Here is a 56,401-nt window from a genome sequence, read left to right as displayed (position 1 = left end):
CCAAGGCCAAATCCAAGGTCGCCCGCAAATCATCCACGGCGGCCTCCAAGGCACAGCCTGCATCTCGCAAACCGGCAGCCGCCAAGTCGTCCTCCGTGGCCAAGAAGCCCGCGCGGCGCGCGGCGTGAACCGGGGGTGGTCGTGAAGGATGCGCTCGCCCCGTACCGCAGCAAACGGAACTTCGACCTCACGCCTGAGCCGGCTGATGGCGGTGCGCCGGGCAAGGACACTGCTTTGCAGTTTGTGGTCCAAAAGCACTGGGCCAGTCGCTTGCACTACGACTTCCGGCTCGAGCTGGGCGGCACCATGAAAAGCTGGGCCGTGCCCAAAGGCCCTAGCTACGACCCCGCTGACAAGCGCATGGCCATACAGGTGGAAGACCATCCCCTGGCGTACAACGACTTCGAAGGCCAGATCCCGCCCGGACAGTACGGCGCAGGCCGGGTGATCATCTGGGACCGGGGGCTGTGGGAACCTGTGGGAGATCCTGACAAAGGCTACCGTAGCGGCAAGCTTAAATTTCGCCTGCATGGTCACAAGCTGCAGGGGCACTGGACGCTGGTGCGCATGCACGGGCGCGGCGATGAGCGGCAGCCCCCGTGGCTGCTGATCAAGGAGCGCGACGGGCAGGAGCGGCCGGCCGCAGAGTTCAGCGTGGTGGACGAAATGCCGGACAGCGTGGCCAGCATGGCAGCGCCCGAGGCGGCTCTGGACCGTGCAGATGCAGCCCCGTCTGCGCCGCGTCGCAAGGCTGCGGCACGGGCCGCGCAGCGCGGCAAGGCTGTTGCGCTCCCGGACAAGCTGTCCCCGCAGCTTGCCACCCTGGTGTCCGAGCCACCCGCAGATGCAGACAACTGGATCTGGGAACTGAAATTCGATGGCTACCGCCTGCTGGCGCGGGTGGAGGACGGCGCGGTGCGCCTGATCACCCGCAACGACAACGACTGGACCCACAGGATGCCGCAGTTGGCCCAAAGCATCGGCAAGCTCCCGCTCACCTCGGGGTGGATAGACGGCGAGGTTCTGGCGCTTGATGCGCACGGCATCCCGGACTTCCAGGCCCTGCAAAACGCATTCGACGGCGAGGCGACGGCGGGCCTGGTGTTCTATGCGTTCGACCTGCCGTTTGCGGAAGGGCAGGACTTGCGGGCGCTGCCGGTGGTAGAGCGCCGCGAACGCCTGCGCGCACTTGTCGACAGCGATGGCGCGACGGACACCGTCCGCTTCAGCGAAGCCTTTGAGGCAGCTCCGCCTGACTTGGTCTCATCGGCCTGCCAACTGGGGTTTGAAGGGGTGATCGGCAAGCGCAAGAGCAGCCCCTACGTTCCGCGCCGCAGCGCCGACTGGATCAAGCTCAAGTGCTCCCATCGCCAGGAGTTCGTGATCGGCGGCTACACCGACCCACAGGGCTCGCGGGCAGGGTTTGGATCCTTGCTGCTGGGCGTACACGACGAAAGCGGTGCACTGCGTTATGCGGGCAATGTGGGAACGGGGTTCAGCGACAAGCTGCTCAAGGACCTGCATGCGCACCTTGCGCAACTGAAGGTGGCCCAAAGTCCTTTCGACAACCCGAGCGCCATCGATAAAAAGGCGCACTGGGTGGCCCCCGAACTGATGGCCGAAGTGGCATTTGCCGAATGGACGAAGGAGGGACGCATCCGCCATTCCGTATTCAAAGGGCTGCGCAGCGACAAGCCGCCACAGGACATCCACATGGAAACTGCCAAGCGTCCGCCCGCCAAGAAGTCGGCGGCCACGTGCAAAAAGACTCCCAGCGCCCCGGCCAATGTGAGCGGTCTCCGGGTCTCGCACGGCGAGCGGGTCATCGACCCGTCCACCGGCATCACCAAGCTCGACCTGGTGCGCTACTACGCCACCGTGGCGCCGCTCATGCTGCCGCACTTGCAGGGCCGACCGGTGTCTCTGGTGCGCGCGCCCGAAGGGGTGCAGGGCGAGCTGTTCTTCCAGAAGCACTGGGAAGCAGGCCGTGTCAAAGGCGTGGTGCAGCTGCCCCAGGCGCTGTACCCCGAGCACCCTCCGCTGCTGGAAGTGGCCAGTTCCGAGGGCTTGCTCGCCGCCGCGCAAATGAACACCGCCGAGTTCCACACGTGGAACGCCCGCAAGGACCGCATCGACCGTCCGGACCGCATCACCTTTGACCTGGACCCGGGTGAAGGCGTGGCGTGGGCGCACGTGCAGGAGGCCGCCACGCTGGTGCGCCTGATGCTGACGGAGCTGGGGCTGCCTGCCTTCCTCAAGACCAGCGGGGGCAAGGGCCTGCACGTGGTGGTTCCCATGAAGCGCCTGCACGACTGGGACACCGTGAAGAGCTTCAGCCAGGCCGTGGTGCAGCACCTGGCGCTCACCATTCCCCAGCGTTTTGTGGCCAAGAGCGGGCCCCGCAACCGGGTGGGCAAGATTTTTGCGGACTACTTGCGCAACGGCTTTGGCGCGACCACTGCCAGCGCCTGGACGGCGCGCGCACGGCCGGGCATGGGGGTGTCGGTGCCGGTGGCCTGGCACGAGCTGGACAAGATCACCAGCGGCGCCCACTGGACGGTGCAGACCGTGGGCCGCCGGCTGCGCACGGGCAACGGGCCCTGGCATGGATACGACGAGGCGGCCGTGTCCTTGTCTGCCGCCATCAAGGCGCTGGGCCGGCTGGGCTGACAACCCCTCATTCGGCCAGGCATGAAGGCAGCGCCAAGGACCTACAGGAACTGAGCGCGCACGCCCACCATCATGCGGCGTCCGGCGGCGGGCTCGAAGAAACGGCCATTTCCATCGTTCACGATCAGCGTGCCCGCATAGTGGCGGTTGAACACGTTGTCCAGGCGCGCCCACAACTGCCACCGGGTGGCCGATGACTCCGCCGCTTGTGCGCCGCCCACGCGGTAGGCGGCGTTCAGGCCCCACACCGCAAACCCGGCGGCCTGTTCGCTGTTGAGGTCGTTGGCAAACACGGCGCTGGACATGTTCGCCGTGGCGCCCACCTGCCAGCGGGCTGTGGGTGCATAGTCCAGCGCCAACTGCGCGGCATGCCGTGCCGTGCCGGGCAGCCGGTTTCCAGCGGCAATGGCGGTTCCGCCTGCGCCGGTGAAGGCGTTACCGAAATGGGCGTCCAGGTAGGTGTAGCTGGCGCGTGGCGACCAGGGCCCCAGGGTGGCTCGCCAGGCCAGTTCCAACCCGCGCCGCCGCACGTTGTCCACGTTCTGGAACACCGAGCGGCCGTTGACGGTGGCCACCGGCACGATCTCGCCGCGGCTGCGCGTGTCGAACCAGGCCATATCCAACTCGTGCGTTCCGGCGCGCCACTTGGCGCCCAGCTCCCACTGCCTGCTGCGCGCGGCGGCCAGTCCGTAGTTGGGCCCCGCGTTGTCGATGCCGTACGCCATCTCAGCCAGGGTGGGCGTTTCAAAGCCGCGGCCGATGTTGGCGTACAGGTTGAGCTGATCGGTTGCACTCCACACCAGGCCAGCCGTAGGGCTTGTATGCCGCCAGGTGCGGCTGCCGCTGTCGTCCGGGTTGCTGGGCGTCACATAGCGGTCGTCGATGCCCACACGCACCTGGCTGCTGCGCACACCCGCGATGGCGCGCCAGCGGGGCGTGAGCCACGCATCCACCTGCGCGAAGGCATCGGTGTTGGTGGCCCGGTCGCGTTCGTCGCGCCGCAACGCGCCGCTGGTGCCCGCGTTGTTCACAAACCCCTGGCGGTGCTCAGCCAGCCGGTGGGTCTCCAGGCCCGCCGTCAACGTCACGGGCAGGCCGGAGGCGCGGCGCACGGTGCGGGTCCACGTGGCTGCGGCGCCGTAGTAGTCGCGGTCCAGGTCCACAACGCCGCCTGCACTGTTTGCCGCATCACCGCTGAAGCTGAGGTACTGAGTCAGTTGCCGTGTTCCGCCATAGGCGCGCAGCTGCAAAGCGTCGGTGTCGTTGAGTTGGTGGTCCAGTACCAGGCCCAGCTGGTTTTGACCCACAGACTTGCGGGTGCCAAACACCGAAGTCGCCGCAACGGCCTGGCGCGGGTTGGCCGCAAACTGGGCGCGGGTTAAGCCCAGCGGGTCCAGCGCCAGCTGCTGGTCATACAGGTTGAGCAAGCCTGTGACGCGGGTACGGCTGCCGGGCTGCGCCACCACCTTGGCGTTGAGGTGGGTGCGCCGCGCAGCGCTGTGGTCGCGCCAGCCGTCGGTTTCAAAATGCGAGACCCCCAGCAGCCCGCCAAGCTGCTCGTCGCCAAAATCAAATGACGCCTCTGCCAGCCGCTGCCCGAAAGAGCCCAGGCCGAGGCCCACCTGCGCGCCGCCTCCGGGCCGCGGATTGCGCGTGGTGACCTGCACCACGCCGCCCGCAGCATTGCCATACAGCTGCGCCAACGGGCCGCGCAACACATCCACCTGCGAGGCTGTCTGCAGATGGGCGGTGGCGGCCTGGCCCTGGCCGTCGGGCATGGACGCGGGAATGCCGTCCACCAGGATGCGCACGCCGCGCACGCCAAACGTGGACCGCGCGCCAAATCCGCGCACGGCGATCTGCAGGTCCTGCGCGTAGTTGCCGCGGTCGGTAGCCACCACACCGGCCTGGCCGGTCAGCAGCTCTGACAGATGCACCAGCGGGGTGGTGGCAGTGAAGCTGTCCACCGCAACGCTGCTGTGGCTGGCGGCGCTGTCAAACCGCTGCTGGGCCTGCGCGCTGTCCACCACCTCCACGGTGGCAAGCGCCGGGTCCTGTGGCGAGGGTGAGTTCTGCTGCGCGTGGGCAACGAGCGCGGTGGTTGCGGCTAGAAGGGCGGCCGGGCGTGCCCATTGCCAGCGGGGCCCGGGTGGGTATGCGGCGTTCACAGCAGCGCGATACTTACTGTGGGCGGCCTACGCGCCAGATGAAGTTGCCCACATCGTCGGCCACCAGCAGGGCGCCTTTGCCATCCAGTGCGACGCCCACGGGCCGGCCGTAGGCCTTGCCGTCCTTGCTGAGAAAGCCGGTGAGAAACGGCACCGGCGCGCCCGAAGGGCGGCCGTCTGCAAAGGGCACGTACACCACGTTGTAGCCTGTCAGATCCTTGCGATTCCACGAACCGTGCTGGCCGATGAAGGCGCCGCTCGCGTACTCGGCCGACATGCGGTTATCCGAAAAGGCGAGCCCCAAAGGCGCCACGTGCGCGCCCAGGCCGTAGTCCGGCGCAATGGCCTTGGCCACCATGTCGGGATTGGGGGGCTTCACGCGCGTGTCCACGTTTTGGCCGAAGTAACTCCACGGCCAGCCGTAGAACGCTCCGTCCTTCACCGAGGTGAGGTAGTCCGGCACCAGATCGTTGCCCAGTTCGTCGCGCTCGTTCACCACGGTCCACAGCGTTTTGGTCTGGGGCTCCCAGCCCAGCCCGTTGGGGTTGCGCAGCCCGGTGGCAAACAGGCGCTTGTTGCCTGTGGCCAAGTCCACTTCCCAGATGGCGGCGCGGCCTTCTTCGGACTCCATGCCGTTGTCGCCTATGTTGCTGTTGGAGCCCACCGTGGCGTAGAGCCTGCTGCCGTCTGCGTTGGCGATGATGTTCTTGGTCCAGTGGTGGTTGGCGCCAGCGGGCAGGTCCGTCACCTTGGTGGGCGCGGCGGTGATGGAGGTCTGGCCGGCTTCATAGGGCACTTTGACAATGCCATCTGCATTGGCGATGTAGAGCTGGTTGCCCACCAGGGCCATGCCGAAGGGCGAAAAAAGGTCTTTCATGAACACCGCACGCGTCTCGGCCACGCCGTCGCCATCGGCATCGCGCAGCAAGGTGATACGGTTGGCGCTGGGCGTGCCCGCGCCAGCGCGCTTCATCACCATACCCATGGCCTTGCCGCGCAGGCCTTCGGCGTGCACGTTTTTGGCGCCCTCCGCCGGCGGCGGCTTGTTGGACTCGGCCACCAGCACATCCCCGTTGGGCAGCACATACACCCAGCGCGGGTGGTCCAGTCCGCCCGCAAAGGCCGTTACCTTGAAGCCTGCAGGCGCCTGGGGCTGCACACCCTGGGGCCAGCCTTCGGCCGGCGCAATGTTGACGGTGGGGATGAGGCCGTCCTTGTCGGGCTGGGGCAGCTGCGGGTTGGGGCCTATGCCCACGCCTCCCGCACCTGTGGCGGGCTGCGCGACCGCCACCGTCAGCGGCGCCGCAAGTGCAAGGATCAAACAGGGCGCCCAGCGGGCAGGCGAACGACGGGGGACGGAAGGGTGGTGCGTGTTCATGCGCGCAGTATGGGCAGCGCAGGCGATACCTCATGTAGTCCAAGGCCGCATACCGCCCAGGATGTGTGCAGGTGCGTTACTGCGCGGGCGATGCCGGGGCACTGGCCGCTGCGGCAGGCGGTTCGGCCGCTGCGGGCGCGTTGCCGCCCACGGGCGCGCCCACGCTCTCCCGGCCGGGTGGCGTGGGGGTGTCGCCGCGTTGTGGAGTGACGGTGTCGGTGGTGGGCGAGGCGGGTTGCGTGCTCGGGGCCTGTGCAGGCGCGCTGGCCGCGCGCGGGGTCTGGTTTGTCAAGTCCACCTGCCGGCCCGGGCCGGGCGGACCGGCAAAGTTGAAGGCCAGAACAATGGCCAGCACCAACCCCGCGCCACACACGGCGTAGATGAAAGCGCGGTTGTTCTCGCGACCGGATGTGGGCCGGGGCACGTCGGTGGGCAGGGGGCGGCGGTCGGGTTCGGCCATGAAAGTCTCCTTGGGCAAAACCCTACCGTAGTGCCCTCAGCCAGGGGCCGGGTGTCAGACAGTCGCTTGAGTCGCTGTCGCGCCGGCTCTGCCGGGTCCTCCGCTTCAGTGGGCCAGCATCAAGTCCAGGTTCTGCACGGCCGCGCCCGAGGCGCCCTTGCCCAGGTTGTCGAACACGGCCGTCAGCAACACCTGCCCGTGCCGCGCGTTGGCGTGCACGCCAAGCCGCAACTGGTTGGTGCCGTTGAGCGCCTGGGGGTCGATGCGCTCCAGCGCTTCAGCGTCGCCAGGCGCCAGCACTTCCACATGGGCGGCGCCCGCGTAGTGGCGGGCCAGGCAGGCCTGCAGCGCGGCGCCGGTAGCGTGTGGCGGCAGCTGCCGCAGCATCAGCGGAATGGTCAGCACGATGCCCTGGCGGAACGCGCCATAGGCCGGCACAAAAAACGGCCGTTGCGACAGGCCCGCGTGCAGCGCGATCTCCGGCGTGTGCTTGTGCTCCAGCGCCAGGCCGTACAGCTGAAAGGCGGATGCGGTCGCCGCATGCGGACCCTCGTGCGCTTCCACCTGTGCGCGGCCGCCGCCCGAATAGCCCGACACGGCATGGACCATCACCGCGTGGTCGTGGGGCACCAGCCCTGCCTGCACCAGCGGGCGCAACAGCGCAATCGCGCCCGTGGGGTAGCAGCCCGGGTTGGTCACGCGGCGTGCAGTGGCAATTCGGGCGCTTTGCGCAGCGTCCATCTCGGGCAGGCCATACACCCAACCGGGGTCGGTGCGGTGCGCAGAGCTGGCGTCGATCACGCGCACCGCCGGGTTGGTGATGGCGGCCACGGCATCGCGCGCGGGCGCGTCGGGCAGGCACAGGATGGCAATGTCGCAGTCGTTCAGGGCTTCGGCGCGGCGTGCGGGGTTCTTGCGCTCGGCATCGGGCAAGGTCACAAGCTGCAGATCGGTGCGGCCCCGCAGGCGGCTGTGGATTTGCAGGCCGGTGGTGCCCTGGTCGCCGTCCACAAAAACAAGGGGAAGGTGGCTCATGAGAGAAATGCTCCAAGAGGGGGTGGCAGGCCCGCATCTTCGTTGTGCTTCTAAACTATGAAAAGTTGAATTTCACAAACGTCTCATTCAGAAAAGCTGAATCACATGCGCGAACTCAGTCTGGACCGCCTGCGCACCCTGGTAGCGATTGCCGACCTGGGTTCGTTTGCTGAAGCGGCGCGGGTGCTGCACCTGGCGCCCCCGACCGTGAGCCTGCACGTGGCCGATCTGGAGGCTCAGCTGGGCGCCCCATTGCTGGTGCGCAAGCGCGGCGAGGTGCGGGCCTCCGGCGTGGGCGAGGTGCTGGTGGAACGCGCGCGGCGCCTGCTCGCCGACGCCGACGAAACCCTGGCCGCAGTGCAGCGCCAGGTGCAGGGGCTGGAGGGGCGGGTGCGGCTGGGCGCGTCCACCGGCGCCATTGCGCATTTGTTGCCACGCGCCCTGGAGGAGCTGGGCCACAGCCACCCGGGAATCGACGTGCAGGTGGCCGTGCTGACCACGCAGGAGACTTTGGCGCGGCTGGCCAGCGGTGCGCTGGACGTGGGGCTGGTGGCTGGGTCGGCGGCCGCCCGGGGCGCGGCCCCGCAGGCTGCCGTGCCGGGCGTCACGGTGCAGCCCTGGCGGCGCGACCCGGTGATGGCCTTTGTGCCCGCACGCTGGGCCACGCCGGCGCGTGCCACGCCCCGCTGGCTGGCGCAGCAGCCACTCATCCTCAACGACGAAGGCACCAGCCTGTCGCGCCTGGTCGGCGAATGGTTTGCGCGCGCGGGCGAACATCCCAAGGCCCGCATCCAGCTGAACTACAACGACGCGATCAAGAGCCTGGTGGCCGCTGGCTATGGGGCCACATTGCTGCCGCAGGAAGGTGCCGCGCAGGAGCTGCCGGTCGGCGCGGTGCACGACCCGCGCGTTGCCGTGCTGCCGCTGCGCCCCGCGCTATGGCGTCCGCTGGGCCTGGCCTACCGCAGCGGCCCGGTGGAGCGCGCTACCCAGCTTGTGCTGGACGTGCTGTGGCGGCAAAAGCAGGCCTGACTCCAGTCCTTGGAGTACACAAAATTTGGATGAAAATGCCAGCGAGCGCTTGATAGTAAAGCGCTGGTAGCTATCAATTTAGAAGCATATGGCGCCCGCTGTGGAGGCAGGGATGCAGGCCGTCTTAGGTGACACCACCCGGCGCCAGCGCGCTCAGCACCATGCGCACGATCAGTTCCTCGGCTTTGTCGTAGTCGCGTTCGGTCAGGGCCGGCTTGCCCAGCAGCAGGGCGAACTGGGCCTCCTGCTCCGCATACGCCTGCGTGACGGACCAGATGATGAACATCAGGTGCGTGAAATTCACCTTGGCAATGCGGCCTTCGCGTGCCCAGCGCTCGAAGGTGCGGACCTCGGTCTTGAGCAGCGGGCCCACGCGTTCCGTGATCGCCTGGCCATACCGCGGGGCACCGGCGATCACCTCCTTGGTAAACACTTTGGCGCCCTGGGGACGCACGCGCGAGTATTGCAGCTTAGCGCGGATGTAGCGGCGCAGCGCCTGTTGGGGGTCGTCGCTGTGCGAAAGGTCTTCCATGCCGGCCAGCCACTGGGTGAGTACGTCGTCCAGCACGCGCTGGTACAGCGCTTCCTTGCTGGGGAAGTAGTACAGCAGGTTGTGCCGGCTGATGCCGATGGCCGCAGCGATGTTCTCCAGCGACGCTCCTTCAAAACCAAACTGCGCAAAGTGGTTCTCGGCTTCGGCCAGGATGTTCTGTTCCTTGAGCAGGCGCGATGCGGTGGGGGTGCGTGGGGCGGTATCGTCGGCGGCGGGGGCGCCGGCCGCCGCGGCGGTGCGCTGCTTTCTGGGGCGGCGGGAAGCGGAGGGGGCGTCCTGGGGCAGTCGGGCGTCGGTCATTGCACCATTGTGGAACAAGCGCGGCGCCAAAAACTGGCAAAGGGCTGGCAACCAGCCTTCAAAACTGCCCAACGGCTGGCACGCCGTTTGCTGTAGGGATTTTACCAATTGGTAAATTTTTACGGGTTGGTAAATTGGCCCACAACGCAGGGCACCACGGCACACCAAGCTGCGGGCACCTGCACCCCACAGCGAGGACCACGATGAAACCTCCGAAGTTTGCGGGCACCAGCACATACGCTGGTGCCGCATTGGTTGGCGCCATTGGCCGGCGTTCCAACGCTGCGCGGCGTGCGCTTGCACGCCCCCTGGGCGCCCAGACCCCCACCCTCACCCTCTCGGAGGAAACCTGATGGACACACCCGCAAGCCGTGCCTGCGGCATTCATGCCGCACGCCTGAATCTGGCTGACTACGCCGTCAACTTTGGCGACGCACACCCGCCGCTCACGCGGGCGCAGGCGTTGATCGAGGCCGAGCGCTGCTACTACTGCCACGACGCCCCCTGCGCCACGGCCTGCCCCACGGGCATCGATATCCCGTCGTTCATCCACCGCATTGCGCAGGATAACAACCGGGGCGCCGCCCGCGCCATCCTGGAGGCGAACCCGCTGGGCGGCATGTGCGCTCGGGTGTGCCCCACCGAGGTGCTGTGCGAGCAGGCCTGCGTGCGCAACACCAACGAGGACAAGCCGGTGGAGATCGGCTCGCTGCAGCGCTATGCGACTGACGCATTTTTTGAAAAGCCCGGTGCACCGTTGTTCCAGCGCGCAGCCGCTACCGGCAAACGTGTGGCCGTGGTGGGCGCAGGGCCTGCGGGCCTGGCCTGCGCACATGGCCTGGCCGTGCGCGGGCATGAGGTGGTGCTGTTCGAGGCACGCCCCAAGCTCGGTGGCCTCAACGAATATGGCCTGGCCAGCTACAAGACCACGAACAACTTCGCGCAGAAGGAAGTGGAGTGGCTGCTGTCCATTGGCGGCATCGAGGTGCGTACCGGCCAGCAACTGGGCCGTGACATCACGCTCGACAGCCTGCTGGACGCCTACGACGCCGTGTTCCTGGGACTGGGCCTGCAAGGCGTGAACGCGCTGGGCGTGGCCGAACCCACGGTCACCGGCCTGCGCAATGCGGTGGACTTCATCGCCGAGCTGCGCCAGAGCACCGACCTCTCCACCCTGCCCGTGGGCCGCCGCGTGGTGGTGATCGGCGGCGGCATGACGGCGGTGGACGCCGCCGTGCAGTCGCGCAAGTTGGGCGCGGAAGAAGTGACCATCGTCTACCGCCGGGGCGCTGAGGCCATGTCGGCATCGGCTGTGGAGCAGCAATGGGCGCAGACGAATGGCGTGACCATTCGCCACTGGGCCGCACCGAAAGAGGTGCTGAGCGAAAACGGCGCGGTGAAGGGCGTGCGCTTCGCGGCCACGGCGCCGAGCGGCGGCAAGCTGGTGGAAACCGGCGAGACCTTCACGCTCGATGCCGACATGGTGCTCAAGGCCATCGGCCAGACCTTTGTGGCTGAGCCCGTGGGCGGCCGCATTGCGCTGGAGGGCGGGCGCATCGCCACCGACGCCGAAGGCCAGACCAGCCTGCCGCGTGTGTGGGCCGGTGGCGACTGCCGCGTGGGCGGCCGCGACCTCACGGTGGAGGCGGTGGAGCACGGCAAGGTGGCCGCTGTCTCCATCCACGCCGCACTGATGGCCTGAAGTGGCCTGATCCCCTTCACCCCAGTTTTCACGGGAGCACCCCATGGCAGACATTCGCAGCAATTTTCTGGGCATCCGAAGCCCCAACCCCTTCTGGCTGGCCTCCGCACCACCCACCGACAAAGAGATCAACGTCACCCGCGCCTTCGAAGCGGGCTGGGGCGGCGTGGTGTGGAAGACGCTGGGCGAAGACCCACCGGTGGTCAACGTCAACGGCCCGCGCTACTCCACGCTGATGTCGCAAGACCGCCGCGTGATCGGCCTGAACAACATCGAGCTGATCACCGACCGGCCGCTGCACACCAACCTGGAAGAGATCAAACGCGTCAAACGCAACTGGCCGGACCGGGCCATGATCGTCTCGCTCATGGTGCCCTGCGTGGAAGAGAGCTGGAAGAACATCCTGCCGCTGGTGGAGGACACCGGCGCCGACGGCATCGAGCTGAACTTCGGCTGCCCCCACGGCATGAGCGAGCGTGGCATGGGCGCGGCTGTGGGCCAGGTGCCTGAATACATCCAGATGGTCACGGCCTGGTGCAAGCACTACAGCAAGTTGCCCGTGATCGTGAAGCTCACTCCCAACATCACCGACGTGCGCCACCCGGCGCGTGCGGCCAAGGCGGGCGGGGCCGATGCGGTGTCGCTCATCAACACCATCAACTCCATCATGGGCGTGGACCTGGACCGCATGGTCATGAGCCCGAGCACCGACGGCTGGGGCTCGCACGGCGGCTACTGCGGCCCGGCCGTCAAGCCTATCGCGCTCAACATGGTGGCGGAGATTGCGCGCGACGCGCAGACCGCCGGTCTGCCCATCAGCGGCATTGGCGGTATCACCACCTGGCGCGATGCGGCCGAGTACATCGCGCTGGGCTGCGGCACGGTGCAGGTGTGCACCGCCGCCATGGTCTATGGGTTCAAGATCGTGCAGGACATGTGTGATGGGTTGTCCAACTTCATGGACGAGCACGGCTACGCCACGCTCGACGATTTCAAGGGCCAGGCCGTGCCTACCGTGAAGGACTGGAAGAACCTCAACCTCAACCACATCGAAAAAGCCGTCATCAACCAGGATGCCTGCATCCAGTGCGGCCGCTGCCATGTGGTGTGCGAAGACACCTCGCACCAGGCCATCACGTTCACCAAGGAAGGCGGCGTGCGCAAGTTCGAGATCAACGAGGCCGAGTGCGTGGGCTGCAACCTGTGCGTGTCGATCTGCCCTGTGCCCGAGTGCATCACCATGCGGGCGCTCGCGCCCGGCGAAGTCGATGTGCGCACCGGCAAGACGGTGACGGGCGAATACGCCAACTGGACCACGCACCCCAACAACCCGCAGCGCGTGTCTGCAGCCGCTTGATATGTGCCCCAGCGTGCGTTTGCCACAGACCCCGCAAAGCTTTGCGGCAGCACCCGTTGTGGTGCCGATTTGCAACGCATGCTGCACTGCATCTGGTGCAGTTCTTGCGTGATCTCTAGCATCGCTCGCTTCCTTTGCCCGCCATCGGCCAGCGTGAGGGCGCATCGGCATATGGTGGGTTGTGTGCAACCCCAACGACGTCATTGACAAGAGGAGTACAGGCATGACCAACAGTACTGGCGGCACCGCCCACATGGCGGGGCGTACGCCTGGCGCAGCATCAAACCCGCTCGCCAACGAAGATTTGCTCCCGACCACCCAGGCACAGCGGCACTGGGCCTGGAAAGACTATGCGGCGTTGTGGGTGGGCATGGTGGTGTGCGTGCCCACGTACACCATGGCCAGCTCCATGCTGGACCAGGGCTTCACCTGGCAGATGGCGGTGTGGCTGGTGTTTGTGGCCAACTGCATCGTTCTGGTGCCCATGCTGCTGATCGGCCGCGTAGGGCCCAAGCATGGCATCCCATTCCCGGTGCTGGCGCGTGCTTCGTTCGGTGTCAAGGGCGCCAACCTGCCGGCGGTGCTGCGCGGGCTTGTGGCGTGTGGCTGGTTCTCCATCAATTGCTATTTCGGCGCACTGGCGCTGCATGGGTTTCTCAACATCCTGGGCATGGGCCTGGCGGGGCCGGCGGACGGGCAGACCATCAGCACCTCGCAGTTCATGTGCTTCCTGGCGTTCTGGGCGGTGCACATTTACTTCATCTGGAAGGGCCCCGAGTCCATCCGCAAGCTCGAGGTGATCGCCGCGCCGCTGATGATCATCGCGTCCATCGTGCTGGTGGCGGTGTTGCTGAGCGCAGTGCCGGCCGGCCAACTCTTCAACCTGCCCGCCAAGGTGGTGGAGGGCGGGCCCAAGACCTGGGCCGCGCTGACCGGGCTGGTGGGCTTCTGGGCCACGCTGGCGCTCAATATTCCGGACTTCACGCGGTTTGCCAAGTCGCAAAAGGACCAGGTGGTGGGCCAGGCCCTGGGGCTGCCGATTCCCATGGCGCTGTTTTCCATGGTGGGCGTGATCGGCTTCTCGGCCTCGTCCATCTTGTATGGCAAGGCGCAGTTGTTCCCTGACGGCCTGCTCACGCAGATGGGCAGCCTGGCCGCAGGCGTGGGCCTGCTGGTGATCTTGCTGGCCAACCTGACCACCAACGTCGCAGCCAACCTAGTGTCGCCGTCATATGACTTCAGCCAGGTCGCGCCGTCCAAGATCAGCTTCCGCACCGGCGGGCTGATTGCGGCTTTCATCGGTCTGCTGTTCATGCCCTGGAAGCTGCTGGCGACCTCGGGCGGCTACCTGTTCACCTGGCTGGGCGGCTATGGCACCTTGCTGGGCGCCATTGCGGGCATCTTGCTGGTGGACTACTACCTGGTACGCCGCACCGAGCTGAAGGTGGACGACCTCTACCGCCGGGGCGGTGCCTACGAATACAGCGGCGGCTGGAACATGCACGCCCTCATCGCCTTCGCCCTGGGCGTGCTGCCCTGCCTGCCGGGCTACCTGGCCGTTTCGGGGGTGGTGGACAAGGCCTCGGTGGCGCCCCTGCTGCTCGGTCTGTTCGACTTTGGCTGGTTCTTCAGCTTGGCCGTGGCAGGCACCTATTACTACCTGACTGCGAAAAAGCAGTAACCCCGGGGCACTGCGCCCGGCGTGCAGCCGGGGCAGGGCCCTGGTTGTTTGTTCTTGATCTGCACCCTGAAGGAGACCTCCATGACCCAAGCCCTTGTGATCCGCGGTGGCACCGTGGTCAATGCCGACCGTGAGCAGCGCGCCGACGTGCTGTGTGTGGACGGCCGCATCGTCGCCGTGGGCGAAGGCGCAGCGGCCCAGGCCCCGGCGGGCGCAGAGACGCTGGATGCCAGCGGCCAGTACGTGCTGCCCGGCGGCATCGACCCGCACACGCACATGCAGCTGCCGTTCATGGGCACGGTCACCATGGACGACTTCTTCACCGGCACGGCCGCCGCGCTGGCGGGCGGCACCACGAGCATCATCGACTTCGTGATCCCCGACCCGCAGGAGCCGCTGATGGACGCCTACCGCAAGTGGCGCGGCTGGGCCGAAAAGTCGGCGGCCGACTATTCGTTTCACGTCGCCGTCACCTGGTGGAGCGAGCAGGTGCGCGTCGACATGGGCACGCTGGTGCAGGAAGAGGGCGTGAACAGCTTCAAGCACTTCATGGCCTACAAGAACGCCATCATGTGCGACGACGAAACCCTGGTGAACAGCTTCAAGCGCGCGCTCGAACTCGGGGCCATGCCCACGGTGCACGCCGAAAACGGCGAGCTGGTCTACCTGCTGCAGCAAGAGGTCGCCAAGATGGGCATCACCGGCCCCGAGGGCCACCCGCTGTCGCGCCCGCCCATGGTCGAGGCCGAGGCCGCCAACCGCGCCATCGCCATTGCCGACGTGCTGGGCGTGCCGATCTACGTGGTGCATGTGAGCTGCATGGAGTCGGCCGACGCCATTGCCCGCGCCCGTGCGCGCGGCCAGCGCGTGTACGGCGAGGTGCTGGCGGGCCACCTGCTGGTGGACGACAGCGTGTACCGCGACCCCGATTTTGCCAAGGCCGCCGCCTACGTGATGAGCCCACCCTTCCGCCCCAAGGGCCACCAGGAGGCGCTGTGGCGCGGCCTGCAGTCGGGCCAGCTGCACACCACGGCGACGGACCACTGCACCTTCTGCGCTGCGCAAAAGGCCATGGGCAAGGAGAACTTTGCCAAGATTCCCAACGGCACCGGCGGCGTGGAAGAGCGCATGGCCGCGCTGTGGGATGGCGGTGTGAACACCGGCCGTCTCACACCCAGCGAGTTCGTGGCCATCACCTCGGCCAACGCTGCCAAGCTCTTCAACATCTACCCGCGCAAGGGCTATATCGGAGAAGGCGCCGATGCCGACCTGGTGCTGTGGGACCCGCAAGGCACCAAGACCTTCTCGGCCAAGACCCAGTTCAGCAAGGGCGACTTCAACATCTTTGAAGGCCGCACCGTGCGCGGCATCCCCAGCCACACCGTAAGCCAGGGCCGCGTGGTGTTTGCCAACGGCGACCTGCGGGCCGAGCAGGGCAAGGGCCGCTACATCAAGCGCCCTGCGTTTGGCGCCAACTTCCAGGCCGTGCAGAAACGTGCGCAGGACCTGGCCCCCACGGCGGTTGCCCGCTGAACCGACGGAGAACAACACCATGGACACCAAAGTCAAACCCAACATCGAGAACCTGCGCATCAACGGCCAGCGCCTGTGGGATTCGCTCATGGAGCTGGCGCAGATCGGCGCCACCCCCAAGGGCGGCGTGTGCCGTCTCACCCTGACCGACCTGGACAAACAGGGCCGTGACCTTGTCACCCGCTGGGCGCGCGAAGCGGGCATGACGGTCACCATCGACAAGATCGGCAACGGCTTCATGCGCCGCCCCGGCCGCAACAACAGCCTGCCGCCCATCATGACCGGCAGCCACATCGACACCCAGCCCACGGGCGGCAAGTTCGACGGCAACTACGGCGTGCTGGCGGGCATCGAGGTGGTGCGCACGCTCAACGACCACGGCATCGAGACCGAGGCTCCCATTGAGGTGGCGTTCTGGACCAATGAGGAGGGCAGCCGCTTCGTGCCCGTGATGATGGGCTCGGGCGTGTTCGCCAAGGCCTTCACGCTGGAGCATGCCTACGCCGCCACCGATACCGAAGGCAAGACCGTGAAGGGTGAGCTGGAGCGCATCGGCTACATCGGCGACCAGGAGCCCGGCGACCACCCCATTGGCGCGTACTTCGAGACCCACATCGAGCAAGGCCCGGTGCTGGAAGACAACAACAAGACCATTGGCGTGGTGAGCGGCGTGCTGGGCATCCGCTGGTACGACTGCACCGTGACCGGCATGGAAGCCCACGCCGGCCCCACGCCCATGGCGCTGCGCAAGGACGCCTTGCAGGTGGCCGCGCAGCTCATGCAGGAGGTGGTGGCCTGCGCCCACCGCCACCCGCCACACGGTCGCGGCACCGTGGGCATGGTGCACGTGTTTCCCAACAGCCGCAACGTGATTCCGGGCCAGGTCAAGTTCAGCATTGACCTGCGCAACGCCACCGACGCGCTGTGCGACAGCATGGACAAGGACATCCGGGCAGTGGCTGAAAAGCTCAGTGCCGAGACCGGGTTGCCCATCAAGATCGAGCTGGTGTCCAACTACCCGGCCCAGGTTTTCCACCCCGACTGCGTGGACGCCGTGGGGCGCGCTGCCGCAAAGCTGGGCTACAGCCACATGCCTGCCGTCTCGGGCGCGGGGCACGATGCCGTGTACATGGCCCGGCTGGCGCCAGCGGGCATGGTGTTCATCCCGTGCAAGGACGGGATCAGCCACAACGAGATCGAGGATGCGAAACCCGAGCACATCGAGGCGGGCTGCAACGTGCTGCTGCACGCCATGCTGGAGCGGGCAGGCACTTGAATATCAAAAATCATAGCTGCCAGCGCTTGATGGGTAAGCGCTGGCGGCCATTTTTGGCAAACATTTTCAAGTGAAATAGCGGGCGGGTTGAGACTTTTTCACGGGCTCGGGCGGCGCGTTGCTCATCCGAAACTGTCACAAATCAGTCACAGATCGTGTAACAAGCAAGGGTTTCTACGGACCAGTCGAGTCCTTAGGTGTATCGTTTGGTAACTTTTTTACCCGCACCCCTGAGAGATCCGTTCCATGAAACTCAAGACCCGCATCCTGTGGCTGTGCGCCGCCACGCTGCTTGGGCTCCTCGTGTTGTCTGCCGTGGCGCTGACCACGCTGTACCAATCCATGATGAAGGAGCGCACCGCGCAGCTTTCCAATCTGGTGGTGCTGGCCCACGCGGCCGCGCAAAAGGCGCACGACCAGGAAAAAAGCGGGGCCCTCTCGCGCGAAGACGCCATTAAGGAGGCGACGCGCACCATCGGCGCGTTTGTGGACAAGGACAAGTACTTCTTTGTCCGGGGCTACACCAACGATGTGAACTACGTGCACCCCAACCCCAAGCGCATCGGCATCGTCGATGAAAAGGGCGGCAAGGAAGCCGGCGTGCGCTACCGGGCCGCGCTGCAGGGCGTGACGGTAGGCACCGTGACGGCGCCCGGCACGCGCCCCGGCGCCAAGGAGCCGGTGGACAAGCTCTACGCCATCATCAAGTTCGAGCCCTGGGACTGGATCATCGGGTTTGGCGACTACGTGGACGACATCGAAAGCGCCTTCTGGCGCAATACAGCCATCCTGCTGTCCATCGGTGCGGTGCTGATGCTCGTCGTGGCGCTGATGGCCTGGCAGATGCTGCGCAGCTTGGTGCACCAGCTGGGCGGCGAGCCGCAGTACGCGGCCGAGGTGGTCACCCAGATCGCCGAGGGCAACCTGGCCGTGGACGTGCACACCCTGCCTGGCGACACCACCAGCATCCTGCACGCCATCCGCGCGATGCGCGACAACCTGGCGCGGCTGGTCGCACAGGTGCGCGACAGCACCGACTCCATCACGACCGCATCGTCGGAGATTGCGGCCGGCAACGGCGACCTGTCGGCCCGCACCGAGTCGCAGGCCAGCGCCCTGCAAGAAACCGCTGCCTCCATGGAGCAGCTCACGTCCACCGTGCAGCAGAACGCCGACAACGCCAGGCGTGCCGACGAACTGGCGCGCGCAGCATCCGACATGGCGGTGCGCGGCGGGGACGTGGTGCACCAGGTCGTGGGCACCATGAGCTCCATCGACCAGTCCTCGCGCAAGATCGTGGACATCATCAGCGTGATCGACGGCATCGCCTTCCAGACCAACATCCTCGCGCTGAACGCGGCCGTGGAGGCCGCCCGCGCGGGCGAGCAGGGCCGCGGCTTTGCCGTGGTGGCCAGCGAGGTGCGCAGCCTGGCCCAGCGCTCTGCCTCCGCCGCCAAGGAGATCAAGGGCCTGATCGACGACTCCGTGGCGAAGGTGGGTGTGGGCACGCGGCTGGTGGAGCAGGCAGGCGCGACCATGACCGAGGTGGTGGCCGGCGTGAAGAGCGTGACCACCATGGTTGCCGAGATCAGCGCCGCCACCGCAGAGCAGAGTGCGGGCATTGCGCAGGTCAACCAGGCGGTGTCGCAGATGGACCAGAACACCCAGCAGAACGCCGCCCTGGTGGAAGAAGCGCTGGCCGCCGCGCAGTCGCTCAGCCAGCAGGCCGTGGTGCTGGCGCAGACGGTGGGGCAGTTCCGGGTGCGATGAGCGGGGGGCCTTGCGCGCTGACGGCGCTGAGGGCGCCCCGGTCAAACTGAACTGGACAAGCCGCGCCGCTGTGCGAAGATGTTTGGCGTTTTTTCGCGCTTTCACGCCGCGCGTCGTTGCGGCTTTTTTGTGCTCACCCCCTTCCATGCTGCTGCGACTCTCCCTGTTGATCTTGTTGCGCGCGCAAATGGCTGCAGGCCCCTCAGCGGGGTTTTGGCGCGCATGAGCGTTTCTGCGCCCACACCGGCCGCGCGGCTGCCGGCAGACCGCCAGCCCAGTGCCGCGGCACTGGCCGAGCGCGCCACGCGCTACGCAGCGCTGGAATGGCTGTCGCGCCCCGTCTGGGTGTTCGACATCGACGGGCGCTGCGTGCACTGGGCCAACACCCTGGCGCTGGGCGTGTGGCAGGCCTGCACGCTGGCCGAACTGTGCGGGCGCGACATGGGCAGCGACATGTCCGAAACCGTGGCGCAGCGGTTGGCGCAGTACCAGAGCGATTTCGTGCTGCGCCGTGACGCCAGCTTCAATGAGCAGTGGACCCTCTTCCCCGGCGGCGTTCCCGTGTCGCTGAACGTGCGCTTCAGCGGCCACCGCCTGCCCGATGGCCGCATGAGCATGCTCTGCGAGGCCGAGCCCGTGGGCGCGGTGGCGCCCGAGTCGCTGCGCTCGGTGGAGGCACTGCTGCACACGGCGGTGATGATCACCCTGTATGCACAAAACGGCGAGGCGCTGTACCGCAACCCCGCGGCCCGCGCCGCCGTGCTGAGCCCTGGCGAGCGGCTGCAGGAGCGCATTGCCAACCCCGCAGCCTTCGCCGCGCTGTCGCGCAGCCTGCAGCAGCAAGGTGTGGCCACGCTCACGCTGGCCGTGCGCACGCCCCAGGGCGAACGCTGGCACGAGCTGTCGGCCCGCCGCTGCAACGACGCCGTCACGGGCCAGGAGGCCGTGCTGGTGAGCGAGGCCGACATCAGCGCCATCAAGCACACCGAGGAGCGGGCCAACTACCAGTCGCTGCACGACGGGCTGACCGGCCTGCCCAACCGCGCCCACTTCACCCAGCGGTTTGCGCGTGCTGTGGAAGACGCCCGCGCGCAGTCGATGGAGGCCGCGCTGCTGCTCATCGACCTGGACCAGTTCAAGGATGTGAACGACACGTTGGGCCATGCCGCGGGCGACGAGCTGCTGGTGGCCACGGCGCAGCGCCTGCGGCAGGCGCGCCATGGCACGGAGGTGCTGGCCCGCTGGGGTGGCGACGAGTTTCTGGTGCTCATCACCTCGCCCCGCATCCGCGAAGACCTGGACGCGCTGCACGAGCGCATCTCGGTGGCGCTGGCCGCGCCACTCGCGGTGGCGGGCACGCAGCTGCGGGTGACGTCCAGCATCGGCGTGGCGCTGTACCCGCAGGACGGCGAGACCATCGAGATCCTGCTGCGCAACGCCGACCTGGCGATGTATGCCGCCAAGGAACGCGGGCGCAACACCATGGTGTATTACGACGGCGGCCTGGCCGAGACGGTGCGCAGCCGCACCGAATTGGAAAAGGAGCTGCGTCTGGCGCTGGAGCGCGAAGAGTTCGAGGTGTACTACCAGCCGCGTGTGGACGTGGCCACCAACACCATCCGTGCGGTGGAGGCGCTGGTGCGCTGGAACCACCCGCGCCTGGGCTTGGTCTCGCCGGCCCAGTTCATACCCGCGTGCGAGAGCATGGGCCTGATCGGCGTGCTGGGCCTGCGCGTGCTGTCACAGGCCGCACGCCAGCAGGTGGCCTGGGCGGCGCAGGGCTGGGACCTGGTGGTGTCGGTCAACCTCTCGCCCCGGCAGTTCACATCCGCAGGCCTGCTGCACGACATCACCGGCGTGCTGCGCCAGGCGGGCGTCAACCCCGCACGCATGGAGTTGGAGATCACCGAGTCCATCCTGCTGGGCGAAGACCAGCATGTGCTGGGCGTGCTGCGCGAGCTGTCGGCCCTGGGCCTGACCATTGCGCTGGACGACTTTGGCACGGGCTACTCCAACCTGGCCTACCTGCAGCGATTTCCCATCCACACGCTCAAGATCGACAAGACCTTCATCCAGGACACGGACGCCAACCGCTCGCTGGCCGATCTCATCGTGTCGCTGTCCACACTGATGAAGCTCACCGCCGTGGCCGAGGGCGTTGAAACACAGGAGCAGCTCGACTGGGTGGCGGGCCGCGGCATTGCGCAGTACCAGGGGTATCTCTACGCGCGGCCCATGCCCGTGCAGGCGTTTACCGAATGGCTGCGCTGCCATCCGCCCAGCGCCTGAGGCCCGTCGGCAGGCGCGGCCTACGCGTGCTCAGGCTTGTGTGCGCAAGCCAGTGATCGCAAAAAAGTGATCCAGCATGTGGAAGTGGTCTTCGAAGAATTGTTCTTCCAACCCCGCCAGCTGGTCGATGCGCGTCCACTGCACCAGCGCCGCGTCATCATCGGCCTTCACCGCGGGGAAGGGCGCATCGCCCAGGTCGAAGTAGTGCGCATGGGTGATGGTGCGGCCCCGCTGGCTGCGGTCCGGGTGGTCGAACACGGCCACCGACTGCAGCGCGGCGCGCAGGGTGGCTTCGGGCAGGTTGCAGTGGGTTTCTTCCACCAGCTCGCGCAGGCACGATTGCCACACGGTCTCGCGCTGTTCGATAAAGCCGCCGGGCACGGCCAACTGGCCCTTGCCGGGGGCGTGGGCGCGGCGGATCAGCAGCACCTGGTCCTGGCAGCGCAGCACCGCATCCACGGTCACGAACACGGGCGGGTAGGGCGCGGCGGCCCAGGCCTCGCGGTAGCCGCGCAGCATGCGCCATTCCTGTTGCAGCGCGGGGTAGTGAGGGGTCTGCGCAAATTGCTCCAGCATGGCCAGGGTGCTGGCCGGGATCTCGCCTGCCAGCGGCGCCAGCGCCGTGCCCACCGTGGCGGGCGTGGCGCCAAAGTAGGCGTCGCGGATGGTGGTGGCGTCCATGCTCCCCTGGCGCGGCAGGTCGATCAGCGTCCACGCCGGGAAGGCGCGCAGGTAGCTGCTGGTCGCATCCTTGAAGTGGCCCACCAGTGCGATGCGCGCGCCGGGCGCTGTGTGTTCCGCCACGCCCAGGCGCACGGCCTGCACCCACACGGCCTCGTTGTAGTAGTCGCGCACGGGCAGCACCTGCACGCGGGCGCGGTCGGCCTCGGGCAGGGCGCCTTTCAGCATGGCCTCGCGCTCTTGCCAGGTGAACGGGTTTTTGGGTGACCGCGCCTGCCAGGCCGAGCCCACCACCACAATCACCTGGGGCGCTTGCCGAAGGGCTTCTTGCAGCAGGGCCAGGTGGCCGCTGTGCACAGGCTCAAAGCGGCCGATGAGGAGGGCGGTGTCGTGCATGGGTCTCCTGGATTTTTTTGATGTTTTTGGCCGTTAGCGCTTATCTATAAAGCGCTGACAGCTACGATTTTAGTAGTGATGGATTTCGGTGAATATGGCGTGCGGCATGGTACTGGCGCAGCCCCGCCAGCGGATGCCGCGCAAGGGCCGCCCCGCCGCGCTGGCGTCGTCCCCCTTCCCACGCGCAGCGTGAGAGAAGGGGAATGCCGCGAAGCGGCTCAGGGGGTTGTCACAAATACTTTGCCGCAATCGGCATCTGCCGCCCACTCCCAAACGCCCGCGCCCGCAAGCGCAGGATGGGCGGCGCCTGCCTGCGCTTGTACTCGTTGCGCGCCACCATGGCGTGGATGCGCTGCACCAATGCGGCGCCGGCATCGGTTTCGTGCAGCTGCGCGACGATGGCGTGGGCCTGGGTGTGCTCGGCGGTGGACAGCCGGTCGCCCTCGATCAGTAGCTTGAGGATTTCGTCCAGCACCGGGTAGGGCGGCAGGCTGTCGGTGTCCCGCTGGTCCGGGGCCAGCTCGGCAGACGGTTCTTTGTCGATGATGGCCTGCGGAATCAGCTCGCGCCCAGCGTGTTCATTGACATGGCGGGCCAGCGCGAACACCTCCGTCTTGTACAGGTCGCCGATCAGCCCCAGGCCGCCGTTGGTGTCGCCGTACAGCGTGCAGTAGCCCACCGAGATTTCGCTCTTGTTGCCGGTGGTCAGCAGCAGGTGGCCAAAGGCGTTGGAGTATTCCATCAGCACCGTGCCGCGGATGCGGGCCTGCAGGTTTTCGAGCGGCAAGCCTTTCAGTGGCTGGCCGAAGCTGGCTTCAAACTGCTGCGCGTAGCCCGCCACCAGATCGGCGATGGGGTGCGTGTGCAACTGCACACCCAGGTTCTTGCAAAGCGCCACCGAATCATCCACCGAGCCGCTGCTGGAGTAGCGTGAAGGCATGGTGATGCCCACCACGTTGTCGGGCCCCAGCGCCTGTGCGGCCAGCGCCAGGGTCAGCGCGCTGTCGATGCCGCCCGAGCTTCCCACCACCACCTGCTTGAAGCCGCAGCGGCGCGCGTAGTCCGCCAGGCCCAGGATGATCTGCTGGCGGTAGAACTCCATGGTGGGCAGTCCCTGCGCGGGCACGGGGGCGGGGCGTTCGCCCTCGGCAGTCAAAAAGCGGCCGCCCTCGAACCGCAGCGTGCGCACGTCTTCCGCAAAGCGCGGGGCCTCGAACACGATGCCGGCCTCGGGCTCGGCCGCGAACGAGCCGCCGTCATACACGAGCTGGTCGTGCCCGCCCACCTGGTTGACATACAGAATCGGCAACCCGTGGCGGCGAGACGAGCCGCCGAACATCGCATGCCGCTGCTCGCGTTTGCCGATGTGGCTGGGGCTGGCGTTGATGCTGATGACCAGGTCAGGCGCCGCGTCGCGCATGCGCTCGAACGGGTTGATGGCATAGTCGCCGCCGTGGTCGTTCCAGCCGTCTTCGCACACCAGCAGGCCGACCTGCGCGCTGCCGATGCGCAGCACCTTGGCCACGTCCGGCCCGGGCTCGAAGTGGCGGCGCTCGTCAAAGATGTTGTAGGTGGGCAGGAGCTGTTTGGCATATTGCAGCCGCACGTCACCGCCCTGCAGCACCAGCAGGCTGTTGTGCAGCTTTTTGCCTGGCCCCTGGGTTGGCGTGGGCGCGCCCACCACCCAGTGCAGCGCGGGCAGCTGGGCCGACGCGGTGCGCAGTGCGGCAATGCCTTCGTCCACGCGGCGCAGAAACGCAGGCTCGTCCAGCATGTCGGCGGGGTAGTAGCCGCACAGCGCCATTTCGCTGAAGACGACCAGATCCGACGATTCGCGGGCGGCCTGCTGCGCGGCAGCCACCATGCGGGCCACGTTGCCTTCGATGTCGCCAACGGTGAAGTTGAGCTGGGCGACGGTGATGCGGAGCATGTCTCAATCCTCCTGAAGTTCGATGTCTAAAAATGGCCGTCCCGCGGCGAGGGCGTCCCCCCGTTGGGAAGGCGCGAAGCGACTCAGGCGGGTGTACCAAACACCTGGCGTAAGTAGGCCAGGAAGGTTTCATCGTCGCACAGCGTCTTGCCCGGCGTGTCCGACAGCTTCGCCACCGGCTGCCCGTTGGCGCGCACGAGTTTCATCACGATGTTGAGCGGCGTGTGGTGGGCGCCCATGTCGTTGGTCAGATTCGTGCCGATGCCAAAACCCAGCTGCGTGCGGTCGCCAAAGTGGCGGTACAGCATCAGGGCCCGTTCCAGGTTCAGCCCGTCGGAGAACACCAGCCGCTTGGTGTGGGCGTCAATGCGCAGTCTGGCGTAGTGCGCCAGCGCCTTTTCGCCCCACGCCACGGGGTCGCCCGAGTCGTGCCGTAGGCCGTCGAACAGCTTGGCAAAGTACAGGTCAAAGTCGGCCAAAAAGGCGTCCATGCCCACGGTGTCGGTCAGCGCAATGCCCAGGTCGCCGCGGTATTCCTGCACCCAGTCTTCCAGCGCGGCCTTCTGAAAATCACGCAGCCGCACGCCCAGCGCCTGGTAGGTTTGCAGGTATTCGTGCGCCATGGTGCCGATGGGCACCAGGCCCAGGTCGCGCGCCAGCAGAACGTTGCTGGTGCCCTTGAACCACTGGGGAGCCTCGCGCGCAAAGGTCTGCACCACCTCGCGCTGCCAGGCCCCGCTGTAGCGGCGGCGCAGGCCAAAGTCGAACAGCTCAAACGGGTGGCGCAGGGTAGCCTGCTGCGCCAGGTCCTGCAGTTGCCGGACCTTGGCGGCCAGCCGCTCACGCCCGCTGGCAAGGGCCGCGGCGGGGTCAAAGCGGCGGAAGTACAGCTCGTTGACGATGGCCAGCACAAAGATCTCAAACCCCATCACATGCACCTGCGGCCCCTGGGCCACGATGTGCAGCTGCTCCCCTTCGGCCCAGGCGCGGATGAAGCTGCGCTGGAACTGGAAGATGCGCAGAAAGTCCACGAAGTCGCTCTTGATGTAGCGCAGGCTGCCCACGTAGGCCAGCTCGTCGGGCGTGAAGCGCAGGGTGCACAGGTGGTCCAGCGCGGCGTTCACCTCGGGCAGCAGTTCGGCCAGTGGGTAGGCGGGGGTGTTGCGGCACACAAAGCGGTACTCGCTCTGCGTTTGCGGGTGGCGGTGCAGCAGCGCCTGCCACATGGTGAACTTGTAGAGGTCGGTATCGAGCAGGCTGGTGATGACGGGGGTCATGTGTGTGCTCCTTTATTGATAGCTGTTAGCGCTTGATGGATAAGCGCTAGATTGTTATTTCATCCATGGTTGCCAGCTGTGCGCCGGCTGCACGCATGCCGTCCAGGAAGGCCTGGTGCTGCGCCTCGAACGCGCGCACGGGGCTCATGCCGTCGGTCAGCAGCACGATGCGGCCGGCCTGCCAGCCCGGCACCAGGCGCGGCAGGTGCTCCACGATGTGCTCGGTGGTGGAGCGCACGCAGTGGCTGCTGGCCTCGCCCGCAACCAGCAGCACATCGGCCTGGCCCAGCCGGTGCAGCAGGGCGACGTTGAGGGCAGTGCCGGGGTCCTCGGGGTCGGGCACTTCGGCCTGGATGGCGCTGTAGTGCTCGGTCCAGGGGTTGGTGCCCTTGAACACGTTGTGCACCGCGCGCTGGCGCTGAAGCTGCCAGGCACCGCACGCAGCCAGCACATCGGCATGCACGCCGTGGCCCCAGCTGCCCACTTCGCAGTGCACGGGCCACACCATCAGCGTGTAGCGGCCCTGGGCCTCCAGCGCGTCCAGGTACTGCAGCGTGCGCCGCAGGCCGGCGCTGTCGCGCGGTACGAACGCGCCCGCGCGCACCTGGGCGGCTGTGATGGGCGTGAAGGGGCCCACGTCGGCCCCCGCGCCGGTCCGCCAGAAGCCGGGGTGGGCAATGTCGAAACGCTGGTGCGAATCGAGCGTCACGGTGATCGCATCCAGCTGCGCGCCCTGGCGGCGGATGAACTGCGCCACCCGCTGCAGGTCGGCATGGGCGCCCGCCACGGGCAGGCTGGGCGCGATGGGTTGGCCGGTGAGCGCGTCCGCGGGCTGCCACGCGGCGGGCAGGTCGCAGAAGTCGTTTTGCGGATCGATCACCAGAAGCTGGATGTTGCGGGCCATGGTCTTCTCCTTGGGTTGTGAAGCCAGTGTATGCAGTGTATGGCAGTTAGTACAAAAAATAAACTAACAAAGTTGCAAGCAGGTGTTTCTAAGAGCCTGCGTTTGCGCTCTGGTTGTGTGTTCGTTCACGGTTGTGACAAACTCGACCTCATGAACGCTTCCTCCGCCCCTGCCGTGATCTGCACCGTCGATGTGGTTTTGCTCACTTTGCAGCAGGGCGAGTTGCAGGTGGCGTTGCTCAAGCGCGAGCGGGCGCCCTTTGCCGGCGTGCTGGCCCTGCCGGGGGGCTACATCCACGCGCAGGAAGATGCCGACGCCCAGGCCAGCGCCGCGCGCGTGCTGAGCGAGAAGGCGGGGCTGCAAAGCCCCTACCTGGAACAGCTGGCCACCTTCTCCGGCCCGGCGCGCGACCCGCGCGGCTGGTCGCTGGCCGTGGCCTACTGCGCGCTGGTGCCGCCCGATCTGCTGGTGGGCGCGCGGGCTCTCACGCTGGTGCCCGTGGCCCAATTGCCGCCGCTGCCGTTTGACCACCGCGCCATTGTTGATGCCGCCGTGGCGCGCGTGCGCAGCAAAAGCCAGTATTCGTCGATGCCCGTGCACTTGTGCGCCGAGCCCTTCACGCTGCCGCAGCTGCAGGCCGTGTACGAAGCGGTGCTGGGCGAGCCGGTCAACAAGGTGAGCTTTCGCCGCAAGATGGACGAGCTTGCGCTGCTGGAGCCCGTGCCCGGCGCGCTGCAGACTGGCGGCGCGCACCGGCCCGCGCAGCTGTACCGCGTGCGGGCGCCGTACCGGCGCAGCCTGTCGCTGAGCCCGCGCGGGCTGTAGCGCGAACGCGCCACAGCGGACGCACCGCGCAAAAAAGGTTTGGCCGAAACGGCGGAATCTGGCACAAACGCGGGCATTCAACCGCGGACCGGCGGCATCCCGCCCCCGGCCGAAAGGGAGGTCCATGTCTTTGCGGCTCAAATTCAATCTGGTGCTGGCAGGCGTGCTGCTGCTGGCCGTGCTGGGGGCGGGGCTGTACGTGCACCGCTTCCTGCAGAAATCCGCCATTGAGGAGGTGCAGCACAACTCGCAGATCATGATGCATTCGGCCATGGCGATCCGCGACTACACCACCGAGCTGGTCAAGCCGCATCTGGACGTGACACTGGCTGAAAAGTTCTTGCCGCAGACCGTGCCGGCCTACGCGGCCACCGAGACCCTGCGCCGCCTGCAGAACCGCTTTCCAGGGTACGAGTACAAGGAGGCGGTGCTCAACCCCACCAACCTGCGCGACCGCGCCAACGACTGGGAGGAGCGCATCATCCGCGACTTCCGCGACGGCAAGGTGGACCCCAAGAAGGAGGTGACGGGCGAAGTGGGCGAGGGCATGCACCGCGCCATGTATGTGGCCCGGCCCATCACCATCCGCCAGCCCCAGTGCCTGGCCTGCCACAGCACGCCGCAGGCCGCCCCGCCCACCATGATCAAGGTGTATGGCGACCAGAACGGCTTTGGCTGGCAGATGAACGAGACGGTGGGCATCCAGGTGGTGAAGGTGCCCATGTACTACCCGCTGGAGAAGGCGCGCCAGACCTTCTACAACGTCATGGGTGCGCTGGTGACGAGTTTTGTGCTGCTGTTCGTGGTACTCAATCTGTCGCTGTCGTCGCTGGTGATCGAGCCCATGGCACGTCTCAACAGCAAGCTGGAGGACCTGGCCACCAAGGACTTCCTCACCGATCTGGTCAACCGCCGCCGCTTTTTCGAGCGGCTGGAGACCGAAATGGCAGAAACGCGCATCAAGAAGAGCAGCCTGTCGGTGGTGATGTTCGACATCGACTTCTTCAAGCGCATCAACGACACGTTTGGCCATGACTCGGGCGATGTGGTGCTCAAGAGCACGGCGTTGCGCGTACGGGAGCTGCTGCGTTCATCCGACTGCGCCGCGCGCTTCGGTGGCGAGGAGTTCATCATCCTGCTCAAGGAAACCCCGGTGGACGCCGCCATGGCTATGGCCGAGGCCGTGCGCGCACGCATTGCCAGCGTCCCCTTTGATGCGGTGGGCCATGTGAGCGCCAGTTTTGGCGTGGCCACCTGGGACCACAAGGAAGACAGTCACGCGCTCATCAAGCGCGCCGACACCGCGCTGTACGCCGCCAAGTCCCGCGGCCGCAACTGCGTGGTGCAGGCGGAAGAGTCCGCCGCCTGAGCAAGGCCCTGCGACTAGGTCAAGCCGTGGTGGTCTTGGCCTCTTCGTAGGTCGCAAAGTAGTCCTTGGCCAGCTGCGTCTTCTGCTTCTCGGTCAGCAGCTTGCCCGCCATCTGGAAGAACCGGTGTTCTTCTTCTTTCAGGTGGTGCTCCACCTTTTCCGCCAGCTTCTTGGCCAGCGGCAGCCAAGTGGGCGTGGCCGGGTCGGCGTCGTCCAGTGACTCCACCAGTTCGTCGAGCTGGTGGTGCTCCGAGATGGCATGCCGCGAAAGATCCACGCCCGCGTCGTGTTCCATCAGCGGAATGTAGAAATGCCGCTCTTCAGCCAGTTCGTGCGCCAGCAGCTCGGTCTTGAGTTGCTCGAACAGCGTTTGCCGCTCGGGCGTGTCACCGCTGGTTTCGATGAGCTGGCGGTACAGCTCGCGCTGCCGTTCGTGGCTTTCGCGCAGGGCTTCAAAGATGTTGAGGGCCATGGGGTGTCCTGTTTTGTGGTGCTATGGGAGGCAAGGGACGGTCGCTGCGCAGCGGCCGGTCACCCAGTGAACTACTTGAGCACCTTGCGCGCAGCGCCGACGCCGATGGCGGCCAGCACCACGAACACGATGGCGATGATGAGGAAAATCACAAACAGCACCTTGGCGATGCCTGCGGCACCGGCAGCCACGCCGGTGAATCCCAGCGCACCTGCAACCAGGGAAATCAGGGCAAAAATGATGGCGTACTTCAGCATGATGGTCGCTCCTTGCAGCGTTTGAGAGCAGCCCGGCGGACTGCGTGAGGGGATGCAAGGACGATACGTTCGCGCCCAGCAAACAGCCGTCAGTACACGCGGGATGTGGGTGTAGGAGAGGGCCGCTGGGCGGAACAGTCCACAGCCAAAAAGAAAAGCCGCAACGCTTAGCGTTGCGGCTTTGGCTACTAGGACCTGGTTTGCGGGAGGCTTACAGCCCTGCTGCTGCCCGCAGGGCCACCATCTTGTTGGATTTTTGACCTGCTTTCACATCGCTGCGCGCTATGAGCTTCGTCCACGTACGGAAAACCGCGCGTGTCGCGTAGCGCTACAGCCCTGCTGCCGCACGCAGTGCGGCAGTCTTGTCCTTACCTTGGTCTCCGTTCACATCGCTGACGCGATATGACTACGCCCGAAGACCGGAAACCGCGCTATCGCGCGGCGGGCTTTACAGCCCGGCTGCAGCGCGAAGCGCCGCAGCTTTGTCGGTCTTCTCCCAGCTGAACTCGGGTTCTTCACGGCCGAAATGGCCATAGGCGGCCGTCTTCTCGTAAATCGGGCGCAGCAGGTCCAGCATCTGAATGATGCCCTTGGGGCGCAGGTCGAAATTCGCGCGCACCAGTTGGGCGATCTGGTCGTCGGGGATCACGCCCGTGCCTTCGGTGTAGACCGTGATGTTCATCGGCTGGGCCACGCCAATCGCGTAGGCCACCTGGATCTGGCACTGGCGGGCCAGGCCGGCGGCCACGATGTTCTTGGCCACGTAGCGGGCGGCGTAGGCGGCCGAGCGGTCCACCTTCGTTGGGTCCTTGCCGCTGAACGCGCCGCCGCCGTGGGGGCAGGCACCGCCGTAGGTGTCCACGATGATCTTGCGGCCGGTCAGGCCGCAGTCGCCTTGCGGGCCGCCGATGACGAAGCGGCCGGTGGGGTTGATCAGGTAGCGCGTGTCCTGGATCCACTCCTTGGGCAGCACGGGCTTGATGATCTCTTCAATGATGGCTTCGGTGAACGATGCCTTCATCTTGGTCTGCGTTTCGCTCTGGTCGGGGTGGTGCTGGGTGGAGAGCACCACCGTGTCGATGCTGTGGGGCTTGCCATCCACATAGCGCATCGTCACTTGCGACTTGGCATCAGGGCGCAGGAAGGGCAGGCGGCCGTCCTTGCGCAGCTGGGCCTGGCGCTCAACGAGGCGGTGTGCGTAGTAGATGGGCGCGGGCATCAGCTCGGGCGTTTCGTCGCAGGCGTAGCCGAACATCAGGCCCTGGTCGCCCGCGCCGGTGTTCAGATGGTCGTCGCTCGCGTGGTCCACGCCCTGGGCGATGTCGTTGCTCTGCTTGTCGTAGGCCACGAGCACAGCGCAGCCCTTGTAGTCGATGCCGTAGTCGGTGTTGTCGTAGCCGATGCGCTTGATGGTGTCCCGCGCGACCTGGATGTAGTCCACATGCGCGTTGGTGGTGATTTCGCCCGCCAGCACCACGAGGCCGGTGTTGGTCAGCGTTTCAGCGGCGACGCGGCTGCGGGGGTCTTGCTTGAAGATCGCATCGAGAATCGCGTCCGAGATCTGGTCTGCCACCTTGTCGGGGTGGCCTTCGGAGACGGATTCCGAGGTAAAGAGAAAGTCGTTCGCCATTTGAATAAACTCCTGTGTTCCGGCATTTGAGGCGTTGCCCTCACCCCGAAGGAGCTCTGGCGAACGCTTTAGCAGATTTTTTTTACGTCGCCCTGCAAGTTGCTCATTTAACTCAGCGACCCCCGCATTTTAATGCCACTCGTCTTCCGATTCTTTTCCGCGTTTCCACTGTGGGTGCTGCACTCTCTGGGCGCCGCCATGGGCTGGGTCGCGTTTTGCGCGTCGCCCACCTATCGGCGCCGCTTTCTGGCCAACTCGGCACTGGCCGGTTATTCCTTCGGGCAGGTGCGCGCCGCCGTGGCCCATGCGGGGCGCATGGTGGCCGAACTGCCCCGCTTGTGGATGGGCGCGACCATGCCCTGCGCCCTGACGGGCGAGGACTGTGTGGAGCATGCTTACGCCCAGGGCCGAGGCATTTTGTACCTCACGCCGCACCTTGGCTGCTTCGAGCTGTCGGCCCAGGCCGCTGCCCACCGCTTCAGCGCCGAGCGCGGCCCCATCACCGTGCTGTACCGCCCCGCGCGCCAAGCTTGGTTGGCCAAGGTGATGGAGACAGCACGCAACCGCCCCGGCATGCTGGCCGTGCCGACCACGTTGGCGGGCGTGCGGCAGATGATCAAGGCGCTGCGCCGTGGCGAGGCCGTGGGCTTGCTGCCCGACCAGGTGCCGCCAGAAGGCCAGGGCCAGTGGGCGCCGTTTTTTGGTCGCGATGCCTACACCATGACATTGGCCGCGCGCCTGGCGCAGCAGACGGGCGCAGCCGTGGTGCTGGCCCGCTGCGAGCGGCTCCCGTGGGGCCGGGGCTACGTCACGCACTTCGAACCCCTGCCCGCACCGCTGTCCGCCGACATGGACCAGGCGCTGCTGCAGATCAACCAAGCCATGGAGCACCTCATCCGCCAATGCCCCGAGCAGTACCTGTGGGGCTACGGCCGCTACAAGCAGCCCCGCACCGAGGCGCCCACCGCCGCCGCTGAGGCCAGCGCATGACGGGCCGCCTGGGCGTGTGGTTCATGAGCGTGCTGGCGCGGCTGCCGCTGCCTGTGCTGCGCGGCATGGGCTGGCTGCTGGGGCAGGTGGCCTACGTTCTGGTGGTGCGGCGGCGCAGGGTGGCGCTGCGCAACCTGGCACTGTGTTTTCCCCATTGGCCCGAGGCACGCCGCCGCGCTGTGGCGCGCGCGAGCTTTGTGGCGTTTTGCCAGACCTGGCTGGACCGCAGTTGGCTGTGGGCCGCGCCGCGCGCTGTGGTGGAGCAGCGCGTGAAACTGACCGGCGCCGTGCACGAGCTGGAGGGCGACACGCCCACCATCCTGTTCGCGCCGCACTTCTACGGCATGGACGCAGGCGGCCTGGCGCTGCCGTTGCGCAGTCAGCGGGCGTTCACGTCCATCTTTGCCACCCACCCCGACCCGGCCGTGGATGCATGGTTCATGGCCGGGCGCCAGCGCTTTGGCGATGTCCGGATGCTCAACCGATCGGACGGCGTCAAGCCCATCATCGCCAACCTGCGCAAGGGCGGGCTGCTCTACCTGCTGCCTGACATGGACTATGGGCGCAACGATTCACTGTTCGTGCCGTTCTACGGCGTGACGGCTGCCACCATTCCGTCGCTGTCGCGCTTTGCACGGCTGGGGCGCGCCAAGGTGGTGGGCGTGTATTCGCGCATGACACCCACCGGCTACGTGGCGGAGGTGTCTCCCGCGTGGACCAATTACCCCACCGACGATGTTGAGGCTGACACGGTCCGCATGAACCGCGAACTGCAAGCGGCGATCGACACCATGCCCGAGCAGTACTACTGGGTGCACAAGCGCTTCAAGACGCGGCCGGAAGGCGAGCCCCCCGTGTACTCCTGAACGTCTTCCAGAAATTCTTTCAGCCAAATTGGTCTCTAGCGCTTGATGGGTAAGCGCTAGCAGCTATCACTTGGATAGCAAAAGGCGCCGCAGTTCCATCGCCACGCGCTCCGGGTGTTCGTGTACCACCCAGTGCGTTGCCTGCTCCACCTTCTGCAGCGTCAGCTGTGGAATCCACCCTGGCAAACCGTCCAGAAGCCCTGGCAGCAGGGCCGGGTCGTCCATCGCCCACAGCACCAGCGTGGGCACGGTCACCGTCAGCATCGATTCAGGCAGCGTGATCGCTTGCGCGCCCCGGTCGCCGTCGCGCGGTGGGCGGATGGGGCTGGCGCGGTAGTAGTTGCACGCGCCGGTCAGCCCTTGCTGCCACAGCGCACGGTACTGCGCTCGGACGGGCTCGGTCAGCCAACTCGGAGGCTGGCCCGCGGGGTCATCGAAGAAGGCAAACAAACGCCTGAAGCCGTCTTCGGCCAGCAGCGCCTCGGCGTCCGGGCGGCACAGGAAGTGCATGTACTGGCTGGCGGCCTGCTGCGCGGCGTTCTGCGACAGCTCGCGCACAAACGCGCCGGGGTGGGGCGAGTTGATGATGGCCAGCCGCTTCATCAACTCAGGTTGCTGGTTGGCCAGGTTCCAGGCCACCGCGCCACCCCAGTCGTGCGCCACAAGGCATTCCAGCACGCCGCCCGGGGCCTCGGTCGCAATCAGCGCTGCCAGGTCCTTTACCAAGTGTTTGGCACGATAGGCCTCCACCTCCGCTGGGCTGCTGGACGGACCAAAGCCCCGCAGGTAGGGCGCGATGCAGCGGTAGCCGCCGTTCTCGGGGCGGGAAAAGTGCAGCAGCAGCTCATCCCAGATGAAAGCGCCTTCCGGAAAACCATGGAGAAACAGCAGCACCGGGCGGCCCGCCACGCCACTCACACGGCAGTGCAGGGTGATGCCATGGGCAAGAGAAACGGAGCGGGTGTCGATCATGGCGCTGTCCATTGAGGCTGTCTGAGGAGCTATCGAATTTATAGCTTCCAGCGCTTGATGGATAAGCGCTGGAGCCTATTTGGGCTCTAAATCTTGGGGCGCGGTTTCGGCGGGGGTGTTGGGCTCTGCCGGGGCCGGGGGCGCGGCCACACCCGCAGGGTGCGCCCATTGCCACAGCAGCTGGGCCACTTCGTCCACGCCCTGCTTCTTGAGGGCCGAGAACATCATCACCTCTCCGCCGGCCGCGTTCAGTCGCGTAATCGACAGGACCTTCGCTTGTTCCGAGCGTGTGAGCTTGTCCGCCTTGGTCAGCAGGATGAGGAACTTCAGGCCTTCTTCGACACGTGGGCGCAGCACTTCGAGCAGGGCCTCGTCCAGCTCGGTCAATCCGAGCCGCGGGTCACACAGCAAGACGATGCCGGTGAGCCCGGGGCGGCTGACCAGGTAATTGACCATCACCTGCTGCCAGCGCACCTTCTCGGACCGCGACACCTTGGCGTATCCGTAGCCCGGCAGATCGGCCAGCACCGCATCGGTCACGCCGTGCTTGCCTAGTGAAAACAGGTTGATGTGTTGCGTCCGCCCGGGCCGTTTGGAGGCAAAGGCCAGCTGTTTTTGCTGCGTGAGCGTGTTGATGCAGGTGGACTTACCCGCGTTGGAGCGGCCCACAAAAGCAATCTCGGGCACGTGGATGGGCGGCAGGTGGTGCAGCTGGGCCGCAGTGGTCAGAAAGCGCGCAGTGTGCATCCACCCCATGGCGATCTTGGCGTCGGGTGCGGGCGGAAGGGAGCCAGCAACTGGCGCAGAGGAAGAGGTCGTCATGGGATATTGGGAGGCTTGGGAGCCTCATTGTAGAATCGCGAGGTTTTGCGCACATAAACATACACCCTCGATATGAAGTTGCTCGCCTCTTTGCTGACGGCTGCCGTACTGGCAGCACCTGTTCTTTCGGCCTATGCAGCGGGGGAAGCTCCTGCGGCGCCCCCCAAGGCGGCCAAGCCGGATCTCGTGAAGGGTGAGGCCAGCTATACGGCCGTGTGCGCCGCTTGCCATGGCGCGGATGGCAACTCGGCCATCGCGGCCAACCCCAAGCTCTCGCAGCAGCACCCGGAGTACCTGGTCAAGCAGCTGCAAGAGTTCAAAACCAGCAAGCGCAAGAGCGCCATCATGAAGCCCTTCGCGGAAGCCCTGAGCGACGACGACATGCGCAACATCTCGTACTGGGTCACCTCCAAGGCCGCCAAGCCCGGCTTTGCAAAAGAAAAGGAACTGGTCAGCCTGGGCGAGCGCATCTACCGCGGCGGCATTGCAGACCGCAACATCGCGGCTTGCGCCGGCTGCCACAGTCCCAACGGCGCAGGCATCCCCGCGCAGTACCCCCGCCTGTCGGGCCAGCATGCCGACTACACGGCCGCGCAGCTGGTGATGTTCCGCGACGGCACGCGCGCCAACAGCGCCCAGATGACCCAGGTGGCCGCCAAGCTGAACGACAAGGAAATCAAGGCCGTGTCGGATTACATCGCTGGCCTGCGCTGACTGACCCTCGTCAAACCGTGGCCTGGTTGACCGGGCTGCGTGGAACCTACCGCCAATAACAAACCCAAAACGGGCGGGTCCATCCAAGCGATGGTCCCGCCCTTTTTTCTTTCGGTTCCCCCCGCGTTCCAGACCCTCATTCCACCCCATGTCCGACACCACCCAAGGCCTTCGCATCCAGTCTGGTTCCCAGGCCTGGCGCGCCGCCATCGAACTGCTGTCGTCCATGCGGTTCGCCATCTCGCTGCTGACGGTGATCTGCATCGCATCGGTCATTGGCACGGTGCTCAAGCAGCATGAGCCTGCGGTGAACTATGTCAACCAATTCGGGCCTTTCTGGGCTGAGCTGTTTGGCGCCATCCAGCTCAACGCGGTGTACAGCGCGTGGTGGTTCCTGCTGATCTTGGCGTTTCTTGTCATCAGCACCTCGCTCTGTATTGCCCGCAACACGCCCAAGATCCTGGTGGACCTGAAGGCCTACAAGGAAAACATCCGCGAGCAGAGCCTCAAGGCCTTTCACCACAAGGCCGAAGCGACGCTGCCCGATTCCGCAGAGGCCGAGGCGCGCCGCATCGGCACGCTGCTGGCGGGTGGCGGATGGAAGGTGCGGCTGCAGCAACGCGACACCAGTGCCGGCCCCGGTACGGGCTGGATGGTGGCGGCCAAGGCGGGCGCAGCCAACAAGCTGGGCTATATAGCCGCGCACAGCGCCATCGTGCTGGTGTGCGTGGGCGGCCTGCTCGATGGCGACCTTGTCGTGCGCGCGCAGATGCTGCTGGGCGGCAAGTCGGTATACACAGGCGGCGGGCTGATCGCGGACGTGAAGCCCGAGCACCGCTTGTCCGAGCGCAACCCAACCTTCCGCGGCAACCTGCTGGTGGCTGAGGGCACGCAGTCCAGCACCGCCATCCTGAACCAATCCGACGGGGTATTGCTGCAGGATTTGCCGTTTGCCATCGAGCTCAAGAAGTTCATCGTGGAGCATTACTCCACCGGCATGCCCAAGCTGTTCGCCAGCGAAATCATCATCCACGACAAGGCCACGGGCGAGAAGACGCCCGCGCGCGTCGAGGTGAACCACCCGGCCAGCTATAAGGGCATCGAGATCTACCAGTCGAGCTTTGACGATGGCGGCTCGCTTCTCAAGCTGCGGGCCGTGCCCATGGTGGCGGGCGCCAGAGGATTTGATGTGGAAGGCGTCGTGGGCAATTCCACTCAGCTGGTCAACAACGGCGGCGGTGCTGGGGCCGACACGCTTACGCTGGAGTTCACCGCGCTGCGCACCATCAACGTCGAGAACTTTGCGGATGCAGGTGCCAGCGGGTCGGACGTCGATGTGCGCAAGGTGGATCTGCGCGAGTCGCTGGAGTCTCGACTGGGCGCGGCCAACAAGACAGTGACCAAGAAGGAACTGCGCAACGTGGGCCCCAGCGTGACCTACAAGCTGCGCGACGCGGCGGGCCAAGCACGCGAGTTCCACAACTACATGCTGCCCGTGGACACGGGCGACGGCGTGGCTGTGTTCCTGCTGGGCGTGCGCGAAACCCCGTCCGAGCCTTTCCGCTATCTGCGCATACCGGCCGACGAACAGGGCGGTATGGACGGATTTCTGCGCATGAAGGCCGCGTTGGCCGATGCGCCGACGCGCGAAGAAGCCGTGCGGCGGTATGTGGCCCAGGCCATCGACAGCTCGCGGCCCGACCTGGCCGACCAGCTGTACCAGTCCGCGCTGCGCGCTCTCTCGTTGTTTGCGGGCCAGGGCATGGTGGATGGCAAGCCCACGGGCGGCTTGCAGGCGGTGTCCGACTTCATGGAGGCCAACGTGCCCGAGGCCGAGCGCGCGCGTGCGGGCGAGGTGCTGGTGCGCATCCTCAACGGGACCTTGTTCGAGGTCGCGCAGCTGTCGCGCCAGCGCGCGGGCCAACCGCCCCTGCCGCAAGACGAGCAGACACGCGCCTTCATGACCCAGGCGGTGCTGTCGCTCAGCGACGCGCAAATCTACCCCGCGCCGCTCGCATTTGAACTGAAGGACTTCACCCAGGTGCAAGCCAGCGTGTTCCAGGTGGCGCGCGCCCCTGGCAAGAACATTGTCTATCTGGGCTGCGCCTTGCTGATCCTGGGCATTTTTGCCATGCTGTACGTGCGGGAGCGGCGCATCTGGGTCTGGGTGGCGCCGCAGGGCGACCGCACCCACGCCACCATGGCACTGTCCACCAACCGCAAGACCCTGGACGGCGACCAGGAGTTTGTCCAGCTCGCACAGAAACTGATCGGGGCTACGCCCCGCGAAGGCACAGCATGAACACCGCTACGACGACCACGATCACTTTGAATGAAGGCTTCTTCGCTCGCCGCAATTGGTTCGACTGGCTGTTTGCGGCTGTGGTGGTGGCCGGCGGGCTGTTTGCCCTGCAGCGCTACGGCAGCTTCATGGACGGCTACGAAAAAGGCATCCTGATCGGCACCATCCCCTGCACGATCTGGCTGTGCTGGTTCTGGCGCCCGCTGCGGGTGCTGCTGCTGGTGGTGGCGGCGGTCGCGCTGATGGCGATTGGCCTGTATCAGCAGGACGGCGCCGGCAGCCTGACGCGGGCCGACACTGTGTTCGGCCTCAAGTATTTCCTGTCCAGCCAGTCCGCCATCTTGTGGATGAGCATGCTGTTCTTCATGAGCACAGCGTTCTACTGGATCGGCATGTTCTCGCGCGGCGAGGGCCGTACCATGAGCCTCATCGGATCGCGCATCGCCTGGGTGGCGGTGGCCATGGCGCTCATCGGGTCGCTGGTGCGCTGGTACGAGAGCTACCTCATCGGCCCCGACATCGGCCACATCCCGGTGAGCAATTTGTACGAAGTGTTCGTGCTGTTCTGCTGGATGACGGCTGCGTTCTATCTGTATTACGAGGAGCAGTACGACACGCGTGCCCTGGGCGGTTTTGTGATGCTGGTGGTGAGTGCAGCCGTGGGCTTCTTGCTCTGGTACACCGTGGTGCGCGAGGCGCATGAGATCCAGCCGCTGGTGCCCGCCCTCAAAAGCTGGTGGATGAAGCTGCATGTGCCCGCCAACTTCATCGGCTACGGCACCTTTGCGCTGGCGGCCATGGTGGCCTTTGCCTACCTCATCAAGCAGCAGGCTACCGAGACGCGCTGGTACAAGCTTGCGCCGCTGTGGCTGCTGGGCGTGGTGCTGTGTTTCGAGCCCATCGTGTTTCGCCAGGGCGCGTCGGAGAACGGTGGCGGCTACTGGATGGTGTATTTCGGCATCTCAGCTTTCATCGTGGCGGGCATCCTGCTGGGCCGCAAGCGCATTGCGGCACGCCTGCCGTCGTTCGAGATCCTGGACGATGTGATGTACAAGTCTATCGCCGTGGGCTTTGCGTTCTTCACCATTGCCACCGTGCTGGGAGCCCTGTGGGCAGCCGAGGCTTGGGGCGGCTATTGGAGCTGGGACCCGAAGGAAACCTGGGCGCTGATCGTCTGGCTCAACTACGCCGCCTGGCTGCACATGCGCCTGATGAAGGGGCTGCGCGGCACGGTGTCCGCCTGGTGGGCGCTGGTGGGGCTGGCGGTCACCACCTTCGCGTTCCTGGGGGTGAACATGTTCCTGAGCGGTTTGCACAGCTACGGCACGCTGTGATGGGGTGAGGGCTCAGTCGGGCATCGGCGCAGGCGTCGGCAACTATTGCGTCGTCGGTGTAACCTGAGCGGTCTCGGGAACGAACTAGCAGTTGTGCTGCTCTACCGCTGCAGCTGTTTCCACCAGACCATGACCGGAGCCTTCCCATGCTGATCCCCCCGCGCGACTCGGGTTTCAACCACCCCCACCCCTCCGAAATCACGCCCCGTGCGGTCTATGAAGACCGGCGCCAGATGCTTAAGCTCATGGCGGGCGGTGCCGCAGGTGCTGCGATGGCGGCCTGGGCAGGCCGCGAAGCGTTGGCGCAGCAGGCCCAGGTGGTGCGGCCCAACAAGCTGGCTGCGCTGGCGGGTGCCAAGTCCACCGTGGCGGGCGCGGTCACGATGGAAAAGCTCACTGATTACAAAGACGCGAGCACCTACAACAACTTCTACGAATTCGGCACCGACAAGGCCGACCCCGCGCGCAACGCCCACACACTCAAGACCACGCCCTGGACGGTGGAAGTGGAAGGCCTGGTCAAGAAGCCCGGCAAATACGGCATCGAAGACCTGGTCAAGCTCAGCGCGCAGGAAGAGCGCATCTACCGGCTGCGCTGCGTGGAGGGTTGGTCCATGGTCATCCCGTGGGTGGGTTACTCGCTGGCCGAACTCATCAAGCGCGTGGAGCCGCAGGGCGGCGCCAAGTACGTGGAGTTTGTGACCCTGGCAGACAAGGCCACGATGCCATACGTGGGCTCGCACGTGCTGGAATGGCCGTATGTGGAAGGCCTGCGTATGGACGAGGCCATGCACCCGCTGACTCTGCTGGCCTTTGGCATGTACGGCGAAGTGCTGCCTAACCAGAACGGTGCGCCTGTGCGGCTGGTCGTGCCATGGAAGTACGGCTTCAAGAGCGCCAAGAGCATCGTCAAGATCCGCTTTGTAGAGAAGGAGCCGGCCACCGCCTGGAACAAGGCCGCACGCCAGGAATACGGTTTCTATTCCAACGTGAACCCCGATGTGGATCACCCCCGCTGGAGCCAAGCCACAGAACGGCGCATCGGTGAAGATGGGCTGTTTGCTAAAAAGCGCAAGACGCTGATGTTCAACGGTTACGAAGCGCAGGTGGGCCAGTTGTACGCTGGCATGGACCTCAAGAAGTTCTACTGACCCTTGGCTCAAAGCGCGTCAAAGCCCTCAACCCCGCGGCCCGATTGACAGGGGGCTGCGCCGGTGCCAAGGCGGTTGAATCGATGAGAAGACTTCTGCTTCATCCTGCGGCCAAGCCCGCAGTTTTTGTGCTGTGCCTGCTGCCCTTTGCTTGGCTGGTGTGGGGCGCTTTCAGCAATCAGCTGGGTGCCAACCCGGCTGAAACCCTGATCCGTTCGACGGGCGACTGGACGCTGCGGGCTCTGTGTCTGGTCCTGGCCATCACCCCGGTGCGCGTAGTCACCGGCACTCCGCAGCTGGCGCGTTTTCGGCGCATGCTGGGGTTGTTGGTGTTCTTCTACGCTGCACTGCACCTGCTGAGCTACAGCGGGTTCGACATGGGTTTTGATGTGGCCGATATCGCCCGCGACATTGCGAAGCGGCCTTTCATTCTGGTGGGGTTTGTGGCGTTCTTGTTGCTGACAGGGCTGGCGGCGACTTCGTTCAACCGTGCGATCAAGGCGCTGGGCGCGCGCCGGTGGCAGGCCCTGCACCGCGCGGTGTACGTAGTGGCGGCACTGTCCGTGTTGCACTTCTTCTGGATGCGTGCGGGCAAGAACGACTTTGGTGAAGTGGCGGTGTACGCCCTCATCCTCTCGGCACTGCTCGGCTGGCGCGTGTGGAACGCGCTGCGCAAGCGCCGCGTTGCGCGGGCGAACGCGGCGTCCGGACGCACGCTATGAAGACGCGCGGATGGCCGCTGAAAAATCAAAAATGATAGCTGCTAGCGCTTATTGGGCAAGCGCTAGAGGCCCATTTTTATAAAATCCTGTTATCCGCCGGCCCGTAGAGCGGGACGCATCTGGCGGGTCACCGGGTCGATGTAACCCGTGGGGATTTGGTAGGCGCGGTCATCAAACAGGTCAATGCCACACATCAGGTTCTCGATCCATTGGAAGAAATCATTGATGGCCGCCTTGCCCTTGATCGGTGCACCGTGCTGCGGTACCAACATCGAAATGTCGAGCTGTCGGGCCATGCGCACCCACAGTCGCAATATCTTGTTGGACACCATGTAGCGGCGGTGAAAGCCTTCCATGCGGGGGATGTGCGCTTTCAAGTCCGTGACGGGCACTCGGGCTTCTGCGCCAGACATCATCGACACGCCCAGGTCGCCCGTGAAGAGAATGCGGCTCACCGGGTCATAGAAATGGAAGTTGCCCTCCGAATGCAGGAAGTGCGCGGGCAGCAGCACCAGTTCATGCCGGCCCAGCGGCAAATGCCCGCCGCCATCCGGAACCCCGATCACGCGGTTCTCCGTCTTGCCGACCTTGGTGAAGTGGGGTGCAAAACGCTCCCACACCCGCGAAATTACCAGATTCGCCTTGGTGCTGGTCATCCACCGGTCGAGCGATGCGATGATGTCCGGGTCCGCGTGGGACGCAATCAGGTAGGAGAGCTTGTGGGGCGGGAAATGCTTGGTCATTCCCATGAACAGCTCATTGAATGCCAGGTTACCGCCAGGGTCGATGATGGCGCCCGTGTCATCGTCCACGATCAGGAACTGGTTGGCTTGCACAGCCTGGCCGTCCTCCTCGATGAGGTCGGTGAACATCAGGCAAGCGTGATTCTTGTCGCGGTAGAGTTCGAGGGCCATGGCCATCCTGCAGTGCAATAAAGCCCGCAATGTACGGCTGTGGTGTGAGAGCCCGCTTGATGGAGATCAAGCGAACTGCGGATGGGCTCGTCGTGGCTTCGCCAGTGCGAGAGTGCCGTGCCGCTGCCTTCAATCAGCGGGGGGCAGATGCCGCGGCTGCGGGGGCTTCAGGCTGCACCGTGCTGCTACCAGGGGCCCCGCGGCTGGGAGAGAGCGTTTGTGGCAAGGTCGCCCGTTGCTGGGCTGCCGGGTCAGTGGGCAAATACAGGGGACCGCGTTGGCCACAACCCGCAAGGGCTGCCGCACTGGCAGCAAGGACAACTGTCCTGACTAGAATTTGGGGAGCTTTCAACATGCGCAAATTGTAATGACCGACCTTCAATTCATGGACCACGCCGAGAAGCTGCTCTTGAGCGTAGAGCGCAGTTGCGACCTTATCAACGACACTACCGACGCCGATGTGGACGCGCAGCGTTCGGGCGGCATGGTTACGCTTACGTTTCCCAACCGCAGCCAGATCGTGATCAATCTGCAAAAGCCGCTGCACGAGGTCTGGATGGCGGCACGCTCTGGCGGCTATCACTATCGTTTTGACGGCAGCGCGTGGCAGGACACCAAGGGTGCTGGGGAGTTTTTTGCCTGTCTCAGCCGCGATGCCACGCAGCAGTCGGGACTACCCCTCACATTCAAGGCATAAGCGCAAGGCCGAAGTGGGGCGCGGGCAGGAGAAACGGCGCCGTGGTTCAAATGAGGACGGTGATCTCGGCCCGTTGTACATGAGTCCGGCGAGCGGCCCTAGTCAGTTGCGGAAGAGGTCCAGAATTCGGTTGCGCTCTTCTGACGGAGGCGGAGCCGCAGGCGTCACGGAGGACGGTGTGGTGGCGCGATCATCCAGTCCCACGCTTGCTACACCAGCATTGCGGGCGTACTCTTCGTAGAACCATTCGCCGCCCACATTGACCACGCCCGGCGGCACGGGCGTCTCCATCACGGGCACTCCCTTCAGGGCCTGCTGCATGAAGCTGATCCAAACCGGTAAGCTCAGCCCGCCACCCGTTTCGCGGTTGCCCAGATTCCTGGGCGTGTCGTAGCCAATCCAGGTGACGGCCGCTATGGTGGGCTGATAGCCAGCAAACCATGCATCCCACGAGTCGTTGGTGGTGCCGGTCTTGCCGTACAAATCCGGGCGCTTGAGCGTGCCTTGGGCGCGGGCGGCCGTGCCGGAGCGCGTGACTTCCTGCAGCAGGCTGTTCATGATGAATGCGTTGCGCGCGTCAATAGCGCGGGGCTGCTCGGTGGTCACCGGAGTCTTGGATTCAGAAATGATGCGGCCCTTGTGATCAGTGACCTTGGTGATGAGCCATGGGTTGACACGATAACCCCCGTTGGCGAACACGGCGTAGCCCGCCGCCACCTGCAACGGCGTCACCGACCCTGCGCCCAGTGCCATCGTCAGATAGGCAGGGTGCCTATCCGCATCGAAACCGAAGCGCGTGATCCATTCCTGCCCGGTCTTCGGACCAACGGCCTGAAGCACTCGTATGGAGATCATGTTCTTGGACTTGGCAAGGCCCGTACGCAGGCTCATCGGGCCGTCGTATTTGCCGTCATAGTTCTTGGGCTCCCACGGCTGGCCCCCGGTCACGCCCGCATCAAAGAACAAAGGTGCATCATTGACCACGGTCGCCGGCGTGAAGCCTTTTTCGAGCGCTGCCGAGTAGATGAACGGCTTGAAGCTGGAGCCAGGCTGGCGCCAGGCCTGGGTTACGTGGTTGAACTTGTTCTTATCAAAATCAAACCCGCCCACCAGAGCACGGATCGACCCGTTCCGAGGGTCCAATGCGACGAACGCACCCTCCACCTCGGGGAGCTGCGTAATCTCCCAGGCGTTTTTGCGCGTCCTCACCACGCGGATGACGGCTCCACGGCGGATCTTGATGTTAGGCGGGGCCTTGTCACTTAGGCCGGACTGCGCGGGCTTCAAACCCTCTCCCGTGATTTCGAGCGTGTCGCCGTTTGCGCGCGCTGCCACTATCTTGCGCGGGCTCGCCTCCAGGACCACGGCGGAGAGCACATCACCGTTGTCAGGATGATTGGCAAGCGCATCATCAATCGCGTCCTCCACCTCCTGAGCCGCACTGGGAAGCGTCACAAACTTCTCGGGGCCGCGGTACTGCTGGCGGCGTTCATAGTCCATGATCCCCTTGCGCAATGCGACGTAGGCGGCATCCTGTTCGGCAGCGTTCAGGGTGGTGTAAACGTTTAACCCTCGCGTATAGGCTTCATTGCCATACTGGGCAAAGATGAGCTGACGGGCCATTTCGGCGACGTACTCTGCGTGCACGCGGGTGTTGTCCGGTCCGGTGCGGATCTTCAGCTCTTCCTTCTTGGCCGCAACCGCTTCGTCTGCTGTGATGAACCCGTTTTCTTCCATCCGCTCGATGATGTAGAGTTGCCGCGCGCGTGCTCGTTTAGGGTTGCTGATGGGGTTGTATGCAGAAGGCGCCTTAGGCAACCCGGCAAGCATGGCGGCTTCCGCAATCGAAATGGATTTCAGAGGCTTGCCAAAATAAGCTTCGGAGGCAGCAGCAAATCCATAGGCGCGGTTACCCAGGAAAATCTGATTCATGTAAATCTCGAGAATTTGGTCTTTCGAGAGCAAATGCTCGAGTTTGAATGTTAGTAAGATTTCGTAAATTTTGCGTGTAAATGTTTTTTCTGAAGAAAGATAAACATTGCGGGCGACCTGCATTGTGATAGTAGAGGCACCCTGGCTTTTCACTTTTCCCAAGTTGGCAAGCCCAGCGCGCATTACACCTTTGTAGTCGACACCACCATGCTGGAAGAAGCGCGTGTCCTCGATCGCCAAAACTGCGTCTTTCATGACTTTAGGGATCTCGCTGATCGGTGTGAGGTTGCGACGCTCTTCCCCGAACTCTCCAAGAAGCGCGCCTTCAGCAGAGTAGACACGCAGAGGCAGCTTCGGCCGGTAGTCAGCCAAGTCTGAAATGTCAGGAAGATTGGGATAGGCCACGGCCAGCGCCACCGCGACAGTGAGCACCACGGCCACCGCGCCCGCAGTGATCAAGCCCAGCAACCAGAGCACGGCACGTAGCATCCACCGAAGCCAGATTGGCCCCCTATGCGCGCCGGCACTGGTTTTTTTATCTGAAGCAGGGGACGTAGAGGGCGCGGGCATATCGCTCCGATGAGGTAAGACCGGCCATTATAAAAATGTCCACCCGCGCTTCACGATCCTTGCACAGCGACGCCTGGGAATCTTCGTGAAAGGCATTGACTTCCCGCCAAAAGGTGTTGCAGAGCAACGAAATTTCGTCTGCTTTTGGCAACGCCACGTAGGCGTTACATAGGGAAAATTCTTTGCCCGAGAACTATCTTACTGATAGCATTCATGTGAAGTGTTAAGTTTTGTTGCCTTATTTAGGCAAGTTACAGGGGACCCATCTTGATCTCAACGGGATCTTTGTTCAGCCGCCAGTCAGCACCGCTACTGGGAATAGACATCAGCTCCTCCAGCGTGAAGTTGGTCGAGTTGGGGCGTGATAAAGCGGGAGGGCTGGTTCTGGAGCGTTGCGCCATTGAACCGCTGGAGCGAGGCTGGATCACCGACGGCAACATCGAGAAGTTCGATGAGGTCGCCGACGCGCTAAGACGGCTTGTGAAGAAAAGCGGCACCCGTACCAAGAACGTAGCGCTTGCGCTACCGCCCTCAGCAGTAATCACAAAAAAGATCACGCTGCCGGGCGGAATGACCGAGCAGGAGCTGGAAGTCCAAGTCGAGTCTGAGGCCAATCAGTACATCCCGTTCTCGCTGGACGAGGTGAGCCTCGATTTCTGCGTCATCGGCCCAAGCAAAAATGCGCCGGGCGACGTTGACGTGCTGATCGCCGCTTCGCGTCGCGAAAAGGTGCAAGACCGCCAGGGCCTGGCAGAAGCGGCCGGCCTTAAGGCCGTGGTGGTAGACATCGAATCGCATGCCTCGCGCTTGGCAGCTGGGCGCTTGATTGAAGCCCTCCCCAAAAAGGGCGTTGATGCCATGGTGGCCCTGTTCGAGTTGGGTGCCTTGACCACCAGCATGCAAGTCATCAGAAACGAAGAGGTTTTGTACGACCGTGACCAAGCTTTCGGCGGAGCCCAACTTACGCAACTAATCGTCCGCCAGTACGGATTCTCCGTGGAAGAGGCGGAAAACAAAAAACGCAGCGGCGATCTCCCCGAAGACTACCAGTCAGCAGTCCTTCGTCCGTTTGTAGACAGCATGGCTCAGGAAATCGGGAGAGCATTGCAATTCTTTTTTACTAGTACACCTCACAACCGCGTAGACCACATCATGCTTGCCGGTGGGTCGGCTCCTCTGCCAGGATTGACGGAAGCAGTCACCCAGCAAACCGGATTTGCATGCAGCGCGGTCAATCCTTTTGATGGCATGGAGATCGGAAGTTCCGTTCGACTTAAAAAAATGGTACGCGAGGCGCCGTCTTATCTGACGTCGTGCGGCTTGGCGATGCGGAGGTTCTTGCAGTGATTCTGATCAACTTACTTCCCCATAGGGAGGCCGCACGGAAACGCCGTAAAGAGGCCTTTCAGGCGACGATGTTTGCATCGTTCTTGGGAGGGCTCTTGATAGCTGGCGCCATTTACTGGTGGTTCCAGATGATGATTACTGCCCAGCAAGAGAGGAATACCTTCCTTCAGGGTGAGATAACAATTCTCGAAAATCAAATTAAGGAAATCGCGACAATTGAAGACGAGATTGCGGCCCTCAGAGCCCGTCAGAAGGCTGTAGAAGATCTGCAATCTGATCGAAATTTGCCTGTTCACTTGCTGAACGAGTTGGTGCAGCAGATTCCGGATGGTGCATATGTAACGAGTATCAAGCAGACTGATCAAGTTATTGCGATGCAGGGAGTTGCTCAATCTAATGAGCGAGTTTCGGAAATGTTGCGTAATCTGACAGACAACACTCCATGGTTATCGAAGCCTGAGCTGGTTGAGATTGTTGCAAGCAATATTGCATTGAGCTCCAGAGATCAGCGACGAGTCTCTACCTTTAACCTTCGTTTCCGTCTCATGCGGACTGGAGAGGTTCTTAAGGTGCAGGACGCGGCTAGTGCCGCTGTTGGGGTAGGGAAATAAGTATGGCGAAGAAATCGACTCCGAAATTTGATTTCGCTGCTTTTCAGGAAAACCTCGTAAGGCAGTTTCGAAATCTCGATACGAAGGATCCTTCAGCTTGGCCGCTGGCGCCGAAAGTACTGCTATGTTTGTTTATTACAATCGGTGTAGCTGTCGGTTCTTGGTTTGCCAAAATAAATGAATACGAAGCGGAATTGCAAGGTGAGGTTGCTAAAGAGCAAGCACTTCGTGCAGATTATGAGGTCAAGCTTGTGAAGGCAGTGAGTTTGGATGCTTTGAAGCGTCAACGCGAGCAGGTGCAGCAATACGTTATACAGCTAGAAAAGCAGTTGCCGAGCAAGGCTGAGATGGCTGCTCTTCTTTCCGATATAAATCAATCTGGATTGGGAAGAAGCTTGCAATTTGAATTGTTTCGACCTGGGCAAATCGTAGTACGGGACTACTACGCAGAGCTTCCCATTGAAGTGAGGGTGACTGGGAAATATCACGACATGGGTGCTTTTGCTTCTGACGTAGCTCACCTTTCACGAATTGTAACGCTCAATAATATATCTATAGCTCCATCGAGCAAAGATTCTGGCACCCTCACAATGGACGCTACTGCGCGGACTTTCCGATATTTGGATCCGGAAGAAATACAAGCGCAGAAGCAAGCAGCGGGGAGTAAGAAATGACGGTCTCTCGTACATGCGCGTTGGCTGTGTGTGCTGTTTTATTTTCGGGGTGCGGCTCATCCGGAGACGAAGAGCTGCGTCAGTGGATGTCAGAGCTGAAGGCTTCTACGAAGCCGCGTATCACTCCGTTAACTGAGCCAAAGCAGTTCCAGCCTCAAGCTTATTCGGCCGAAGGTGGTGTGGACCCGTTTAACTCTATTAAGCTGACCCAAGCCCTGCGGCGTGAGTCTAACCAATTGGCTGCTAATGCTGCGCTCATCGCTCCAGAGATGAATCGGAGAAAAGAGCCGCTGGAGGCCTTCCCATTGGATGTCATGGCGATGGTGGGAAGTCTGGACAAAAAAGGAGCTCCTACTGCGCTAGTCATGGTGGACAAGTTACTTTATCAAGTCAGGCTTGGAAATTACATAGGTCAGAATTATGGAAAGATAACTCGGATTACCGAGAATTCAATTCAATTGCGCGAAATTGTTCAGGATGCGACAGGCGATTGGATTGAGCGAACCGCAACGCTTGATCTGCAAGAGGGCAAAAAATGAAATACGGTAATATTTACTCTTGGCGCAGCTACAAGTTCGCGCTTGCATTGTCTGTGGTTGTGCTCACGCCGATTTGCGGCTGGGCGCAAACTGCCATCCAGTCCATAGTTGGCAGTACGCAGAATGGTGCTGAAGTGATTAGGATAGAATTTTCTGAAGCACCACAAGGATTGCCTACTGGCTTCTCTATCCAGTCTCCAGCGCGAATTGCCCTGGATTTTCCTGGGACTTCGAATGCCAGTGGAAAAACTGCTTTTGATGTAAATCAAGGCAATCTTAAATCCATTAATATTGCACAGGCTGGTGACCGTTCCCGTATCGTATTAAATCTTAAACAGCCAAGTGCTTACCAAGCAGAGATCCAAGGAAAATTTTTGCTCATAACCTTGGGCGGTGGATCGGTCAACGTTGCGAGTAAAAATGTCGTTTTGCAGCCTGCGCAGTCGCAAGTGTTCGCTTCAGCAGGTGACTCTGAGGTTATGCCTTTACGTGATGTTGACTTTAGACGAGGGGCGGATGGGTCCGGTCGAGTTGTAATCACCTTACCGTCAAGCCAAGTTGGAGTTGATATCCGCCAGCAAGGTAAAGGCTTGTTGGTAGACTTCCTCAAATCGTCTCTTCCTGAAGGTTTGCGACGTAAATTGGATGTCGCTGACTTTGGTACTCCCGTACAAGTCATCACCACGAGTCAGCATGGTGAGCATGTTCGCATGTTGATAGAGCCGGTAGGCGATTGGGAGCATAGTGCGTACCAAAGCGATAGTCAGTTTGTCGTAGAAGTTCGCCAGAAGAAAGTTGACTTGTCAAAATTGACACAGGGCCCCGGATATAGTGGTGAAAAACTATCGCTTAATTTCCAGAACATTGAGGTGCGGTCCCTTTTGCAGGTGATAGCAGATTTCACCAATTTCAACATCGTTACTTCAGATACGGTAACGGGGTCGCTCACTCTGCGTCTCAAAGATGTTCCGTGGGACCAAGCGCTTCAGATTATCATGGACGCTAAGGGTCTGGGCATGCGGAAGACTGGAACTGTGCTTTGGATCGCTCCAAAAGACGAGATTGATGATCGTACAAAGAAGGATTATGAAGCTGCCTTGGCGATCCAAAAGCTTGAGCCTTTGCGTACTCAGGCCTTCCAGATGAATTATGCGAAGGCTGTGGACATGGTCACACAGTTGACCACTCCAGTTGGCGGCGGTGGTGGTACTGGTACGAACAATAGGTTTCTGTCAGAGAGAGGAAGTGCTATCGCAGAACCTCGAACAAACCAGTTGTTTGTGACTGATACTGCCAGTAAGCTTGAAGAGGTTCGCCAGCTTTTGACGACATTGGACGTAGCAGTTCGTCAAGTAATGATCGAAGCGCGCATTGTTGAAGCTTCAGATACATTCGGCCGTTCTCTGGGTATTCGACTTGGGGGAACAGATCTCCGCGCTAACAGGGGCGGAGACGGCGGATACGGTATTGGAGGTAACAACCGTATCGCGTTTGGTACGAGTTACAGCAACGCAGTTGCGACAACCAGTGCCGGTGGAGAAGTAAATACGCTAGGAAATTTTGTTAATTTGCCTGCGCAAGCCCTTGGTGGGTATGATCCATCGAGTTTTGCGATCTCAATTTTTAACTCTGCCGCTAATCGATTTTTGAATCTTGAAATCTCAGCGCTAGAAGCTGACGGAAAGGGGAAGATTGTTTCCAGCCCGAGGGTGGTGACGGCAGATCAGACGAAGGCTTCCATTGAGCAGGGAACTGAATTTCCTTACCCTGTCACTGCGCCAAATGGTGGTACTGTGATCGCGTTCAAGAAGGCGGTACTGAAGTTGGAGGTTACACCTCAGATAACCCCTGAGGGAAATATTATCCTGGACTTGGATGTCAACAAAGATAGTCCTGGAGAAATTCTCAACAACGTACGAGCCATCAACACGAAGCACATCAAAACACAAGTATTGGTTGAGAATGGCGGGACTGTTGTCATCGGTGGTATTTTTGAGTTGTTTGAGGATAACAGCGAAACGAAGGTGCCGGTATTGGGCGACATTCCCGGTGTTGGGAATTTGTTTAAAACTCGAACCAAATCTGCCAATAAACAAGAAATGCTTGTTTTTATAACTCCTAAAGTTATTACCGAGCGGTCCGCGAGTCGGTAATATGGATATTTTTTGAGGTAATAAGATGAAAATGTTAATAAAGTTTTTGGCTGTATTAAGTTCAGCGCTGCTTATATCTTGCGGAGGGGGTGGCGGTAGTGCTGGCACGACACCTGGCGGAACTGCGGACAAGGCGGTTGCCAATTTCGACTATGTGCTGAACAAAAATGCGATCACTAATTCTGGCGCGGACGAGGTGACTCTTACTGCTACAGCTCTGGACGCCAACAATAATCCTGTGCAGGGGGTTGCCTTCAAGGTAAACCTTAATTCAGGTATCTACACGCCCATCAATGCAACTACAGATGAATCGGGTAAAGCGTCAGGGAAAATTTCGACTGGAGCGGATAAGTCGAATCGCAACATCGTTATCACCATGCTCATGGGGGATAAGACGAAGTCTGACGTTGTGCCTGTAACGGGTAGCAAAATCACTCTTGCTACCGTGCCTGCTGCACCTGTCCCGGGTGCCAGTGTGTCGCTTACGTTGAAGGTTGTTGACGTCAACGGCGCTGGTATTCCTAATGTTGCGCTGGGTCTGGGAGGAAGTCTCGGATTTCGAGGGACTGTCCAGACTGATATCAACGGGAATGCGACTTCGTCGATAAGCGCTGCTCCGCAGGTTGCTGGTGTATACACAGTTGAAGCCAGCGGCTCGGGCGTTACTGAAAAGCGTGATGTTCAAGTAATCAGTACTTCGGGCGGCGTCCCTGATGCAGTTGGCGAAATCTCCGCCGCGAGTTTGGCAATTACACCGAACACTATCGCGCCGAACTCTGCTGGTTCAACGACCAACCGTGCTACGCTGCGAGCACTTTTTCAAGATGGATCCAACCGTGCGATACGAAATGTGCGTGTACGGTTCGAAATCATGGAGCCTAGCCTCGGTGCAGGTGAGCAGATCTCCACCGGTTCTGCAGTGGTCTACACTGATCAGAATGGGGTCGCATCTGCTGACTATATTGCGGGTACACGTGCAAGTCCAACGAATGGCGTTGTCATTCGCGCATGCTATGCGTCAACTGACGCGGCAATCGCCGGAACGGCCTGCCCGAACTTCCGTACTGCTACGATGACAGTGGCGAATGAGCCTTTATCAATCACTTTGGGCGACAACAATAAGCTCGAAAAGGGCAATAACGAACTCACTTACATTAAGAAATTTGACGTTGCCGTGTCTGATGCTGCGGGTAACGCCGTTGCAAATGCTCAGATTTCCGCAAGTGTTGATTTGCGTGTGTATCGTAAAGCAGCGGGCATAGCTTTGGTAAATGATGCGATTGGATACACCAGCACGCCAACATATTGCCCCAACGAGGATAGTAATCGGAACGGTTTGCTCGATTCGGGAGAAGATGTGAACGGAAATGGTACGATCGAGCCGCGCAAAGCTGACGTGATTATCTCGTATGTAGGTGGGCGCGTTACCGGCGAAAACGGCCGGACAACTATCCAAGTTGAATATCCACAGAACGTAGCATATTGGATTGAGTATGCTGTTAAGGTGACCACCAGTGTCGCTGGTTCCGAGGGGGTTGTTGAAAAGGTTTACTTGACAGAGGCCTTGAAGGAGGATGTTGAAAACGGTTCCTTCCTCCGTCCACCCTATGGCGCGGGTAGTTGCACTTCCCCAAATTAAATTCAATTGATAAATTGAATAGTTAATGGATCGAATTTCAAGAGCAGCCTTTGGCTGCTCTTTTTTTGTCGGCGAGTGATCTGGTGGTTCTAATTAATCGCAGTAGTCCATAAAGTTAGAAAATTGTAGACGTGTGAGAGTATGACGATGGAAAAGGTCTTTATTCAATTGGAGGGGCGCAGTTATGAAATATGGATTGCGTCTGATTCGTCGTATCAATCGGCATTGAGCGGTGTGCTGCCATCGGCGACCTCTGCAGTAGTGGTTTCTAATACAACTGTAGCTGGTCTGTACGCAGCCGCGTTGCAAGAGTTGTTAAAGTCACATTATCCAAATGTTGACTTGATTGCTCTTCCTGATGGCGAGGAGTTTAAGAATTGGGAAACGCTAAATATAATTTTCGACTCGCTACTAAAAAATAGCTGTGATCGAAAAACCGTACTTTTTGCTCTCGGTGGGGGAGTTGTCGGTGATATAACAGGTTTTGCTGCAGCGACGTACATGCGAGGTGTCCCATTTGTGCAGGTACCCACCACGTTACTAGCGCAGGTGGATTCGTCTGTCGGAGGCAAAACCGCCATTAATCACCCGCTAGGGAAGAATATGATTGGGGCTTTTTATCAGCCCAAATTGGTTATTTGCAACCTTTCGACACTTTTAACGCTGCCTATACGTGAGCTGCGGTCGGGTGTGGCGGAAGTGCTGAAATATGGTCCAATTGCAGACATGGATTTCATGGTTTGGCTTGAGTCGAACGTTGAGAAAGTACTTGCCGGCGACATGGACGCATTGGCGCATTGTGTTCGGCGCAGCTGTGAAATTAAGGCTGGGGTCGTAGCGCAGGATGAGTGCGAATCGGGTTTGCGCGCAATTTTGAATTTTGGGCACACCTTTGGACATGCGATCGAGGCGGGTATGGGTTATGGCGTTTGGTTGCATGGTGAGGGTGTAGCAGCGGGCATGGTTATGGCAGCAACGCTTTCTCATCGCCTCGGATTAATCGATGAAAGTTTTGTACAGCGACTTGTCGCGCTGATTCAACGCGCAGGACTTCCTACTAGAGGGCCGATTTTGGATGCTGGCGACAATGCGGGACGTTATCTTGAACTAATGCGTATAGATAAGAAGGCTGAGGCGGGAGGGATTCGATTTGTGTTGATTGACGGACCTGGAAGCGCTGTCTTACGTACTGTTCCCGATTCCTTGATTAGAGAGGTGATCGACGCATGCTGCGTCTAAATACTACTTTTAATGAAGTGTGAAAATACGGTCTGCCAACGTTGTGTTTCGCCAGAAGCCCGCGCTTTTTCGCAGTGAGGTTTGCGGTATGTGCCGCATTTTGCCAGTGACCCCTGTTTCTATATAGTCTGCTCCCTCTATATAGTCTGCTCCCTCCCTCCCCATGGGCACGAGCGGCATGGATAACTTTTATCCCCGCTTGCGCTTCGGTAGGGTATTGGGGCTAAGGGTTTTTCGTGCGGTTGCCAAACCAATCTGTTGCGAATGGTGCAGAAATCCTCAACGATGGAGGTTGCCGATTTTGTTGGCTAGTGTACTCTCCGGCGCCGATCTGGCACCTTACGCATGTGATCCCGCTTTCGCCCGCGGGAGGCGGTTTTTTGAGCCTCCGGCACCAACACGCACCGAATTTCAACGCGACCGCGACCGCATCGTCCACTCCACCGCGTTTCGAAGATTGGTCTACAAGACCCAGGTCTTTCTCAACCATGAGGGCGACCTGTTCCGGACTCGACTGACGCACTCGCTGGAGGTTGCTCAGCTGGGGCGGTCCATTGCACGATCCTTGCGCATCAACGAGGATCTGGTCGAGGCGATTTCGCTCGCGCATGATTTGGGTCACACGCCGTTCGGCCATGCGGGGCAGGATGCGCTGCATGCGTGCATGGCCGAGCACGGCGGATTTGAGCACAACCTGCAGAGTTTGAGGGTGGTCGACATGCTCGAAGAGCGGTATCCGCAATTCGACGGGTTGAATCTCACTTTCGAAACACGTGAGGGTGTGCTGAAGCATTGTTCTCGGTTGCACGCGCAGGCGCTCGAGGCCCAGGAGCCCGGCGGCGTCGGCAGGCGGTTTTTGCTGCGGGAGCAGCCCAGTTTGGAGGCGCAGCTTTGCAACCTGGCCGACGAGATTGCCTACAACGCCCATGACATCGATGACGGCGTCCGCTCTGGGCTTATCACGCTGGCGCAATTGCGGGACGTGCCATTGTTCGACCGCTATCGTGCAGCCACAGAGGCCGAGTATCCGGAACTGGCGGGCCCCGCAAGCCAACGACGCTTGCTGTACGAAGCGATTCGGCGCATGCTGAGCGATCAGGTGTACGACGTGATCGACTCCACCCGTGCGGCGATTGCCGAGTGCGCGCCCGAGAGCGTGGAGGCGGTTCGCAGACGCTGCCCGCCCATGGTGAAGTTCAGCGATGGGATGCGAGAGTGCTCTCAGGTATTGAAAAAGTTCCTATTTCAAAACCTCTACCGTCACCCAAAGGTAATGGAAACCACTCGCCACGCTCAGACCATTGTCCGGGACTTGTTTGCTGCCTACACCGAATCACCGCAAGAGATGAAAGCGGCTTTTGCAGAACAGGCGTTGGTCGGTGACGGCGAAGCGCGTGCCAGGGCCGTCGCGGACTTCATTGCGGGTATGACAGACCGGTTTGCCATGCGCGAACACGAGCGCTTGACAGGGCGGCGCCTGCTGGATTGAGCCCTTCGTCCGCTAGAGCGTGGTGCCAGGCGCGCAGGTCTCAGCGCTGGCGCCCTCCAAGTCCCGCCGCGGAGACCCCGGTAAAATTCACACTCCTTCCTGCGCTCAGCGCGCGCCGCACTTCGTTCTCCCCTAATGACCTCCAACTCCTTGTTGCCCACCGCCGGCCTGGCGGATTCGGCATCTTTGTTCATTGCCGATATGGAACGGTGGTTGGAGCGGGCGGTGATCGGCTTGAATCTGTGCCCGTTCGCGAAAGCAGTGCATGTCAAAGGCCAGATCCACTATGCAGTCGTCAACGCGCAAAGGCCCGATGAAGTGCTGCGTGTGTTGCGACAGGAGCTGGCAGATTTGGCCGCAAGCCCTGAGGATGAGCGCGACACCACGCTCTTGGTGATGCCCCATGGCTTTCCGGATTTTCTGGACTTCAATGATTTTCTGGGCGAAGCGGATGACCTGCTGGAATCCATGGGGCTAGCTGGGGTGTTGCAGATTGCGAGTTTTCACCCACGGTTTCAGTTTGCCGGCACGGCCGAGGATGATGTGACCAACTGCACCAACCGGGCGCCGTACCCCACGCTGCACCTGTTGCGCGAAGCCAGCATCGACCGTGCAGTGGCAGTATTTCCCGAGGCGGAGACCATCTACGAGCGCAACATGGAGGTGCTGCAGTCGCTTGGCGGCAGCGGTTGGGCCGCGCTGGGTGTGGGGGCAACCGTGATGCCATCCGGTGACCCTGTGAAGAAGAATGGGGAGGGTGGATGATGACGCGCCAGAGCCGACGCTCAGTTGGGATCCAGAACGATGGCACGCGCGAAGCGTCTGGGCCACAACGGTCGCCGCAAGACGGCGCTGCCGCACTGCTGGACTTGCGCCCCGGCCAGTCTGTCGAATTGCTCAAGGAGCTTCACATCCTGACCCGCGACGGCCGCCTCAACCAGGACTCGCGACGCAAGCTCAAACAGGTGTACCACCTGTTCAACTTCATCGAGCCTCTCCTTCGCGATCTTGCCCAACCAGGCCGAGGCGCTACGCTGGCCGACCACGGTGCGGGTAAGTCTTATCTGGGTTTTATCCTGTATGACCTCTACTTCAAGACCGCGGAACAGGGGCACATCTACGGTGTAGAGACTCGTGCCGAATTGGTGGAAAAGTCTCGAGCACTTGCCAGCCGCCTGGGATTCGGGCGCATGTCGTTCCTCAACCTGTCGGTGGCCGAATCTGCCGATGCCCACGAACTACCGGAGCGCATTGACATTGTCACTGCGCTCCATGCGTGCGACACCGCCACTGACGACGCGATTGATTTCGGCCTCCAAAAGCGCGCGCGGGCCATGGTGCTGGTGCCTTGCTGCCAAGCCGAAATGGCCGCTTGTCTGCGTCAGGGCAAAGCCCTCCAACTGTCGCGCACACCGCTGGCGGAGCTGTGGCGGCACCCCTTGCACACACGTGAACTTGGCAGCCAGGTGACCAATGTGCTGCGCTGCTTGTATCTGGAATCCCAGGGGTACCAGGTGACTGTGACCGAACTCGTCGGGTGGGAGCACAGCATGAAGAACGAGCTCATCATCGCGCGGTACACCGGTCAAAAGAAACGCAGCGCGACGGAGCGGCTGCGCGCCATCCTTGAGCAGTTCGGCCTGGCGGAAGTGATGGGCGCACGCTTCGGCCTGCGCTCTGGCACAACGGTGGCAGACTCCCTGGCCTAGCAGCCCATTCAGCGCCATACTCCGGCTCGCAAAAATAGGGGACGGGTTTATGATCCCGGACTCCTGACTC

General features: G+C 62.9%; 49 protein-coding genes (1 of these 49 cut by a window edge). 32 read left to right on the top strand and 17 right to left on the bottom strand.

Going from position 1 to position 56,401, the window contains the following annotated elements; all coding sequences use genetic code 11:
* On the top strand, positions 1-128 hold the 3' portion of the coding sequence (locus ACK4HJ_RS13025; protein WP_409832102.1) for a Ku protein. Its footprint begins 967 nt before the window's first position; the window shows 128 of its 1,095 coding nt (coding positions 968-1,095); its start codon lies beyond the left edge, outside the window; the stop codon is at positions 126-128.
* A gap of 7 nt (positions 129-135) precedes the next feature.
* Entirely contained in the window at positions 136-2,670 is a 2,535-nt protein-coding gene (ligD, locus tag ACK4HJ_RS13020; RefSeq protein ID WP_409832099.1) for a DNA ligase D, read from the top strand.
* Positions 2,671-2,711: 41 nt separating this feature from the next.
* On the opposite strand, the gene ACK4HJ_RS13015 is transcribed toward ligD, so the two are convergent.
* The 4 genes from ACK4HJ_RS13015 to argC form a co-directional block, all read right to left on the bottom strand.
* Entirely contained in the window at positions 2,712-4,838 is a 2,127-nt protein-coding gene (locus ACK4HJ_RS13015) for a TonB-dependent receptor family protein (RefSeq protein WP_409832096.1), read from the bottom strand.
* A 13-nt stretch (positions 4,839-4,851) separates the two neighbouring features.
* A complete protein-coding gene (locus tag ACK4HJ_RS13010; RefSeq protein ID WP_409832095.1) occupies positions 4,852-6,216 on the bottom strand; it encodes a PQQ-dependent sugar dehydrogenase in 1,365 nt (454 codons plus the stop codon).
* A 76-nt stretch (positions 6,217-6,292) separates the two neighbouring features.
* Positions 6,293-6,676 (bottom strand): hypothetical protein, encoded by a 384-nt coding sequence (locus ACK4HJ_RS13005; RefSeq protein WP_409832092.1) that lies wholly within the window; start codon positions 6,674-6,676, stop codon positions 6,293-6,295.
* Positions 6,677-6,781: 105 nt separating this feature from the next.
* Positions 6,782-7,711, bottom strand: coding sequence for an N-acetyl-gamma-glutamyl-phosphate reductase (argC, locus tag ACK4HJ_RS13000; RefSeq protein WP_409832089.1), 930 nt, complete (start codon positions 7,709-7,711; stop codon positions 6,782-6,784).
* 105 nt (positions 7,712-7,816) lie between these two features.
* On the opposite strand from argC, the gene ACK4HJ_RS12995 reads away from it, so the two are divergent.
* Entirely contained in the window at positions 7,817-8,743 is a 927-nt protein-coding gene (locus ACK4HJ_RS12995) for a LysR family transcriptional regulator (RefSeq protein ID WP_409832086.1), read from the top strand.
* Between the two features lie 124 nt (positions 8,744-8,867).
* Here ACK4HJ_RS12995 and ACK4HJ_RS12990 read toward each other — a convergent pair whose 3' ends face one another.
* Positions 8,868-9,596, bottom strand: coding sequence for a TetR/AcrR family transcriptional regulator (locus ACK4HJ_RS12990; protein WP_409832084.1), 729 nt, complete (start codon positions 9,594-9,596; stop codon positions 8,868-8,870).
* A gap of 203 nt (positions 9,597-9,799) precedes the next feature.
* On the opposite strand from ACK4HJ_RS12990, the gene ACK4HJ_RS12985 reads away from it, so the two are divergent.
* The 8 genes from ACK4HJ_RS12985 to ACK4HJ_RS12950 all read left to right on the top strand — a co-directional run bounded on the left by ACK4HJ_RS12985 (position 9,800) and on the right by ACK4HJ_RS12950 (position 21,204).
* Positions 9,800-9,949, top strand: coding sequence for a hypothetical protein (locus ACK4HJ_RS12985; protein WP_409832080.1), 150 nt, complete (start codon positions 9,800-9,802; stop codon positions 9,947-9,949).
* Entirely contained in the window at positions 9,949-11,298 is a 1,350-nt protein-coding gene (locus ACK4HJ_RS12980; RefSeq protein WP_409832077.1) for an NAD(P)-dependent oxidoreductase, read from the top strand. Before ACK4HJ_RS12985 ends, ACK4HJ_RS12980 begins: the two co-directional genes overlap by 1 nt.
* Positions 11,299-11,341: 43 nt before the next feature.
* Positions 11,342-12,655, top strand: coding sequence for an NAD-dependent dihydropyrimidine dehydrogenase subunit PreA (preA, locus tag ACK4HJ_RS12975; protein ID WP_409832076.1), 1,314 nt, complete (start codon positions 11,342-11,344; stop codon positions 12,653-12,655).
* A 223-nt stretch (positions 12,656-12,878) separates the two neighbouring features.
* Positions 12,879-14,336: an NCS1 family nucleobase:cation symporter-1 gene (locus ACK4HJ_RS12970; RefSeq protein WP_409832073.1), complete on the top strand. Its 1,458-nt coding sequence runs from the start codon at positions 12,879-12,881 to the stop codon at positions 14,334-14,336.
* Positions 14,337-14,417: 81 nt separating this feature from the next.
* On the top strand, positions 14,418-15,869 hold the full coding sequence (gene hydA / locus ACK4HJ_RS12965) for a dihydropyrimidinase (protein WP_409832070.1): 1,452 nt from the start codon (positions 14,418-14,420) through the stop codon (positions 15,867-15,869).
* Between the two features lie 19 nt (positions 15,870-15,888).
* Complete coding sequence (locus ACK4HJ_RS12960) at positions 15,889-17,145, top strand: Zn-dependent hydrolase (protein WP_409832067.1); 1,257 nt, start codon at positions 15,889-15,891, stop codon at positions 17,143-17,145.
* A 246-nt stretch (positions 17,146-17,391) separates the two neighbouring features.
* Complete coding sequence (locus ACK4HJ_RS12955; RefSeq protein ID WP_409832065.1) at positions 17,392-18,915, top strand: methyl-accepting chemotaxis protein; 1,524 nt, start codon at positions 17,392-17,394, stop codon at positions 18,913-18,915.
* Positions 18,916-19,137: 222 nt separating this feature from the next.
* Positions 19,138-21,204 carry a putative bifunctional diguanylate cyclase/phosphodiesterase gene (locus ACK4HJ_RS12950; RefSeq protein ID WP_409832062.1) on the top strand — a complete coding sequence of 689 codons (2,067 nt, stop codon included), beginning with the start codon at positions 19,138-19,140 and terminating at the stop codon, positions 21,202-21,204.
* 30 nt (positions 21,205-21,234) lie between these two features.
* Here the strand turns inward: ACK4HJ_RS12950 and ACK4HJ_RS12945 are convergent, their stop codons facing one another.
* The 4 genes from ACK4HJ_RS12945 to ACK4HJ_RS12930 form a co-directional block, all read right to left on the bottom strand.
* Positions 21,235-22,281 (bottom strand): bifunctional nicotinamide-nucleotide adenylyltransferase/Nudix hydroxylase, encoded by a 1,047-nt coding sequence (locus tag ACK4HJ_RS12945; RefSeq protein ID WP_409832059.1) that lies wholly within the window; start codon positions 22,279-22,281, stop codon positions 21,235-21,237.
* A gap of 229 nt (positions 22,282-22,510) precedes the next feature.
* Positions 22,511-24,211 carry an NAD+ synthase gene (locus ACK4HJ_RS12940; RefSeq protein WP_409832056.1) on the bottom strand — a complete coding sequence of 567 codons (1,701 nt, stop codon included), beginning with the start codon at positions 24,209-24,211 and terminating at the stop codon, positions 22,511-22,513.
* An 83-nt stretch (positions 24,212-24,294) separates the two neighbouring features.
* Positions 24,295-25,488, bottom strand: coding sequence for a nicotinate phosphoribosyltransferase (gene pncB / locus ACK4HJ_RS12935; protein WP_409832054.1), 1,194 nt, complete (start codon positions 25,486-25,488; stop codon positions 24,295-24,297).
* Between the two features lie 46 nt (positions 25,489-25,534).
* On the bottom strand, positions 25,535-26,392 hold the full coding sequence (locus ACK4HJ_RS12930; RefSeq protein WP_409832051.1) for a cysteine hydrolase: 858 nt from the start codon (positions 26,390-26,392) through the stop codon (positions 25,535-25,537).
* 150 nt (positions 26,393-26,542) lie between these two features.
* Between ACK4HJ_RS12930 and ACK4HJ_RS12925 the strand changes: the two genes are divergently transcribed.
* Positions 26,543-27,217, top strand: a complete 675-nt coding sequence (locus ACK4HJ_RS12925; RefSeq protein ID WP_409832049.1) for an NUDIX hydrolase — start codon at positions 26,543-26,545, stop codon at positions 27,215-27,217.
* A 124-nt stretch (positions 27,218-27,341) separates the two neighbouring features.
* Positions 27,342-28,586, top strand: a complete 1,245-nt coding sequence (locus ACK4HJ_RS12920) for a diguanylate cyclase (protein WP_409832047.1) — start codon at positions 27,342-27,344, stop codon at positions 28,584-28,586.
* 19 nt (positions 28,587-28,605) lie between these two features.
* Here ACK4HJ_RS12920 and ACK4HJ_RS12915 read toward each other — a convergent pair whose 3' ends face one another.
* The 3 genes from ACK4HJ_RS12915 to metK all read right to left on the bottom strand — a co-directional run bounded on the left by ACK4HJ_RS12915 (position 28,606) and on the right by metK (position 30,945).
* Entirely contained in the window at positions 28,606-29,058 is a 453-nt protein-coding gene (locus ACK4HJ_RS12915; protein WP_409832045.1) for a hemerythrin domain-containing protein, read from the bottom strand.
* Between the two features lie 71 nt (positions 29,059-29,129).
* Positions 29,130-29,315, bottom strand: a complete 186-nt coding sequence (locus tag ACK4HJ_RS12910; RefSeq protein WP_409832042.1) for a DUF1328 domain-containing protein — start codon at positions 29,313-29,315, stop codon at positions 29,130-29,132.
* A gap of 448 nt (positions 29,316-29,763) precedes the next feature.
* Positions 29,764-30,945 (bottom strand): methionine adenosyltransferase, encoded by a 1,182-nt coding sequence (metK, locus tag ACK4HJ_RS12905; RefSeq protein ID WP_409832039.1) that lies wholly within the window; start codon positions 30,943-30,945, stop codon positions 29,764-29,766.
* A 132-nt stretch (positions 30,946-31,077) separates the two neighbouring features.
* On the opposite strand from metK, the gene ACK4HJ_RS12900 reads away from it, so the two are divergent.
* On the top strand, positions 31,078-31,935 hold the full coding sequence (locus ACK4HJ_RS12900; protein WP_409832036.1) for a lysophospholipid acyltransferase family protein: 858 nt from the start codon (positions 31,078-31,080) through the stop codon (positions 31,933-31,935).
* A complete protein-coding gene (locus ACK4HJ_RS12895) occupies positions 31,932-32,801 on the top strand; it encodes a lysophospholipid acyltransferase family protein (RefSeq protein ID WP_409832033.1) in 870 nt (289 codons plus the stop codon). The genes ACK4HJ_RS12900 and ACK4HJ_RS12895 overlap by 4 nt, the downstream gene beginning before the upstream one ends.
* Positions 32,802-32,867: 66 nt before the next feature.
* On the opposite strand, the gene ACK4HJ_RS12890 is transcribed toward ACK4HJ_RS12895, so the two are convergent.
* Both ACK4HJ_RS12890 and yihA read right to left on the bottom strand, forming a co-directional pair.
* Positions 32,868-33,773 (bottom strand): alpha/beta fold hydrolase, encoded by a 906-nt coding sequence (locus ACK4HJ_RS12890; RefSeq protein ID WP_409832031.1) that lies wholly within the window; start codon positions 33,771-33,773, stop codon positions 32,868-32,870.
* 75 nt (positions 33,774-33,848) lie between these two features.
* A complete protein-coding gene (gene yihA, locus ACK4HJ_RS12885; RefSeq protein ID WP_409832028.1) occupies positions 33,849-34,595 on the bottom strand; it encodes a ribosome biogenesis GTP-binding protein YihA/YsxC in 747 nt (248 codons plus the stop codon).
* 72 nt (positions 34,596-34,667) lie between these two features.
* On the opposite strand from yihA, the gene ACK4HJ_RS12880 reads away from it, so the two are divergent.
* From ACK4HJ_RS12880 to ACK4HJ_RS12860, 5 genes are all read left to right on the top strand, one after another.
* Positions 34,668-35,309, top strand: a complete 642-nt coding sequence (locus ACK4HJ_RS12880) for a c-type cytochrome (RefSeq protein WP_409832026.1) — start codon at positions 34,668-34,670, stop codon at positions 35,307-35,309.
* 148 nt (positions 35,310-35,457) lie between these two features.
* Complete coding sequence (locus ACK4HJ_RS12875; RefSeq protein WP_409832023.1) at positions 35,458-37,611, top strand: cytochrome c biogenesis protein ResB; 2,154 nt, start codon at positions 35,458-35,460, stop codon at positions 37,609-37,611.
* The gene (ccsB, locus tag ACK4HJ_RS12870) at positions 37,608-38,945 is read left to right on the top strand and encodes a c-type cytochrome biogenesis protein CcsB (RefSeq protein ID WP_409832020.1); all 1,338 of its coding nucleotides are present in this window, start codon (positions 37,608-37,610) and stop codon (positions 38,943-38,945) included. The genes ACK4HJ_RS12875 and ccsB overlap by 4 nt, the downstream gene beginning before the upstream one ends.
* 146 nt (positions 38,946-39,091) lie before the next feature.
* Positions 39,092-40,096, top strand: coding sequence for a protein-methionine-sulfoxide reductase catalytic subunit MsrP (gene msrP, locus ACK4HJ_RS12865; RefSeq protein WP_409832018.1), 1,005 nt, complete (start codon positions 39,092-39,094; stop codon positions 40,094-40,096).
* An 83-nt stretch (positions 40,097-40,179) separates the two neighbouring features.
* Positions 40,180-40,818: a sulfite oxidase heme-binding subunit YedZ gene (locus tag ACK4HJ_RS12860; protein ID WP_409832016.1), complete on the top strand. Its 639-nt coding sequence runs from the start codon at positions 40,180-40,182 to the stop codon at positions 40,816-40,818.
* Positions 40,819-40,907: 89 nt separating this feature from the next.
* Here ACK4HJ_RS12860 and ACK4HJ_RS12855 read toward each other — a convergent pair whose 3' ends face one another.
* Positions 40,908-41,732, bottom strand: a complete 825-nt coding sequence (locus tag ACK4HJ_RS12855) for an MBL fold metallo-hydrolase (RefSeq protein WP_409832013.1) — start codon at positions 41,730-41,732, stop codon at positions 40,908-40,910.
* A gap of 133 nt (positions 41,733-41,865) precedes the next feature.
* The gene (lptM, locus tag ACK4HJ_RS12850; protein WP_409832011.1) at positions 41,866-42,087 is read right to left on the bottom strand and encodes an LPS translocon maturation chaperone LptM; all 222 of its coding nucleotides are present in this window, start codon (positions 42,085-42,087) and stop codon (positions 41,866-41,868) included.
* Positions 42,088-42,099: 12 nt separating this feature from the next.
* Here lptM and cyaY point away from each other — a divergent pair, with 12 nt between their 5' ends.
* Complete coding sequence (gene cyaY / locus ACK4HJ_RS12845; RefSeq protein WP_409832008.1) at positions 42,100-42,429, top strand: iron donor protein CyaY; 330 nt, start codon at positions 42,100-42,102, stop codon at positions 42,427-42,429.
* A 102-nt stretch (positions 42,430-42,531) separates the two neighbouring features.
* Here cyaY and ACK4HJ_RS12840 read toward each other — a convergent pair whose 3' ends face one another.
* Positions 42,532-44,850, bottom strand: a complete 2,319-nt coding sequence (locus tag ACK4HJ_RS12840; protein WP_409832005.1) for a penicillin-binding protein 1A — start codon at positions 44,848-44,850, stop codon at positions 42,532-42,534.
* A 348-nt stretch (positions 44,851-45,198) separates the two neighbouring features.
* On the opposite strand from ACK4HJ_RS12840, the gene ACK4HJ_RS12835 reads away from it, so the two are divergent.
* The 11 genes from ACK4HJ_RS12835 (at position 45,199) to ACK4HJ_RS12785 (ending at position 56,331) form a co-directional block, all read left to right on the top strand.
* On the top strand, positions 45,199-46,278 hold the full coding sequence (locus ACK4HJ_RS12835) for a pilus assembly protein PilM (protein WP_409832002.1): 1,080 nt from the start codon (positions 45,199-45,201) through the stop codon (positions 46,276-46,278).
* Positions 46,275-46,889 (top strand): PilN domain-containing protein, encoded by a 615-nt coding sequence (locus ACK4HJ_RS12830; protein ID WP_409831999.1) that lies wholly within the window; start codon positions 46,275-46,277, stop codon positions 46,887-46,889. Before ACK4HJ_RS12835 ends, ACK4HJ_RS12830 begins: the two co-directional genes overlap by 4 nt.
* A gap of 2 nt (positions 46,890-46,891) precedes the next feature.
* Entirely contained in the window at positions 46,892-47,563 is a 672-nt protein-coding gene (locus tag ACK4HJ_RS12825; RefSeq protein ID WP_409831996.1) for a type 4a pilus biogenesis protein PilO, read from the top strand.
* Positions 47,560-48,102 (top strand): pilus assembly protein PilP, encoded by a 543-nt coding sequence (locus tag ACK4HJ_RS12820; RefSeq protein WP_409831993.1) that lies wholly within the window; start codon positions 47,560-47,562, stop codon positions 48,100-48,102. The genes ACK4HJ_RS12825 and ACK4HJ_RS12820 overlap by 4 nt, the downstream gene beginning before the upstream one ends.
* Positions 48,099-50,255, top strand: a complete 2,157-nt coding sequence (gene pilQ, locus ACK4HJ_RS12815; protein WP_409831990.1) for a type IV pilus secretin PilQ — start codon at positions 48,099-48,101, stop codon at positions 50,253-50,255. Before ACK4HJ_RS12820 ends, pilQ begins: the two co-directional genes overlap by 4 nt.
* Before the next feature lie 293 nt (positions 50,256-50,548).
* The gene (locus tag ACK4HJ_RS12810) at positions 50,549-50,674 is read left to right on the top strand and encodes a hypothetical protein (RefSeq protein ID WP_409831987.1); all 126 of its coding nucleotides are present in this window, start codon (positions 50,549-50,551) and stop codon (positions 50,672-50,674) included.
* A gap of 26 nt (positions 50,675-50,700) precedes the next feature.
* Positions 50,701-51,894, top strand: a complete 1,194-nt coding sequence (locus ACK4HJ_RS12805; RefSeq protein WP_409831984.1) for a hypothetical protein — start codon at positions 50,701-50,703, stop codon at positions 51,892-51,894.
* A 147-nt stretch (positions 51,895-52,041) separates the two neighbouring features.
* Positions 52,042-53,133, top strand: a complete 1,092-nt coding sequence (aroB, locus tag ACK4HJ_RS12800) for a 3-dehydroquinate synthase (protein ID WP_409831981.1) — start codon at positions 52,042-52,044, stop codon at positions 53,131-53,133.
* Positions 53,134-53,464: 331 nt separating this feature from the next.
* The gene (locus ACK4HJ_RS12795; protein ID WP_409832184.1) at positions 53,465-54,622 is read left to right on the top strand and encodes a deoxyguanosinetriphosphate triphosphohydrolase; all 1,158 of its coding nucleotides are present in this window, start codon (positions 53,465-53,467) and stop codon (positions 54,620-54,622) included.
* Between the two features lie 135 nt (positions 54,623-54,757).
* Complete coding sequence (locus tag ACK4HJ_RS12790; protein ID WP_409831978.1) at positions 54,758-55,387, top strand: DUF1415 domain-containing protein; 630 nt, start codon at positions 54,758-54,760, stop codon at positions 55,385-55,387.
* Entirely contained in the window at positions 55,387-56,331 is a 945-nt protein-coding gene (locus tag ACK4HJ_RS12785; protein ID WP_409832181.1) for a class I SAM-dependent methyltransferase, read from the top strand. Before ACK4HJ_RS12790 ends, ACK4HJ_RS12785 begins: the two co-directional genes overlap by 1 nt.
* Positions 56,332-56,401: the final 70 nt, after the last annotated feature.

Origin of the sequence: Acidovorax sp. (assembly GCF_046294525.1) — a bacterium.
GTDB lineage: Bacteria > Pseudomonadota > Gammaproteobacteria > Burkholderiales > Burkholderiaceae_C > Acidovorax.
This window is presented reverse-complemented; position numbering and strand designations above follow the sequence as displayed.

Excerpts from the sequence above, each read along its gene's own strand:
- metK (WP_409832039.1), bottom strand. The coding sequence starts at position 30,945 with ATGGCGAACGACTTTCTCTTTACCTCGGAATCCGTCTCCGAAGGCCAC.
- ACK4HJ_RS12980 (WP_409832077.1), top strand. The coding sequence starts at position 9,949 with ATGGACACACCCGCAAGCCGTGCCTGCGGCATTCATGCCGCACGCCTG.
- ACK4HJ_RS12785 (WP_409832181.1), top strand. The coding sequence starts at position 55,387 with ATGACGCGCCAGAGCCGACGCTCAGTTGGGATCCAGAACGATGGCACG.
- ACK4HJ_RS12890 (WP_409832031.1), bottom strand. The coding sequence starts at position 33,773 with ATGATCGACACCCGCTCCGTTTCTCTTGCCCATGGCATCACCCTGCAC.
- ACK4HJ_RS12820 (WP_409831993.1), top strand. The coding sequence starts at position 47,560 with ATGACGGTCTCTCGTACATGCGCGTTGGCTGTGTGTGCTGTTTTATTT.
- cyaY (WP_409832008.1), top strand. The coding sequence starts at position 42,100 with ATGACCGACCTTCAATTCATGGACCACGCCGAGAAGCTGCTCTTGAGC.
- hydA (WP_409832070.1), top strand. The coding sequence starts at position 14,418 with ATGACCCAAGCCCTTGTGATCCGCGGTGGCACCGTGGTCAATGCCGAC.
- ACK4HJ_RS12855 (WP_409832013.1), bottom strand. The coding sequence starts at position 41,732 with ATGGCCCTCGAACTCTACCGCGACAAGAATCACGCTTGCCTGATGTTC.
- lptM (WP_409832011.1), bottom strand. The coding sequence starts at position 42,087 with ATGTTGAAAGCTCCCCAAATTCTAGTCAGGACAGTTGTCCTTGCTGCC.
- ACK4HJ_RS12895 (WP_409832033.1), top strand. The coding sequence starts at position 31,932 with ATGACGGGCCGCCTGGGCGTGTGGTTCATGAGCGTGCTGGCGCGGCTG.
- preA (WP_409832076.1), top strand. The coding sequence starts at position 11,342 with ATGGCAGACATTCGCAGCAATTTTCTGGGCATCCGAAGCCCCAACCCC.
- ACK4HJ_RS13005 (WP_409832092.1), bottom strand. The coding sequence starts at position 6,676 with ATGGCCGAACCCGACCGCCGCCCCCTGCCCACCGACGTGCCCCGGCCC.
- ACK4HJ_RS12915 (WP_409832045.1), bottom strand. The coding sequence starts at position 29,058 with ATGGCCCTCAACATCTTTGAAGCCCTGCGCGAAAGCCACGAACGGCAG.
- yihA (WP_409832028.1), bottom strand. The coding sequence starts at position 34,595 with ATGACGACCTCTTCCTCTGCGCCAGTTGCTGGCTCCCTTCCGCCCGCA.
- ACK4HJ_RS12925 (WP_409832049.1), top strand. The coding sequence starts at position 26,543 with ATGAACGCTTCCTCCGCCCCTGCCGTGATCTGCACCGTCGATGTGGTT.
- ACK4HJ_RS12990 (WP_409832084.1), bottom strand. The coding sequence starts at position 9,596 with ATGACCGACGCCCGACTGCCCCAGGACGCCCCCTCCGCTTCCCGCCGC.
- ACK4HJ_RS12840 (WP_409832005.1), bottom strand. The coding sequence starts at position 44,850 with ATGCTACGTGCCGTGCTCTGGTTGCTGGGCTTGATCACTGCGGGCGCG.
- ACK4HJ_RS12875 (WP_409832023.1), top strand. The coding sequence starts at position 35,458 with ATGTCCGACACCACCCAAGGCCTTCGCATCCAGTCTGGTTCCCAGGCC.
- ACK4HJ_RS12945 (WP_409832059.1), bottom strand. The coding sequence starts at position 22,281 with ATGCACGACACCGCCCTCCTCATCGGCCGCTTTGAGCCTGTGCACAGC.
- ACK4HJ_RS12900 (WP_409832036.1), top strand. The coding sequence starts at position 31,078 with ATGCCACTCGTCTTCCGATTCTTTTCCGCGTTTCCACTGTGGGTGCTG.
- ACK4HJ_RS13010 (WP_409832095.1), bottom strand. The coding sequence starts at position 6,216 with ATGAACACGCACCACCCTTCCGTCCCCCGTCGTTCGCCTGCCCGCTGG.
- ACK4HJ_RS12910 (WP_409832042.1), bottom strand. The coding sequence starts at position 29,315 with ATGCTGAAGTACGCCATCATTTTTGCCCTGATTTCCCTGGTTGCAGGT.
- argC (WP_409832089.1), bottom strand. The coding sequence starts at position 7,711 with ATGAGCCACCTTCCCCTTGTTTTTGTGGACGGCGACCAGGGCACCACC.
- ACK4HJ_RS12955 (WP_409832065.1), top strand. The coding sequence starts at position 17,392 with ATGAAACTCAAGACCCGCATCCTGTGGCTGTGCGCCGCCACGCTGCTT.
- ACK4HJ_RS12860 (WP_409832016.1), top strand. The coding sequence starts at position 40,180 with ATGAGAAGACTTCTGCTTCATCCTGCGGCCAAGCCCGCAGTTTTTGTG.
- ACK4HJ_RS12995 (WP_409832086.1), top strand. The coding sequence starts at position 7,817 with ATGCGCGAACTCAGTCTGGACCGCCTGCGCACCCTGGTAGCGATTGCC.
- ACK4HJ_RS12970 (WP_409832073.1), top strand. The coding sequence starts at position 12,879 with ATGACCAACAGTACTGGCGGCACCGCCCACATGGCGGGGCGTACGCCT.
- ACK4HJ_RS12825 (WP_409831996.1), top strand. The coding sequence starts at position 46,892 with ATGGCGAAGAAATCGACTCCGAAATTTGATTTCGCTGCTTTTCAGGAA.
- ccsB (WP_409832020.1), top strand. The coding sequence starts at position 37,608 with ATGAACACCGCTACGACGACCACGATCACTTTGAATGAAGGCTTCTTC.
- ACK4HJ_RS12880 (WP_409832026.1), top strand. The coding sequence starts at position 34,668 with ATGAAGTTGCTCGCCTCTTTGCTGACGGCTGCCGTACTGGCAGCACCT.
- ACK4HJ_RS12950 (WP_409832062.1), top strand. The coding sequence starts at position 19,138 with ATGAGCGTTTCTGCGCCCACACCGGCCGCGCGGCTGCCGGCAGACCGC.
- pilQ (WP_409831990.1), top strand. The coding sequence starts at position 48,099 with ATGAAATACGGTAATATTTACTCTTGGCGCAGCTACAAGTTCGCGCTT.
- ACK4HJ_RS12960 (WP_409832067.1), top strand. The coding sequence starts at position 15,889 with ATGGACACCAAAGTCAAACCCAACATCGAGAACCTGCGCATCAACGGC.
- ACK4HJ_RS12810 (WP_409831987.1), top strand. The coding sequence starts at position 50,549 with ATGCAACTACAGATGAATCGGGTAAAGCGTCAGGGAAAATTTCGACTG.
- ACK4HJ_RS12920 (WP_409832047.1), top strand. The coding sequence starts at position 27,342 with ATGTCTTTGCGGCTCAAATTCAATCTGGTGCTGGCAGGCGTGCTGCTG.
- pncB (WP_409832054.1), bottom strand. The coding sequence starts at position 25,488 with ATGACCCCCGTCATCACCAGCCTGCTCGATACCGACCTCTACAAGTTC.
- ACK4HJ_RS12985 (WP_409832080.1), top strand. The coding sequence starts at position 9,800 with ATGAAACCTCCGAAGTTTGCGGGCACCAGCACATACGCTGGTGCCGCA.
- msrP (WP_409832018.1), top strand. The coding sequence starts at position 39,092 with ATGCTGATCCCCCCGCGCGACTCGGGTTTCAACCACCCCCACCCCTCC.
- ACK4HJ_RS12940 (WP_409832056.1), bottom strand. The coding sequence starts at position 24,211 with ATGCTCCGCATCACCGTCGCCCAGCTCAACTTCACCGTTGGCGACATC.
- ACK4HJ_RS12790 (WP_409831978.1), top strand. The coding sequence starts at position 54,758 with ATGACCTCCAACTCCTTGTTGCCCACCGCCGGCCTGGCGGATTCGGCA.
- ACK4HJ_RS12930 (WP_409832051.1), bottom strand. The coding sequence starts at position 26,392 with ATGGCCCGCAACATCCAGCTTCTGGTGATCGATCCGCAAAACGACTTC.
- aroB (WP_409831981.1), top strand. The coding sequence starts at position 52,042 with ATGGAAAAGGTCTTTATTCAATTGGAGGGGCGCAGTTATGAAATATGG.